This window comes from Bacteroides sp. 43_46, assembly GCF_001915455.1.
Classification (GTDB): domain Bacteria; phylum Bacteroidota; class Bacteroidia; order Bacteroidales; family Bacteroidaceae; genus Bacteroides; species Bacteroides caccae.
Genome location: NZ_MNQN01000142.1, coordinates 57,672 through 107,982, shown reverse-complemented (window position 1 = coordinate 107,982; position 50,311 = coordinate 57,672). Strand labels below are relative to the sequence as shown.

Annotated in this window: 29 protein-coding genes and 2 pseudogenes (1 of these 31 running past the window's edge); 11 read left to right on the top strand and 20 right to left on the bottom strand. The window is 42.8% G+C overall.

The annotated features are described in order from the left end of the window. From BHV72_RS18710 to BHV72_RS18685, 6 genes and pseudogenes are all read right to left on the bottom strand, one after another. Positions 1-288 (bottom strand): annotated as a pseudogene (locus BHV72_RS18710) (FecR family protein); the annotation flags it as partial. 136 nt (positions 289-424) lie between these two features. Next, on the bottom strand, positions 425-1,030 hold the full coding sequence (locus tag BHV72_RS18705; RefSeq protein WP_022041754.1) for an RNA polymerase sigma-70 factor: 606 nt from the start codon (positions 1,028-1,030) through the stop codon (positions 425-427). Between the two features lie 664 nt (positions 1,031-1,694). Next, positions 1,695-2,864, bottom strand: coding sequence for a MalY/PatB family protein (locus BHV72_RS18700; protein WP_022041753.1), 1,170 nt, complete (start codon positions 2,862-2,864; stop codon positions 1,695-1,697). 307 nt (positions 2,865-3,171) lie between these two features. Next, positions 3,172-5,538: a hypothetical protein gene (locus BHV72_RS18695; protein ID WP_286857458.1), complete on the bottom strand. Its 2,367-nt coding sequence runs from the start codon at positions 5,536-5,538 to the stop codon at positions 3,172-3,174. A 24-nt stretch (positions 5,539-5,562) separates the two neighbouring features. Further along, positions 5,563-7,596 (bottom strand): annotated as a pseudogene (locus tag BHV72_RS18690) (carboxypeptidase-like regulatory domain-containing protein). Positions 7,597-7,622: 26 nt separating this feature from the next. Next, complete coding sequence (locus BHV72_RS18685) at positions 7,623-8,168, bottom strand: DUF3575 domain-containing protein (protein WP_005679919.1); 546 nt, start codon at positions 8,166-8,168, stop codon at positions 7,623-7,625. Between the two features lie 474 nt (positions 8,169-8,642). On the opposite strand from BHV72_RS18685, the gene BHV72_RS18680 reads away from it, so the two are divergent. From BHV72_RS18680 to BHV72_RS18665, 4 genes are all read left to right on the top strand, one after another. Then, complete coding sequence (locus BHV72_RS18680; protein WP_022041749.1) at positions 8,643-9,428, top strand: Cof-type HAD-IIB family hydrolase; 786 nt, start codon at positions 8,643-8,645, stop codon at positions 9,426-9,428. Positions 9,429-9,445: 17 nt separating this feature from the next. Then, positions 9,446-11,446, top strand: a complete 2,001-nt coding sequence (locus BHV72_RS18675) for a tetratricopeptide repeat protein (RefSeq protein WP_005677248.1) — start codon at positions 9,446-9,448, stop codon at positions 11,444-11,446. Between the two features lie 282 nt (positions 11,447-11,728). Beyond that, the gene (locus BHV72_RS18670; RefSeq protein WP_286857454.1) at positions 11,729-14,251 is read left to right on the top strand and encodes an AsmA family protein; all 2,523 of its coding nucleotides are present in this window, start codon (positions 11,729-11,731) and stop codon (positions 14,249-14,251) included. A gap of 20 nt (positions 14,252-14,271) precedes the next feature. Then, the gene (locus BHV72_RS18665; RefSeq protein WP_005679916.1) at positions 14,272-14,886 is read left to right on the top strand and encodes an L-threonylcarbamoyladenylate synthase; all 615 of its coding nucleotides are present in this window, start codon (positions 14,272-14,274) and stop codon (positions 14,884-14,886) included. An 83-nt stretch (positions 14,887-14,969) separates the two neighbouring features. Here the strand turns inward: BHV72_RS18665 and nagB are convergent, their stop codons facing one another. The 6 genes from nagB to BHV72_RS18635 form a co-directional block, all read right to left on the bottom strand. After that, positions 14,970-15,782: a glucosamine-6-phosphate deaminase gene (gene nagB / locus BHV72_RS18660; protein ID WP_122264484.1), complete on the bottom strand. Its 813-nt coding sequence runs from the start codon at positions 15,780-15,782 to the stop codon at positions 14,970-14,972. 52 nt (positions 15,783-15,834) lie between these two features. Continuing rightward, entirely contained in the window at positions 15,835-17,028 is a 1,194-nt protein-coding gene (locus BHV72_RS18655) for an FprA family A-type flavoprotein (RefSeq protein ID WP_005677243.1), read from the bottom strand. 55 nt (positions 17,029-17,083) lie between these two features. Continuing rightward, a complete protein-coding gene (gene mnmL, locus BHV72_RS18650; protein ID WP_022041745.1) occupies positions 17,084-18,064 on the bottom strand; it encodes a tRNA modification radical SAM protein MnmL/YtqA in 981 nt (326 codons plus the stop codon). A gap of 387 nt (positions 18,065-18,451) precedes the next feature. Beyond that, positions 18,452-19,264, bottom strand: a complete 813-nt coding sequence (locus tag BHV72_RS18645) for a LytTR family DNA-binding domain-containing protein (protein WP_286857448.1) — start codon at positions 19,262-19,264, stop codon at positions 18,452-18,454. Positions 19,265-19,267: 3 nt separating this feature from the next. After that, positions 19,268-20,050 (bottom strand): LiaF transmembrane domain-containing protein, encoded by a 783-nt coding sequence (locus BHV72_RS18640; RefSeq protein ID WP_005679911.1) that lies wholly within the window; start codon positions 20,048-20,050, stop codon positions 19,268-19,270. A gap of 192 nt (positions 20,051-20,242) precedes the next feature. Then, positions 20,243-21,859 carry a pectate lyase gene (locus BHV72_RS18635; RefSeq protein ID WP_286857444.1) on the bottom strand — a complete coding sequence of 539 codons (1,617 nt, stop codon included), beginning with the start codon at positions 21,857-21,859 and terminating at the stop codon, positions 20,243-20,245. 286 nt (positions 21,860-22,145) lie between these two features. On the opposite strand from BHV72_RS18635, the gene BHV72_RS18630 reads away from it, so the two are divergent. From BHV72_RS18630 to BHV72_RS18615, 4 genes are all read left to right on the top strand, one after another. Then, positions 22,146-23,666: a hypothetical protein gene (locus BHV72_RS18630; RefSeq protein ID WP_022041741.1), complete on the top strand. Its 1,521-nt coding sequence runs from the start codon at positions 22,146-22,148 to the stop codon at positions 23,664-23,666. Between the two features lie 222 nt (positions 23,667-23,888). Next, positions 23,889-27,110, top strand: coding sequence for a SusC/RagA family TonB-linked outer membrane protein (locus BHV72_RS18625; protein ID WP_286857461.1), 3,222 nt, complete (start codon positions 23,889-23,891; stop codon positions 27,108-27,110). A gap of 12 nt (positions 27,111-27,122) precedes the next feature. Then, entirely contained in the window at positions 27,123-28,979 is a 1,857-nt protein-coding gene (locus BHV72_RS18620; protein ID WP_022041739.1) for a RagB/SusD family nutrient uptake outer membrane protein, read from the top strand. A 22-nt stretch (positions 28,980-29,001) separates the two neighbouring features. Beyond that, positions 29,002-30,591, top strand: a complete 1,590-nt coding sequence (locus BHV72_RS18615) for a DUF4957 domain-containing protein (RefSeq protein ID WP_286857438.1) — start codon at positions 29,002-29,004, stop codon at positions 30,589-30,591. Positions 30,592-30,698: 107 nt separating this feature from the next. Here BHV72_RS18615 and BHV72_RS18610 read toward each other — a convergent pair whose 3' ends face one another. The 4 genes from BHV72_RS18610 to BHV72_RS18595 form a co-directional block, all read right to left on the bottom strand. Further along, positions 30,699-35,249 (bottom strand): hybrid sensor histidine kinase/response regulator transcription factor, encoded by a 4,551-nt coding sequence (locus BHV72_RS18610; RefSeq protein ID WP_286857435.1) that lies wholly within the window; start codon positions 35,247-35,249, stop codon positions 30,699-30,701. 120 nt (positions 35,250-35,369) lie between these two features. Then, entirely contained in the window at positions 35,370-37,109 is a 1,740-nt protein-coding gene (locus BHV72_RS18605; protein ID WP_195414262.1) for a pectinesterase family protein, read from the bottom strand. A gap of 246 nt (positions 37,110-37,355) precedes the next feature. After that, positions 37,356-38,327: a pectinesterase family protein gene (locus BHV72_RS18600; RefSeq protein ID WP_195414263.1), complete on the bottom strand. Its 972-nt coding sequence runs from the start codon at positions 38,325-38,327 to the stop codon at positions 37,356-37,358. Between the two features lie 9 nt (positions 38,328-38,336). Next, complete coding sequence (locus BHV72_RS18595) at positions 38,337-39,473, bottom strand: glycoside hydrolase family 88/105 protein (RefSeq protein ID WP_229093499.1); 1,137 nt, start codon at positions 39,471-39,473, stop codon at positions 38,337-38,339. 362 nt (positions 39,474-39,835) lie between these two features. Here BHV72_RS18595 and BHV72_RS18590 point away from each other — a divergent pair, with 362 nt between their 5' ends. From BHV72_RS18590 to BHV72_RS18580, 3 genes are all read left to right on the top strand, one after another. After that, complete coding sequence (locus tag BHV72_RS18590) at positions 39,836-41,236, top strand: PTS galactitol transporter subunit IIC (protein ID WP_005677222.1); 1,401 nt, start codon at positions 39,836-39,838, stop codon at positions 41,234-41,236. A 34-nt stretch (positions 41,237-41,270) separates the two neighbouring features. Next, entirely contained in the window at positions 41,271-42,191 is a 921-nt protein-coding gene (gene kduI, locus BHV72_RS18585) for a 5-dehydro-4-deoxy-D-glucuronate isomerase (protein WP_005677221.1), read from the top strand. Between the two features lie 256 nt (positions 42,192-42,447). After that, positions 42,448-43,896, top strand: a complete 1,449-nt coding sequence (locus BHV72_RS18580; RefSeq protein WP_005677217.1) for an MFS transporter — start codon at positions 42,448-42,450, stop codon at positions 43,894-43,896. Positions 43,897-44,257: 361 nt separating this feature from the next. On the opposite strand, the gene BHV72_RS18575 is transcribed toward BHV72_RS18580, so the two are convergent. The 4 genes from BHV72_RS18575 to BHV72_RS18560 form a co-directional block, all read right to left on the bottom strand. After that, the gene (locus BHV72_RS18575; protein WP_286857426.1) at positions 44,258-47,611 is read right to left on the bottom strand and encodes a DEAD/DEAH box helicase; all 3,354 of its coding nucleotides are present in this window, start codon (positions 47,609-47,611) and stop codon (positions 44,258-44,260) included. Positions 47,612-47,677: 66 nt separating this feature from the next. Beyond that, positions 47,678-48,481: a twin-arginine translocase subunit TatC gene (gene tatC, locus BHV72_RS18570; RefSeq protein WP_286857424.1), complete on the bottom strand. Its 804-nt coding sequence runs from the start codon at positions 48,479-48,481 to the stop codon at positions 47,678-47,680. 14 nt (positions 48,482-48,495) lie between these two features. Continuing rightward, on the bottom strand, positions 48,496-48,714 hold the full coding sequence (locus BHV72_RS18565; RefSeq protein ID WP_005677214.1) for a Sec-independent protein translocase subunit TatA/TatB: 219 nt from the start codon (positions 48,712-48,714) through the stop codon (positions 48,496-48,498). Between the two features lie 131 nt (positions 48,715-48,845). Then, on the bottom strand, positions 48,846-50,311 hold the 3' portion of the coding sequence (locus BHV72_RS18560; protein WP_005677213.1) for a bifunctional UDP-N-acetylmuramoyl-tripeptide:D-alanyl-D-alanine ligase/alanine racemase. 1,027 nt of this gene lie beyond the right edge of the window; the window shows 1,466 of its 2,493 coding nt (coding positions 1,028-2,493); its start codon lies beyond the right edge, outside the window; its stop codon occupies positions 48,846-48,848.

The following is a 50,311-nucleotide window of genomic DNA, read 5'->3' as shown; positions in this document are numbered from 1 at the left end:
GGGGAGAGCTAATATGGCAGCAACCTTTCCTATATATCGCCAAATGCGTTTGTGTTTCCGCCGTTCCACTTGTCTCCAGAAATTCTGTAACGCCTGCTGAGGGGATGCCTCTTTCGAGTTATGAAGCAGACGTGTAGCTACAAAGATCTGTGCCACTTGCTTAGCCATACGGCTATTGGCCTCGGAACTGCGTATCCACTCCTCTACTTTTTGTTTCTCTTCTTCGCTGACCTCTTTTTCAAAATAGCGGAGTAGCAAAGATTCATCTATCATTTTCTGTTCTTGCATAATTGACATCGTAAACGTTTTATTACCCGCCTACATATACAATACACAGAAACCGGAGGATGTACTAAACAAAAAATGATTTTTTTATTGCTGTTCGATAAAAAACTTAGCAGATGAAAAAAAGAAGGGAGGGAGATTATAACATAAAACCGTAAATAACCAATATGGGAAGATAATCTTTCAATCTCTCCCGCAGAATTTTGAGAGACTGCTGAATGCGGTAATCAACAGTCTTAATGGACACTTGCAATGCTTCGGCTATCTCTTGACGGGTTTTGTTTTGAAAGCGATGCATAGCGAAAGCCTGATGGTAGGAAGGCGGTAATTCGTCAATAGCCTCTTGGATAAGTGATTGCAGTTCATTGACAACGGATAAATCTATAAACTCATAAAAAGCATCCTGCTCTTGCTCAAACCACGATGATTCTTCAAGCATTTCCTTTTCTTGTCTCCGAAGTATATTAAAGCACCTACGTTTGACAGAAGTAATCAGATATTGTCGTAAAGAAGAGGAAGTAGTATCCGGCACAAAAGTCGTCCTGTTTTCCCATAGCCACATCATCAATTCCTGTAACACTTCTTTGGCGTCTTCTGCTGACACATAATAACGGCCATACCCATATAATAAGGTATAGTACTTCATAAAAAAGTCATCGAAGGCTTTCTTATCTCCTCTACTGATAGAATGCCATAGCACTATATCCTCATCTACCGTCAGGTTTATATCAGGTTTTATCGACATTGCTTGGTCATTTTGAAACGATCCAGATTACAATTATTTATAATTTGCAAATATACACTTCTTTTTTAAGCAAACATCAAATATCGTTAATTTAATCAATAAAAATATATACTAAAAAGATGCAAATCTATTACATTCATATCTGCATCATTTACTTTTCATTATAAATCTCCCATAAAGGACATCTCATTCCATAACAAAAAAGAAAAAAGCAGACTCTTCTCATTAAAACAATCTCTTCGTTTTTAATAAACTATTGAAGAGTTTATTATAAACGGTATCCAAGTTTATTATAAACTATAAATTCCGAAATCAAGGATAGAAATATGATTTTTTGCAACAAAAAAGGCTACAAACCCTATAAAGATTCGCAGCCTTTAGTTTATACGCCCCCCCTCACAGCTTAACTACTGCAAGAAACTACTATTATATTGTTATAATATTGCACTATTTTATTTTTCATTATTTTTAAATTTTTCCTTTATCCATTGATAGTTGGATCTACAAATATACAAAATCAAAAAGGCTTTGTCAAGAGTTTCCTGCCCATAAGACGTTTTTTTTGCAATCCATTGCGACAAATTTTATTCTTGTCGCAATGAGATTCTCTCATAACGGAGAGAATACTTTGAAAATATCATAACCGGATTATAACTTTATAATCCTATCTATTATTAACCGCCTGCGTTAACTGTTTCAAGGCCTGTTCTAATGTAGCACGCGGACAAGCAATATTCAATCGCATAAAACCTTCGCCTTCTTTGCCAAAGGTAGTGCCCTCATTCAGAGCCAGATGAGCATCTTCCACAAACAGACGATTCAGTTCTTCCCGGTTCAATCCTAATTCGCGGCAATCAAGAAAGATTAGATAAGAAGCTTGCGGACGGATCATCTTGATAGTGGGAACCTGTTCTTTCAGATAGTGTTCGGTGTAATCAATGTTTCCCTGTATATAGGCAATGACCTGGTCCAGCCATTCTGTTCCGTGACTGTAAGCGGCAGCCACACTAAGATAAGCAAACAAATGCCCTTCACTGAACTCGCTTGCTTCCATATAGGTCTGAAAACGGTGACGAAGTTCGTCATTCTCAATAATTGCATAAGAACTTGCCAGCCCCGGCATATTGAATGCTTTACTCGGAGACATAAAGACAAGTGAATTCATCCGTGCTTTTTCTGAAATCAAAGCAAAGGTGGAATGCTTGTAAGGAGGTAAGGTCAAATCGGCATGAATCTCGTCAGAAATAACCAATGTGCCGCTTTCATAACAGATATCAGCGATTTGAGAAAGTTCCTCTTTCGTCCATACACGTCCGCCCGGGTTATGAGGATTGCTCAAAACCAACAGTTTACATCCTTGCACATCTTTGCGGAAACGGTTGAAGTCTATATGATACTGGCCATCTTTCAATATCAGCGGACTGAACACGACTTCGCGCTCATTCTTCTGTGTTACCAGAAAGAAAGGATGATAAACAGGAGGCATGACCATTACTTTATCTCCTTTCTCCGTGAAACAATGGATGGCAAAAGCCAATCCACGCACAATGCCGGGAGTAAATGTCAGCATATCTTCGCTAATCGTCCACCCGTGGCGTTCTTTCAGCCAGTTAATGATAGACTCCGCCCATTCCTTGCAGGCAAAAGTATATCCGAGCACTTCGTGTTCCAAACGTTTCTTCAAAGCATCTATCACAAAAGGAGCCGTACGGAAATCCATATCGGCCACCCACATCGGAATCAGGTCATTGCGTCCCCAACGACCTTCCACGGCATCCCATTTTACGGAATCCGTACCTTTACGGTTTATTATTTCATCAAAATTATAGTTCATACTGCATGATGTTTTTTTATATTATGTGAAACAGAAGTAGCATATTTATAATTAATACTGATTATTAATCACTTACATAGAATTAAATCAGAACTTAACCCATTTTGCTAACCGGGAACAAAAATAGAGATTTCCATTGAATTGTATAGTTCGAAAAAGGGAAAAATTATTATTCATTACACTTTCTATTCCACCCAAGTTAACAAACTGATAACGGAAAATATAGAAGAAATAACCAATGTAAAAATCTCCTTTATTGACTATTACGAACAATAAAGGAGATTTACCTAGAAATTAAAGTTCTTTCTTACTGAAAAGTAGGCATTTTGAATCTGTATAATAATCCACCTACCATGGAAGTTACACGGTCAGGTCTTCCCTGTTCGGAGCCATCGTATGTATCGGTACGGATACCGATTTTAGGTTCGGCGTACAGATACAAAGAAGAAGCCACCTTCAGTTTTACCTGCACACCAGCATCCAGTCCCGGCACTGCTCGGAACTTACCATAACGGCGTACCAGTCCGGCCGTAACTCCCACAAAAGGAACAACATCTATCACATGATTGGGGCTGTATCCTTTTGCCAATGTGGCCAGACTTATCATATAATCCATACCCAAACCAGCATAATGGAGATTCATCTTTGACGACGTTTTGGCCTTGTACATAATTGTTCCATTTGCCCGCCATGCAGATAACGGAGTGTACCATTTACCAATGCTTCCCTTTGCTTCTACACCTGCATTCTTCACCAAGTCTTTGTTGGCTACAAGCAAGCTACCCAATCCAAGTGCACCGGAAATGAAGTAACGCTTGTCATCCAGACCAAACACGCTACGATTGGCTGTTTTTGAATAAGGAACAAAGCGATAGTGAAAACCTGCATTGACTCCTACCATCACGTCTTTCTGCATAAAGCCCAGATTACCTTCAATAAATTTATCTCCATAAAAGCGAATCTGCGGTTCAATGTACAAACCGAGAAAATCATTCACATGCCATAATCCCTGTATGCTTGCATTAACACCCGGTTGGAATTTATGGTCTGATTTGGAAGTATAAGCAAGGTTGATACCTACCGAACCTATTAAATCAAAGATACGATCGGGATTGTATCCACTCATGGTAGACATTATGCCCCACAAGTAATCAAGACTGCCACTGACGCTGGCATGTCTAAGTTTGCCCGCTTTAACACTTCCTGGAACTACATAGTTCGTAAAAAATCCACCTGTACCCACGAGGCGCAAACCGGAATAAGGGCTCAACCACTTACCTATAGAAACAGAAGCCTGCGGACCTAAAGAACCAAGGTTTTCAAGGTTCGTCTTATTCAAGAACATTTGCACACCAATTCCCGAAGTCATAAACAGATTGTCTGCGATGTGATTGCTTGAGAATCTGTTCTTCGGACGTGCCGCACGGTCAATCGTATGATAAGTCAAGCCAAAATTCAACTCTCTGAGCTGATCTGTATTGCGACCTACTCCGCGACCTCCTGCATATCTCTTACTATACACATTGAGGCGAGGTTCTATAAATAAATCCACAGAACGGTTGATACGGAAACTTCCCTGCACACCGACTCCTATTCCCGGAGCATACTTGGCGGTTTTATCCACTCCTTTCGTACCTGCCAGATTAACTCCGGCAATACCGATCAGACTAAATATTCTGTCTTCATCATATCCCCAAAGAACATTATTGATATTCAACAGATAGTCAGCATGCAGATCGACATGTTTAAAGTAACCGCTTGCGCTGCCCGAAGGGGTGTCCGAAACCCCAACTGTCCCGGACAAACGCAGACCGGAAGAAGGACTGAACCATTTACCGATTCCGGCAGAGAACTGGGGACCTAATCCTTTAATCGTATTCTTGATTCCCGGAACTTTCAGTGTACTGATACCACCGGATAAAGAGATAAACATATGATTCAGGAAGGAGCTATTATCGAAACCATCGAAATGTATCTTAGTTCCCATTGGAGCACCAGGCATATAGGTCAGACCTACCAGAACTGAACCAGCCATTTTATAGTTTCTCCAATTTTCCGTATACGCAAAACTGTCATTATACCATCCGATCCGTGGCTCTACAAACAAATCCAATGTAGAAGAAAGACGTACATTTCCCTGTAAACCGAGATGAGCACCATAATAAAGCTGACCGCCACCTTTCAAATCCGGATACTTTTCGGAACGATCGCTATTGTCACCCACCTTAGAATAACCGGCTTCTATACCTGCAATCCCTACTAACTCAAAACAACGATTTGCATTGTATCCGTATGCCAGGGAGGACATATTCAACAAATAGTCCAGGCTGCCGCCACCCATTTTTATTTTAGAATCGTAGATACCCGACGACAGATAACCCAAATTCACCCCTATCCGAAGTCCGTGAACCGGAGTAATCCACTTTCCCATAAAGAGATGGGCGGTCATTCCCATTCCATCCTGACTATCTCCACTTGTTAACAAGCTGTATGGTCCTATTCCGGCAGAGAAAAAGAGATGTTCATTGAATCTATTACTCTCGAACTTTTCATTTGCAGGGCGTTTCTGTAACATATATTGCAATGCACCATAATCCTGTGCCCGTAAGGTAACAGCAAGCATCAGGAAGATTGCCACTGCTACATATTTATTGTTGATTCTGAAGATATTCATCGTTTACTCTTGTTGTATATATCATTATTTAATTTTCTGCTCTTCTGGCAGCAAGTCAATAATATCACCATCCACCTTCGCTACTTCCAATAAGGAAGGATCAAGTTCAAGGGCCTTCTCAATGCTCATAATCGCATCACCTATTTTCTCCAGGCGGTTGGCGGCAATCGCTTTTATATAATATTCGCGGGCGGTCTCTACCTCCATGGTGGAAATCTTATCCCATGCCTCCTGATTTTTCTTCATTGCCAATAGCATCACCACCTCATTGAAAGGACTAGTAGCCGCCACCTTCTCGAAAGCATCATTATAATAACCGGCCAATGCCTGAACGATGGCCTGCAAATCTTCAGAAACCGCTTCTTCGGGAACCAATGTCAAGACTGAATCTGCTTTTGTATATTTGCCTTCATGCAGCAAGGCAATAGCCTGATTGGATAATAACTCCACCGGTGCCGATTTACTGACAAACGGTTCGAGAATATTTGAATCCGGAGTATCTTTCTGTATCATTACTACTGCCAGTTCATTGGCTGCATACGTAAAGTTACCATAAAGTTCAAGAGCCTCCCTACAATACTTTTCCCTCTCGTCGGGAGTTTTTGCCGTCGTAATCATACGGTAATATTCGAAACGGGTAAGTTCCTTCGGATTCTTTCTGTAAAGTTCTCTAATCTCGTAGTCCGTTAAAGAGCGGAAAATTGAATAACCATAGGTATATTGCACCTTTCTCAATTTAGGCAAATAAGTAGCCGCAAGTTCCTTGTAGAAAGGTTTCGATTTCAAGACCCCATTCAATCGATGAGGAGTAGCTGCGTATTGTTTGATTAAATCCTCTACTTCTTTAGCTAGTTCCGGCTTGGAGTTTTTTTTCAGCAATTCTGCTACCTCCTTCCAGGAGGCAACCGATGCATCCGATTTCACTTCCAACAGTTTACGTGTTTCCGGGTCCAGTTGTGCCAGTATACGTCCCAGGGCTTTATCCGTACGCAATTTTGCCAGACGAAGATTCGTCTCGTAAGAACCGTCCGGCGAAGCCACCCCCGTAATATGAAAACTCTTCAAAGAGGCATCCGGGTTCGTCTCAATACTACGTAATTCCTGATTCAATCGGTTTAGTTCCACTTGATTCTGTGGATTCTTATCATCCAGGTCGGCTTTACCTACCAAAAAGGTCAAGTTTACCTCGCCTTTCGTATCCCGCAACTGCATCACAGGTTTCGGAAGATATTTCTCATCCGTCAGGCTGAAAGCGGAGAATTTATACTCCAAAAAACGAAGTGGGTTGACCGTTCCGCGTGCAATGGAGAAAGAGTCACGATAAATGATATTCCTGTAATTCTCCATTGCCAAATGCACATCTGCACGGTAGTCATGTTGCAGATATTCTATATAGATAGAATCATGGTAAGCAATAATATCCCCCTAGCGTGAAGAAGTCGTTTTCACACGGATGTAATCATGTAAAGGGTCTTTATCTATATCATAATCGTACATTCGATTTTGCGTTGTATTATAAGTATCCCCGTCGAATACAACAGGACGCATCAACAGACGCTTTTTCAGTGTCACATCATAAATGGAAGGCTGCAATACCAAGCGACGATGCGAGTTAAACATCTCCTTAGGCACCGGGACACGGGTTTTCAGATGGAAATAATTACCCTTGATTTCGATGTCCGTAGGTTCCGGAATCACTTTGTCCTTCACTTTGGAAGTAATCGTTACTTCGTTCAGCTCGATGACGGCATCTTTCAATACTACATTCAAAATTTGCTTTCCTGCCACCTTCACTGTTTTGTCTTCATAACCGACACATGTAAACTTCAACGAGCCGTTTTTCTCAACTAAGACACTGTAACGGCCATCCTCGTCGGACATTTCTATACGTTCGTCATTGACCGGATTCAGCACATTCACATTCGGAACACTTTTTCCCTGCGGGTTTGTGATATGCCCCTGCACACGGATCCGTTGGGCGGATACATTCATGCCGACGAACATCATCGCCACGAGAAGTATACCTGTTAATCTATCACGTTTCAAATTGATTTTCATTCTCTTTTCTGACTAGCTAATGTTCGTTATCGAATAATATACACAAAGGATACCCCCAGTTTAACAGGTGCAATGGTGGTCTTACTATCGTTGACCGCATCCGGTTTCGGAATACCCTTATCATACTTGAACTGACGGTAACGCAACACACCCACTCCGGCAGTTGCTTCGATATTCCAATGATCGCCCAGCACCCATACATATCCATAGGTCAAACCGGCGGCGTATGCATCACCTTTGTGATGCACATCTTTTACCATCATATTAAAATTATTCACGAAAGCGGTGATTCCAAGAAAATGGCTCACCATCGGACGATTTAGCCAGTAACGAACTTCAGGCTGAAAATGCGTGAAAGTCGTTTTAAAGTTGTCTGTACTGATTGGATTCGCAGCAATCCCTATGTTCAAGGAGACATGACTACCCAATACAAATTCTGCTTCTACATTCGGACTGGCGGTCAGCCAACCCAATGCATTTGTCTTCACAGCCACCCGTTGTGCGTGCACATGTACACCACAACATAATAACAGAAATGATAACGCAACTATTACCCTGCGACCATTTCTCATCACATATACCATCATTTATTTCCCACTAAATATTTCCCACTCAATATTTCCCCACAAAAAGGGCCTACTGTCCAATTTATACACTCCTTGGGCAGAAAGCCACAAAATTAGAAAAAATATAGTATTAAAAACGTTTAAACATGTTTTTTTTGTTTTTTATTGCAACAATTTCCATCTTAGACCATCATATACCATACTACAGATAAAATAAACTACAGTATAATAGATTGTAGTCGCTCTCTTTGTATCCGAATTAAACAGATTAAAATCCGGTCTAAAATCAAAAAAAATATTTACTCATAATTCAGCATAATGATTAATTTTCAGGGTTAATTATTATGGTTATTTTTCAGGATTAAAGGTGACACAACCCGAACAAACAACTGATTATCAGAATTATACATAAAATATCTGGTTATATTTTAACTTTTGGAATAAAAGTAGTACATTTGTACTCAATTCAAAAAGGAATTTATGACGAAAGCTCTATTTTTTGACATAGACGGAACGCTGGTCAGTTTTGAAACTCACCGTATCCCGCCTTCTACCATTGAGGCATTGGAGGCAGCCCACGCAAAAGGGCTCAAAATATTTATCGCTACCGGACGCCCGAAAGCCATTATCAACAACCTTTCCGAATTGCAAGACAGAAATCTCATTGATGGATATATAACCATGAACGGAGCCTATTGTTTTGTCGGAGAACAAGTTATTTACAAAAGCGCTATTCCACAGGAGGAAGTAAAAGCAATGGCTGCTTTCTGCGAGAAAAAAGGAGTACCGTGTATCTTTGTGGAGGAACACAACATATCCGTTTGCCAGCCTAACGACATGGTAAAAAAGATATTCTATGATTTCCTGCACGTGAATGTTATTCCGACTGTTTCGTTCGAGGAAGCAACAAGCAAGGAGGTGATCCAGATGACACCTTTCATCACGGAAGAAGAAGAAAAGGAGATCCGCCCGTCTATCCCTACTTGTGAAGTAGGGCGTTGGTTCCCGGCATTTGCCGATATTACGGCCAAAGGGGATACCAAGCAGAAAGGCATTGACGAAATCATCCGTTACTTCGATATGAAACTGGAAGAGACTATGGCATTCGGTGACGGAGGCAATGACATCAGTATGCTTCGCCATGCTGCTATCGGAATTGCCATGGGACAAGCCAAAGAGGATGTGAAAGCTGCCGCCGACTATGTGACGGCTCCGATTGACGAAGACGGAATCAGCAAAGCAATGAAACATTTCGGAATTATTTGAGACAAGCAAATACGAAGATGAGCGTAGACACTGACAATGCCGCATTTCAGGATGCACTGAATCTGATTCAGTACACCCGACAGTCGGTCTTTCTGACCGGGAAAGCGGGTACGGGAAAATCTACATTTCTGCGTTATGTCTGCGAGCATACCAAAAAGAAATATGTTGTACTTGCTCCGACCGGAATTGCTGCAATCAATGCCGGAGGAAGTACGATGCATAGTTTCTTCAAACTCCCTTTTTATCCGCTATTGCCGGACGATCCCAATTTAAGTCTGCAACGCGGTCGTATCCATGAGTTCTTCAAATATACGAAGCCGCACCGCAAGTTATTGGAACAGATAGAACTGGTCATCATTGACGAAATTTCCATGGTACGGGCGGATATCATTGATGCAATCGACCGCATCTTACGGGTATATTCTCATAATCTGCGCGAACCTTTCGGCGGAAAACAGTTACTATTGGTAGGCGACGTTTTCCAATTGGAACCTGTCGTGAAGAATGATGAACGGGAAATACTGAACCGTTTCTATCCTACTCCTTACTTTTTCTCAGCAAGAGTATTCGGTCAGATAGATTTAGTTTCTATCGAACTGCAAAAGGTTTACCGGCAGACTGATCCGGTTTTTGTCGGTGTACTTGACCACATTCGTACTAATACTGCCGGAGCAGCCGACCTCCAACTGTTGAATACCCGATATGGAAGCCAGATTGAAGAATCAGAAGCGGATATGTATATCACGCTTGCTACCCGAAGAGATACGGTAGATTCAATCAACGAAAAAAAACTGGCCGAGCTTCCGGGAGAATCGATTACTTTTGAAGGAGTTATCGAAGGAGATTTTCCCGAAAGTAGTTTACCCACCTCACAAGAGCTAGTGCTAAAACCCGGTGCACAAATTATCTTTATCAAGAATGACTTTGACCGTCGTTGGGTAAATGGCACTATTGGCGTCATTGCCGGTATTGATGAAGAAGAAGAAACGATATACGTTATCACTGATGACGGGAAAGAATGTGACGTTAAACGGGATTCATGGCGCAATATCCGTTATCGCTACAACGAAAAAACGAAAGAGATCGAGGAAGAAGTATTAGGTAGTTTCACTCAATATCCTATCCGGTTGGCTTGGGCAATTACAGTTCATAAGAGCCAGGGCCTGACTTTCAGCCGGGTGGTAATCGACTTCACTGGAGGAGTATTTGCCGGTGGACAAGCGTATGTCGCACTCAGCCGTTGTACTTCTCTGGATGGTATCCAACTCAAAAAGCCTATTAACCGGGCAGATATTTTCGTCCGTCCGGAAATCGTCAACTTCGCCGGACGATTTAATAACCGGCAAGCTATTGACAAGGCATTGAAACAGGCACAGGCCGATGTGCAATATGCCGCAGCCGCCCGCGCTTTCAATAAAGGTGATATGGAGGAATGTCTAGAACAATTCTTCCGTGCCATCCATTCCCGCTACGATATTGAAAAACCTGTTCCCCGCCGCCTGATTCGCCGAAAACTCGGCATTATCAACACCCTGAAAGAACAGAATAAAAAGCTCAAGGAACAGATGCGGGAACAACAGGAACGCCTACGCCAATACGCCCATGAGTATCTGTTAATGGGAAACGAATGTATCACCCAAGCACATGATATACGTGCTGCCCTTGCCAACTACGATAAAGCGCTCAGCCTCGATCCAAACTACATAGACGCATGGATACGTAAAGGAATTACTTTATTCAATAATAAAGATTATTTCGACGCTGAAAATTGCTTTAATACCGCAGTAAACCTTCATCCGGCAAATTTTAAAGCTGTCTATAACCGGGGAAAACTCCGGTTGAAAACAGAAAACACAGAAGGTGCAATCGCTGATCTGGATAAGGCTACAAGTCTGAAACCGGAACACGCCGGTGCACACGAACTTTTTGGAGACGCTTTGCTGAAAGCCGGAAAGGAAGTGGAAGCTGCGTTACAATGGAGAATTGCAGAGGAACTGAAGAAAAAGAAAAAACAATAAATATATACAAAAGGGAGGAAACGGGAACCGACCGTTTTTCCCTCACTGACCAATACACTGTTCCTCACCGAGAAAGAGACCGTTACTCACCGAAGAACGAATCTCCTCCACTACAACCCTTGAAGAGCCATTGCCTCAACCACTCCCTGCCATAATTCCGTGCTTTGGATTCCCCTAATTTTAAAATAAGAATCCCTAAAAAAATCTCTTTTATCCCTTATTATCAAAAAGTTTTATTAGTTTTGTTCCTTACATATTATCAGACTCTTAAAATAGAAGCAAATGAAAAAAGGTTTGAAAATCGCAGCTATCACCGTAGGAGTAATTATCATTCTAATGCTCCTTCTTCCTTTCGCCTTCCAAGGTAAGATAGCCGATATTGTAAAAACAGAAGGCAACAAGATGCTCAATGCGCAATTTGACTTTAAGAAACTTAACATTAGCCTGTTCCGCAACTTTCCACAGGCTTCTGTCACTCTCGAAGATTTCTGGCTAAAAGGCACTGGTGAATTTGCCAATGATACCCTTGTACAAGCCGGAGAAGTTACCGCCGCCATCAACTTATTCTCTCTTTTCGGAGATAGCGGTTACGATATTACCAAAATATTCATCGAAGACACAAAGCTGCATGCCATTGTGTTGCCGGACGGACGTGCCAACTGGAACATTATGGAACCGGATACGACAGCCGCTGCCGAGACTCCCGCTGCAGAAGAAGAATCTTCCCCTTTCAAAGTGAAACTCCAACGTTTCGTCATAAAAAACATGAATCTGATTTATGATGACCAACAAGGAAAGATGTATGCTGACATCCAAGACTTTAACGCAACCTGCGCCGGAGACTTAGGGAGTGAACGCACCACACTGAAACTGGAAGCGGAAACAAAATCCCTGACTTACAAGATGAACGGGATTCCTTTCTTGGCGAATGCCAACATCTCCGCTGAAATGGATGTGGACGCCGATCTGGCCAATAACAAGTACACATTAAAGGATAACACCATTCGCCTCAACGCTATTCAGGCAGGTATTGACGGCTGGGTAGCCTTGAAAGACCCGGCTATCGACATGGACTTGAAACTCAATACCAACGATATAGGTTTCAAAGAAATCCTTTCGCTAATCCCGGCTATCTATGCCACCGAATTTTCCAGCCTGAAAACCGACGGAACCGCCACACTGAACGCAACAGCCAAAGGCACCCTGCTAGGAGATACCGTACCTGCGTTCAATGTCGATATGCAAGTCAAAAATGCCATGTTCCGCTATCCGGCTTTACCGGCAGGAGTAGACCAAATTAACATCAATGCCAACGTACAGAATCCGGGAGGAAATATCGACCTGACGACGGTGGATATTAACCCGTTTAGCTTCCGCCTGGCAGGTAACCCGTTCAGTCTGACTGCCTACGTGAAAACGCCGGTCAGCGATCCTGACTTCAAAGTGGAAGCAAAAGGAATTCTTAACCTTGGTATGATCAAACAAGTATATCCGCTTGGAGATATGGAACTAAACGGAACAATCGACGCTGATATGCAAATGTCCGGGCGCCTTTCATCTATCGAAAAGGAACAATACGACCGCATACTGGCTGCTGGAACGATTGGTTTAACAGACATGAAACTTAAAATGCAGGATATGCCGGATGTAGAAATTAAGAAATCACTCTTTACGTTTACACCCAAATATCTTCAGTTGAGCGAAACAACCGTCAACATCGGTAAGAATGACATTACTGCCGACAGCCGGTTCGAAAACTATATCGGTTATGCGTTGAAAGGCACTACCTTGAAAGGAAGTCTGAATATCCGTTCCAACTATTTCAATCTGAATGATTTCATGTCGGCTACGGGTGAAGAAATGTCTTCGTCCGGTGATGTAACAACTACGGATTCCGTTAGTTCCACGGGAATTGTTGAAGTTCCCCGCAACATCGACTTCCAAATGGACGCTAATCTGAAACAAGTACTGTTTGACAAGATGTCCTTCAACAATATGAACGGTAAGCTTACTGTCAAAGACGGTAAAGTAGACATGAAAAATCTGTCTATGAGCACTATGGGAGGAAATGTTGTGATGAACGGATATTATTCCACCGCCGATGCCAAGAAACCTGAGTTAAAAGCTGGATTCAAACTGACGAATATAGGTTTTGCACAAGCTTACAAGGAACTGGATATGGTGCAGAAAATGGCTCCTATCTTTGAAAATCTGAAAGGGAACTTCTCCGGCAGTATCAACGTGTTGACGGATTTGGACGCAGCCATGAGCCCCATATTGAATACAATGCAGGGAGACGGCAACCTCTCCACACGCGACCTTAGCCTAAGTGGTGTGAAAGCTATCGATCAAATAGCTGATGCGGTTAAGCAACCTAGCCTGAAAGAGATGAAAGTAAAAGATATGACGCTGGACTTCATCATCAAAGATGGACGGGTAGAAACAAAACCGTTCGATATTCAAATGGGAGACTACAACCTGAATCTTTCCGGTAGCACGGGTCTCGACCAGACTATCGATTACACAGGAAAGATTAAACTTCCTGCATCTGCCGGTAATATCTCCAAACTAATGACTCTTGATTTGAGAATCGGAGGTTCGTTCACTTCACCTAAAGTCAGTGTCGATACCAAGAGTATGGCCAATCAGGCTGTGGAAGCAGTAGCCGATGAGGCTATCAGCAAATTAGGCCAGAAACTCGGACTTGACTCTGCTGCCAGTGCCAACAAAGATTCTATCAAACAGAAAGTAACGGAAAAGGTGGCCGAGAAGGCATTGGACTTCTTGAAGAAGAAACTTAAATAAAAAAATAAGGAAAAGAGATTATGCTTCTGAAGCTATATGATAAAAATAACAATCCGCAGGACTTACAACGGATTATCGACATTCTGAATGATGGCGGACTTATCATTTATCCTACTGATACGATGTACGCTATCGGCTGTCATGGACTGAAAGAGCGTGCTATCGAACGCATCTGCCGTATCAAGGAGATAGACCCACGTAAAAACAATCTGTCTATCATCTGCTATGACTTGAGTAGTATCAGCGAATATGCCAAGGTGGACAATAACGTCTTCAAACTTATGAAACATAATCTTCCGGGACCGTTTACTTTCATCCTGAACGGAACAAACCGACTGCCCAAAATCTTCCGTAACCGGAAAGAGGTAGGCATCCGTATGCCGGACAACAATATTATCCGGGAAATTGCCCGTCTGCTGGACGCTCCGATAATGACCACCACCTTGCCATACGATGAAGATGAGGATCTGGAATATATAACCGATCCCGAACTAATCGATGAAAAGTTTGGCGATATAGTGGATCTAGTTATTGACGGAGGTATCGGAGGAATAGAACCTTCAACGGTAGTAAAATGCACAGAGGATGAACCGGAAATTGTTCGTCAGGGAAAAGGTTGGTTAGAAGAAAGTTAGTTTCTTCGACAGAATTCATTACAAAATGGGCTGCTATCAATTCAACATTGATGCAGCCCATTATTTATAGAGTCTGTTCTATATTATTTAATCAAAGATTCCGGATCCAAATGACCAGCTTCAATGTCCTTGAAATAACGGTAAGTTCCTACTTTCAATTCTTCAGTCGCAGCATCATCACATACGATAATACCTTTTTCATGCATCTGCAATGCACTGATTGTCCACATCTGAGTGATAGAACCTTCTACGGCATGATACAGTGCACGGGCCTTGTTGTGTCCATTCACGATAATCATCACTTCTTTGGCAGAAAGAACAGTACCCACGCCTACTGTCAAAGCAGTTTTAGGCACTTTATTGATATCATTGTCAAAGAAACGAGAGTTAGCAATGATTGTATCCGTAGTCAATGTTTTCTGACGAGTACGTGAAGTCAATGAAGAACCCGGTTCATTGAAAGCGATATGTCCATCAGGACCAATACCACCCATGAACAAGTCGATACCGCCATAAGACTTAATCTTTTCTTCGTAACGTGCACATTCTGCATCCAGGTCAGGAGCATTGCCATTCAGGATATTCGTATTTTCAGCCTTGATATCAATATGACTGAAGAAGTTATTCCACATAAAAGAATAATAGCTTTCCGGATGTTCTTTCGGCAGTCCTACATATTCATCCATATTGAATGTTACTACATTCTGGAAGGAAACGATTCCTTTCTTATTCAGATCGATCAAAGCTTTGTACATGCCCAGAGGAGAAGATCCGGTAGGACAACCCAATACAAACGGTTTTTCAGGGGTTGGATTGGCAACTTTTATTTTTGCAGCAACGTAATGTGCAGCCCACTGAGATACGGACTGATAGTCCGGCTGAATAATAAGTCTCATAAGTCGATTGTTTTATAGGTTAGTTAATAAATTAATAATCTTATTCACTGTTTTAACGGTCTTTCTTCAAGCGCTCTGCCATGGCATGTGCCAGATTCTCGCATTGAGTGTAGGTAATATCCCTCATCGCCTGCTTCATCTCTACCGGATCGCCTACCAGTTCAAATTTACTCTTTTCTGCAAACTCTGCCATACGTTTCACCGCAGCACCTGCCCATGCGAAAGAACCGAAATAACCCAGATAACGTCCTTTCACCTCACGCACCAGAATCTTTGAAAGCAATGATTCTACCTCCGGGAAAATCTGATTGCTATATGTAGGAGAACCAATAATCAATCCCTTATAACGGAAAATATCTGCTATAATATAGGAAGGATGGCTCTTAGCAACATTATGCATTACGATATTCTTGATTCCTTGTGCAGAAAGTTCTTCGGCAATAGCCTCAGCCATTTGTTCTGTATTTCCATACATACTTCCGTATGCGATAACTACTCCCTCATCAGCGTCATAACGGCTCAAACGATCATATATACCGATCACTCTAGCTATATTTTCTGTCCACACCGGTCCATGAGTAGAACAAATAGCAGAAATAGGAAGTCCGCCAAGTTTCTGCAAAGCCTTTTGTACAGGACTTCCGTATTTACCTACGATATTAGAATAGTAACGAACCATTTCTCCCCAATACTTATCCAGATTAATACGGGTATCCAGAAAGCCACCGTCTACTGTACCGAAACATCCGAAGCCGTCGCCAGAGAAAAGAACTCCGTCAGTCTCATCAAATGTCATCATCGTTTCCGGCCAATGCACCATAGGGGTCATGTAAAAGCGCAGTTTATGGCGACCTAAAGCCAAAAAATCTCCGTCCTTCACCAGATATTGTTCCCCGGTCACACCGTAGAAACCTTCAATCATGCCGAATGTCTGCTTATTACCCACGATAATAATCTCCGGATAATGCTGTTTTATCAATCGGATAGATCCGGAATGGTCCGGTTCCATGTGATTTATTATTAAATAATTGATAGGACGTTCACCGATCACTTGCTTGATCTTACGCAGGTATACTTCAAAATAACAGATGTCTACTGTATCCACCAATGCCACCATTTCATCATCAATCAGATAAGAGTTATACGAAACTCCATAGGGCAACGGCCACATCGCTTCAAAACGGTGTTTATTACGGTCATTCACTCCCACGTAGTGGACATTTCCTTTAATTCTTGTTTTCTCCATTCTTCAACTTTATTAATTTCACTTTCACCACCGGCTTCCTCTAAAAAACAGGTAATTATTCAGTGGCAAATTTATCACCTGCAAAAATAATTCTTTTTTCCGAATCCCTGTACTTCTTCCCTTGATAAGCACCTCTTTCTTTCATTCTTTTTTGCAAACGTACTACAAATTCATAATTTTTCAATCCCCAGTCCGGAGCTATTAATAAATCTTTAGGAGATTGAGAGACAAAACGTTCTACAACCATATCCGGACGAAGATGTTCGACATAGTCAATCACCAGATCAATATATTCGTTTACCTCCGTGAACAGATGAAAATCCGCCGGGTTTATATCATATTCGTGCGCCATACGGGTCCCGCGAATCAACTGTAACTGATGAATTTTAAGAGTTGACAAAGGAAGGTCAGACAGGATTCCCGCTTGCGCCACCATAGCGTCAGATGTTTCTCCCGGAAGTCCTAGAATGATATGTCCGCCTACGAGAATGCCACAAGCAGCCGTCCGCCCGACAGTTTCTACGGTATCCTCATAAGTATGTCCGCGGTTTATGCGCTGCAAAGTTCTATCACAAGTACTCTCAATACCGTATTCTACCATTAGAAAAGCGTGTTTGTTCAATTCCTCCAGATAGCGCAACAACCCTTCCGGCATACAATCCGGACGAGTACCAATCACCAACCCCACTACGTCTTCTACTTCCAACGCTTCCTCATATTTACGTTTTAATCCTTCTAACTCTGCATATGTATTAGTATATGCCTGAAAATAGGCCAGATATTTCATTTCAGGATATTTACGGGCAAAGAAACATTTACCTTCCTCCAACTGAGCAGTGACCGACTTCTCTGTCCGGCAATAATCAGGATTAAAGGTCTGGTTATTACAATAGGTACAACCGCCCCACCCTTTCGTCCCGTCACGGTTAGGACAAGTGAAACCCGCGTTCAACGAAATCTTTTGTACTTTATAGGGAAAATACTTACGCAGAAAAGTTGGAAAATCATTATATAGAAGATGAGTTGACATATTCATTACTGTTCATTCATTATTTAATCTACAAACATAAGAAAAATTAGCGAGGTAAAAAAAGATGCCCCAAAATATCTTCAATATATTAAAATAATCATAAATACCATAAGATAAATTAATAAATATTGCAAAAGGAGAAACTATTTAACTAGATTTGTCTTGATTTTAGGCATTGACGGGAGGACACTTGTGAAAGTATTGTGCAATTTATTCCCCAATTATGATTTCATCTCACCATACCCCATGCAACTCACGTCAATAAAATAATCCTCTTTGTATTCTTTAACCAGAATATAAAGAGGATTTTATATGAGGATACTAAACAATAGTATATGTATGCTTATTTTTGATTAATAAATGAAAGTTTTATCTTCAGTCATAAAATCAGTTTTATAATCCCAGTCTTTCTTTCAATAATCTGTAACCGGAAAGGCTTACCCGGAGCTTAACCCCGTTTTTTAGTAATAATTGATATGTTTCTTTCCCAAACAGTTCAACCCGTGATATCTGTGTTACGTTGACAATAGTCGAACGATGAACACGAACAAATGTTTCAGGCGGCAGATGCGTTTCAAAATATTTCATAGTTTGTTCTTTCAGGTATTCTCCTGAAGGAGTGATTAACATCACATAATCACCACAAGCTTGTATGTAGATTAGTTCATCCGCTTTAATCAAATGAATACGTGAACCGTCTTTCACTGTGATTCGATCAATTAATCCAGCCGGAACTTCCACCGGTGCCTCAACTACCTGATGCGCAATCAGTTCTTTTTCAAGTTCCTGATTCAAAACTTCTTCTTTAGCGGTAATCAAACGATACCAAAGAGTTACCGCAATCAGAACCGGTAACTCGAACAATAACCGGAAAGGGATTGTCTGTGTAAAAGGGATATAGGATATACCTGCTATCCGTACCATACTATCACAAACCATAAAACAACCTGCCAGCCAAAGCAGACTTCCTACCACTATCATGATAATATCTGTCTGCAACAACGAAACGAGCCCGACAACATACCATGCCAGATAGGCTAAGGCAGCTAACCAACCCATCGTTGCTATCCCATCTACCAAGGCAGGAAGGTAATCAGCTCCGGTGTATAGGCAGACTAATGCTACCTGAGCCGCAACCAACACCAGCAAAAGCAGCAGTATCGGAATCCAACGATAAGGGTAATCTATAATTGGATGTGCTTTCATACACTAGTCTTTTATCTCCAGACCTCCAAAAGAAAGCGTACCTCGAACTACTAATATGCTCTCATAGTTAATATCCCCGTTATGCCAACGTTTATCATCACAGCCACCGAAGAAAGTATTACATTTGAATACTACTTTCCAATCGGAAGGAACATAAATCTCAACTCCTCCCCAGCTACAGTCCAGATCGATATAAGTTTCTCCCAACGCAATATGGGTATGACGCAAATCAATAACTGTACCCCCGAACGAAGTACGAACAATAGCTCCTTTGAATAGCTCATCAAGTACGACATGACGTGCCGCTCCCCAAACATTTTCCGAATGCAAAAAGCCATCGACAGACTCGCATTGTTGCTGTTCTTCTTTAAAGTTCATACCCAGACCTCTCCGTTTCATCCATTCCTTGCGATGATGTGCCATATGGCTATGAGACCAAGGCCCTCTTCTTCGGGATTTGAAAATCAACAAAACACCCGCTATTATCAAAGCAAGAGGCCAGACCATTGCCTGAGAATTCTCAGGCAACCATGAAAGCCCACCCAATAAGAAATAGACACCAATCAACAAAAGAATTATTCCTCCTACAAAATGGCGACGTATCATCGAATATATACCTAATATAATAAAAAGAGAATACCAGGATACTATCGTGCTAAACAATTCAGCAGTAATCCATCCCATATTGCGGGCAAACAGTAGTATCCCCGAAAGGATAAAAAGTGAAGCTACCAGATATTTACCGGAAAAGCCTGTAGCAGACAAAGTTTTTTGTTTCTCTTCCATTATTTCTATTATTAATTGATTAATGGTTCAAAGATACGCCATTTCTTTATGCTTTTACAGGCTTTTCTGCTGATTTACGGTCAATAATCCGATGAATACCGGATAAAAACCGATGAAACTTATCATAATACTCATTGTTTTACCTGCTTTCACAAGCAAATAGAACTAAGAAATCTAATCATTAAAAAACAATTATTTGGAATGACTTGCCGGAAAAGTATTCTCCACCAAGCCATTCAGATACACCTCTAGATTTGTATAAGCAGCACTCAAATTATACTTTGCCCCGTCAGACGCATCATTAGGATTTAAGCCTTTTGCTATTTCCCATCCGTCCGGTATACCGTCCTTGTCTGTATCGACAAGAGAAGAGGTTTCAGTTATATATTCGTCCCACTTTTCTATAGTATCCTCCTGACTGTCTATCAAACCATATCCACCACCTTTAGATGCATTAGTACTATAAGTACCATTAGCAGTTTCACTTACAATACGCCTATCAATCTTATCTCGCTCCGGAATGATATACTTATTATCCTTCCAGCCACATGTCCATGCCCCTGCATACGCCAGCACAGTTTCGTAAGCGTCTGTAGCAGATTGCATAAAACTGTAATCAGAAAGGATATCAATGCGCATGTCCAACAATAAGTCAGAAGATGTTCTTTCGTCATTCTTTACCTTGAATGCAGTAGAAGAAGTATTATTGGCGTTGGCGCTGGCAATCTCCTTCTGCTGTTCGCCTGACAAGTCCACACATGTATTGTCCATTATATTGCCATTCACATAAAAGTAACCAAATACTCCGGCATCTTGGGCATTCTTTCCATCATCTATATAAGCGGTGAAAAAACGTGCATGAGTTTTATCCTTGGCGGAAGCAGGACCTAGTTTATAATAGTTGTTCATAATATTGTAATAACCTCCCTGAGCTCCATAAGCACCTTCATTAGTCCAATTATAAATTACATTATTACATAAGTCCACCTTTTCCACATCTGCCCGATTCGAATAACGACTTCCACAAAGACGCGGAGTCCGATTACTGTGATGAGCCAACAAATTATGATGGAATGTGGCAGGTGAGCCACCCCATATTCCACCATAACCATGAGCCTCTTTTTCATGTATCGAATGCCACAAGCTTTCGCTGAGAATACACCACTGCATTGTAAAATTAGTATTCCCATAAAATGAGGCACATTCATCAGTGCTCCAACTCATGGAACAATGGTCAATAATAATATTCTGCTTTCCGGGATAATTATTCTGATAACCATTCATCGCATCATCCTCTATTCGTTTTTCATCTCCCATACGACAACGGAGGAAACGAATAATTACATTATTGGCATTCACCCGCAAAGTGTTGTCCTTCAAACAGATTCCCTTACCCGGAGCTGTTTGACCTGCAATAGTAATGTCATCGTTGGTGATAACTAGTTGTTTCTGCAATTCGATCACTCCTCCGACTGCAAAGACTATTGTACGTCTTCCCTTCTGCTGTATAGCATGACGTAAAGTACCCACCGCCCCATCATCAGCTAATGAAGTCACTATATATACAGTACCTCCCGCACCTCCTGTTGTATACTTTCCGGCACCATAAGCTCCCGGAAAAGCAACAATGGTGGTACGGTCGGGGGTAGGATATTCCGGTAGCCCCGATTCATCTGTCAACTGTTTTTCTGTTGCCTGTTCGAATGAACAGGCAACTACTCCCCCAAAAAAGAAAGCCGACAATATAATTCCCAATATATTTTCTTTATAAACCCAAATAACAAGTTGTCCTTTTATTAGTCTTTTCATGTTCCTGATAGTTTAAAGTGATTATCCTTTTTATTACGAACGAGTTCACCTCACAAAAGTATGGAAACAGAAATATACTCATGTGCAATATTTGTTTTTCACTTTGTATTTATTGTTGATTAATTATGGTTGAATTAAAAAAAAGACAAGTTTCAAATAACAATAAATACTATGCGAATAACAATTATTACACACGTAGCTACCTAAATATTCATACCTTTACGCCATTAAAACGAAAATCAGAATAAAGTTCCATATCAAAACAATAATCAACTAAAGAAAGAGCATGAATAAAAAACTACCGGCAGCACTGTGCATTTTACTCACTATACCTATAATGGTAAGTGCGACAACCTATATATCCATTGATATACAGGATAATAAAAGTGTCAATAATGAGAAGAAAGACTATCCGACCCCTGATCGAAACAAAATTATAGCTTTTCCCGGAGCAGATGGTGCCGGAAAGTATACAACAGGAGGTGCCGGAGGTACTGTATATATAGTGACTTCACTAGCCGATGACGGTTCCGAAGGAACTTTCCGTTGGGCTATCAACCAAAAAGGTACTCGCACAATCGTTTTTGCAGTAGACGGAATCATAGAGCTGCAAAAACCTCTGAGAGTCAACAATGGAGACCTAACCATTGCCGGACAAACAGCTCCAGGTGACGGTATCTGCCTAAAAAACTATACTTTCTCCATTCAAGCCGACAATGTAATTGTCCGTTTTATCCGCTCACGCATGGGAGTTGACATCAAACAAAAAGGAGACGACGCTATGAACGGCATCAAAAACCACCAAAATATTATCATTGACCACTGCTCCATGAGTTGGAGTACCGATGAATGCGCCACTTTTTATAATAATCGCAATTTCACTCTCCAATGGTGCATCATCAGCGAAAGCCTTGCCAACTCCATTCATGAAAAAGGAGCTCACGGCTATGGAGGCATTTGGGGAGGACAGACTGCAACTTTTCATCACAACTTATTGGCTCATCACACCAACCGTACTCCTCGTCTTTGCGGAAGCCGCTATACTGGTAAACCGGAAGAAGAAAAAGTTGATTTATTCAATAATGTAATCTATAATTATGGTAGTGACGGAGCTTATGCCGGCGAAGGAGGTTCCTACAATTTCATTAACAACTATTATAAACCGGGACCTTTCAGCGCTACAAAAGGTTCTTTTAAACGTTTGTTTACCGCATACGCCGACGATGGAACGAATAAGAATGAAGCCGGTGTCCACGGTATATTCTACTTTAATGGTAATTATATGGACCCTACTTGTTCCAAACTCACCGACAAACAAAAAGAAGCTCTTTACAAAGTGAACAGAGACAATACCTACGGACTGGTAATCAAGAAAGACTTTGCACCTGAAAAAAAGTTGTTGTCCTCTAAAGCTTTCAATATAGCCGAACGTACTTCCTTGCAATCTGCGAAAAAAGCATATAAAGACGTGCTCGAATATGCCGGTGCTTCGTATCGTCGTGACATAATAGACAAACGCATTGTAGAAGAAACCCGCAAAGGTAATTATACTTATGAAGGTTCCCACGGTAGCACCAACGGCATGATAGACCAGCCATCGGATGTAGGAGGATGGCCGGAATATAAATCGGAAGTAACTTTAGTCGATACCGATGGTGACGGTATGCCGGATGAATGGGAAAAGAAAAATAATTTGGATCCGAACGACCCTGCCGATGGTACTAAGTATAGTTTAAGTCCGGAATACACAAATCTGGAAGTATATATGAACAATCTGGTCAATCATTTATTCCCCACAAAGAAATAGAATTTTGACACATAACACTTCCAAACAGACACAGGAAAGCGGAAAGTATATAGCAATACTTCCGCTTTTTTGTTACTCAGAGGTGGAAAAACAATATTTCCCATGATAAAAACAATTATTGCACATAGATAGCGCTGTCGATGACTTATTTTTGCACAAACAAAGCCTTACAAGTAACCGAATGTTTATAATATTAACAATCTATATATTAAAAGAAAAATGATGTCTAAAAGAATGAAAAACATGCGAGTTTTACTGCTAATGATATTAGCAGTTTTTTCGCTAAGCGTATCAGCGCAGACTATTACCGCAACCGGTAATGTGAAAGATGCAACCGGAGATCCAATTATCGGTGCTTCCATCGTAGAAAAAGGAAATACCTCCAATGGTACGATTACCAATCTGAATGGTGATTTCTCTCTCAAAGTTCCTGCCAATGCCACTCTTATTGTTTCATACATCGGTATGAAGACACAAGAAATTGCAATCAAAGGAAAAAACAAAATCGACGTAACTTTGTCTGACGACACCAAAGCATTAGATGAAGTCGTTGTTATCGGCTATGGTACAGCCAAACGGAAAGATATCACAGGTTCCGTTGCTACGGTTAGTTCCGAAGTATTGAGCGCCGTTCCCGTAGCTTCGGCAACAGAAGCCTTGCAAGGTAAAATGGCGGGTGTACAAATCACCACTACCGAAGGTTCTCCTGACGCAGAAATGAAGATTCGCGTACGTGGTGGTGGTTCTATCACAGGTGACAATACTCCGCTGTTTATCGTAGACGGTTTCCCGGTAGAGTCTATCAGCGACATTCCTGCATCCGATATTGAGGATATGACTGTACTGAAAGATGCATCTTCTACAGCTATTTACGGTTCCCGCGGTGCAAACGGTGTAATTCTGGTAACGACTAAAAGCGGAAAGGAAGGAAAACTGAGTGTATCTTATAATACCTACTATTCCTGGAAAAAAATGGCAAAGACCTTGGAGACATTGAGCGCAACTGATTACGTAAAATGGCAAAGAGAATACGCCTTGTTGCGAGGTAATGAAAGCAAATTTACCAGTCTTTTCGGCAACTGGCAAGATGCAGACTTGTATGAAAACGCCCCAACCAATGACTGGCAAGACCAAGTATTCGGCCGTACAGGAAATACCTTCAATCATAGCTTGACAATTAGCGGTGGTTCGGACAAAACTAAATTCAACATGGGATATGCCCACATGAATGACAAAGCTATCATGCTGGGGTCTTCTTTCCGACGTGATAATTTAAGCTTAAAACTTAACCACAAGGTAAATGATAAAGTCAGCCTCGACTTCTCTATGCGTTATGCCAATACCACAGTAAACGGTGCAGGTGCCAATGAAAGCAAGAGTGAAGTATCTTCAGCCGACTCACGCATGAAGAACGTTATGATCTACCCGATGTTTAACTTTCCTGATTTGAGTGACAGTTATGACCCGGATTTTCAGTTGACAAACCCGATTACATCAGTATATGACACAGACCGCAAGCAGAACCGTCAGACTTTCAACATGAATGGAAGCTTTTCATGGGAAATCTTCAAGAACTTCAAGTTCAAAACAGAGTTCGGTCTGGACTGGTACTACAATACCGATAAGAAATATTATGGTCCAAGTACTTACAATGCACGTACCAACAGTTCCGATACAGAAGGTGTTCATCCGATGGCTTATTTTGCCGACACGCAGCGTAAGACTTTCCGCAATACCAATACAGTAAATTACAACTTCAAAGATATCATCAAGAATAAAGACCACAACCTGAATGTATTGGTTGGTGAAGAGACTATCAATAAAAAAAGTTCATTGAATGATGACCGTCTGAGCTTCTTTCCTGTCAGCTTTACTGCTTCTCAGGCTTGGGCCTTGTCTTCACAAGGTACTCCTTATAGTGTAGACAAATATACTAACGCAGACGACAACTTGCTTTCCTACTTCGGACGTGTCAATTACGATTTCCAAAGCAAATATTTGATTAGCGGTACATTCCGTGCCGATGGTTCTTCCAAATTCTCTAAAGGCAATCGTTGGGGATATTTCCCTTCAGCTGCCGTAGCATGGCGTATTTCCTCAGAAAAGTTCATGGAGAAGACCCAGAATTGGCTTGATGATTTGAAAATACGTTTTTCTTATGGTACCGCAGGTAATAACAATATTCCCGCCGACCAGACTTCTCCCGTATGGTCTTCCGGTTCTACTACTTGGCTCAATCAATTCCCTTCTTATTGGACAAGCGGCATTGCCTCAGGTCAAAGTGGTTCCTACGCATCCAATCCGGACTTGAAATGGGAAACGACCGTTACCCGTAACGTTGGTTTGGATTATACCTTATTCGGTGGCAAGCTGACCGGTAGCATCGAATATTATAAGAATACGACTAAAGATTTACTAATCGCATTCCCTGTTTCCGGTTCCGGTTATGACTACCAGTACCGCAACCTCGGTAAGACTGAGAACAAAGGTTTTGAAATATCTCTTACCTGGAACATCATCAGCAAGAAAAACTATGAGCTGAGCTTCAATGGTAACGTAGGTTTCAATAAAAACAAAGTAAAGAACCTGGGTACATTATCACAATATCCGGCATCATCCGGTTGGGCCTCAACACAGATTCAGGATGACTTCATCGTGAAACCAGGCCATTCAGTAGGTGAGATCTACGGATATGTAACTGCCGGACGTTATGAAGTAAGTGACTTTGAAGACTATTATGCCAGCGGTGAAAAATGGGTATTGAAACAAGATGTAGCAAACAATGCAGGTGTTATCGGTGCCAGTTATCTCCGTCCGGGTGCCTTAAAACTGAAGAATATAGACGACAGTGACAATGTCATTGATGAAAAAGACCGTACCGTTATCGGTAATACCAATCCTAAAGCCAGTGGTGGTTTCGCCCTTTCAGGTCGCGTATATGGTTTTGATTTGAGTGCAAACTTCACTTACAGTATCGGTAATGACGTTTATAATGCCAATAAGATTGAATATACTTCGTCCTATCAATACTATTACCGTAACATGATCGACATTATGGCCGAAGGCAAACGTTGGACAAACCTTGACGCCAACGGAAACTTGGTAAACGATCCCGCACAGTTGGCTGCATTAAACGCCAATACTATCATGTGGTCACCCTATACCAGTTATGTATTGACCGACTGGGCTGTTGAAGATGGCTCCTTCCTACGTCTGTCTACATTAACAGTAGGTTATACTCTACCGCAGTCCCTGACTAGAAAAGTGGGTATTAACAATTTGCGTTTCTACGCCACATGTTATAATGTATTTTGTCTGACCGGTTATTCAGGCTTCGACCCTGAAGTTTCCACCCGAAACAAAACAGCTCTTACTCCGGGAGTAGACTACTCTGCATACCCGAAGAGCCGCCAGTTTGTAATAGGTCTTAACTTAAACTTCTAAAACGAAAAAGAAATGAAAAATATAACGATTAAATCATTGACAGCTGTCGCCCTTCTTGCTAGTCTGTCTTCTTGCAGTGATTTCTTAGATCAAAGTTCTCCTTCATCTTTAGACGGTAAGAACATTTTCAGTACTTATGAATATGCACAAGGCACCATTGCCAATATCTATCAGGAATTTGGAGAGCAAAACTATCGTGCACGTGCTATTTGGTATGGATACAATACAGATATAGAATACTATAACAGTTCGGACAAGGCCGACGGAAAGGCAGACTTGGCAACATACAATGCCGGAGTCGGAAACGATCAAATGAACACTAGTACCGGGACCGACCTTTGGGCTAAGATATATGCCGCTATCGAACGTGCCAATCTGGCTATTGAAGGTCTTCGTGAATATGCAGACCTGACAAATGCCAATATGAAACAATTGTTGGGGGAAGCGCTCACGCTACGTGCCTTACATTATATTGACCTGATTAATATGTGGGGAGATGTTCCCGCACGCCTGACTTCATTGAACGCCGACAATATGTATTCAGGACGCGAAGACCGTGATGTCATCTACAAGCAGCTCATCATTGATTTGCAAGAGGCACAAGACCTTTGCGCGTGGCCTAATGAGATAGACGCCACAAAAACAGTGGAACGCGTGAACAAAGTCTTCGTAAAAGGTCTCCTGGCCCGCGTATGCCTGCAAGCATCCGGCTACGCTCAGCGCCTTGACGGAGAAAACCGTTTAAGTACGGATCCGGAACTATCCAAAGCACGTCTCTACCCTATCGCACTGCAAGCTTGTAAAGATGTAATGGAACAGGAAGGCACTTACGTGGCTTTAAAATCAAATTTTGAAGATATCTTCAACAACAACGGAATCTCAGGAGATGTTATCAATGCAGGCAGTGAATCATTGTTCGAGATAGGTTATAGCAATAACCCCGCACGCGGACGTATCATGTACACTTTCGGTATCAAGCATACCACTGCCGACAATATGACAACCATGCTTCAGGGAAGCCAGGTTGGTCCTACACCAACTTTCTTCTTTGACTATTCAGTAAAGGACTTGCGCCGTGATATAACTTGCTGCCCATTCCAATGGACAAAAGGCGTACAAACTCTTCAGTCTTTCAAAAGCTGGAGTTTCGGAAAGTTGCGTTATGAATGGACGAACCGTATGATTCCTACCGGAAACGATGACGGTATCAACAGACAATATATGCGTTATGCCGACATCGTACTGATGCGCGCCGAACTGGAAAACGAGTTGAATGGTGCATCTGCTGCCGTTCCTTACCTGACTAAGATTCGCAACCGCGCTTTTGCGACCTCCGACCGTGCAACAGAAGTTACAGCTTATGTTGCAGAAGCAGCTCTCAGTAAAGAAAAGATGTTCCAGGCAATTGTTGACGAGAGAGCTTATGAGTTTGCCGGAGAACTGATCCGTAAAGCTGACCTTATCCGTTGGGGAATGTTGAAAAGTAAAATGGACGAGACAAAAAACAAGATGAAAGCTATTGTGAGTTTGACCGATTATGATTCTAAACATCCTTACAGCCAGCTATCAGGCCATGCATATTATAAAATGAGCGCATATACCTGGACTCGTAATGGTATAGAGACTACCGAAAAGGATGCAAAACTGAACCTTTACGGTCTGAACTATGGTGAAATGGATATTAATCCGGAAGGCTATACCGAATTTTCAGACAGTAAGGGCGAAGCATCCACTTGGATCAAAGATAATGCCCTGGAAGATGTTATTGACTATCTCTATGTTCGCGACCCAGACAAATATCAATACTGGCCTATCTTTAACGTCAACTTGAATGATAATCCTAATCTTTCTAATTACGAGTGGTATTAACTAACTAAATGATTAAACAACAATGAAAAAATATATACTATCAATTTGTACATTAGCTGCCGTTTGCCTGGGTAGTGTTGCAGTGACATCATGTAGTGAACCAGATGATATCAATGATTTAGTTCTTAATCGTGTCTTGTCGCCAACCGGCATCACTGCACGTATTTCACAGGAAGTAAACATCATTGTCAGTTGGAATGAAATGTCAGGAGCTACCTCTTACGAACTTGAAGTTTATGCGGACAGTCCCGACTATGACCAACGTACACCGGATGCCTCATATACCACAACTTTAACCGAAAAGACTTTAACCAATCTTATCGGAGAGACTGATTATTACATCCGCGTAAGAGCCATTGATGAAAACAATTCTTCCCGCACATCCAAATGGGTTGACATCAAGCGTACAACCAACCCCGAACAGAACATGAAAAAGGTAAAAGCCGGCGACATTCAGAGCACTTCTGTAAAAGTAACATGGACACCGGGTATTGAGGTCGATGCTGTCATCTGTGCTCCTACTACCGCAAACTCCAGTGCCAATACTGTGACGTATACGCTGAATTCAACCGACATATCTTCCGGCTCCGCCACTATCACAGGTCTTACACCGGAAACCAATTACAGAGCTACATTGAAGTTAGGTGAAAAGACTCGTGGTTATTCTACTTTCACCACTAATCTGGATTTGAGTGATGCTATCGAACTTACTCCTGCTGACGATTGGGTTTCTGCTATTCAAGATGCAATACCAGGCAGTAAATTTGCTCTTACACCCGGTGAATATGTGCTGACAGCAGCCAAATTACAAATTAATAATAATGTAGTCATTGCTGCTAAGAATTCTGCCGAGCCACCGGTAATCAACACTTGTATCCATATCTATAACGGCGCTTCACTCTATCTCTATCAGGTTGTGTTAGATGGAACGAATACTGATGGCAGTCAGGCTATTGAATACAAAAAGGAAGGAGGATTCGGTGACCTTACCATTAACGGGTGTGAAATAAGAAACTATATTAAAGGACTTATTTACATCAATGTTGCAGCAGTACCAAATACTATCAAGATAGAAAACTCCCTCATTCATGATATCGTGTGTGACGGTGGTGACTTTATTGATAGCCGTAAAGGTGGTTGGAACAATCTCACCATTTCAAGTTCCACAATCTATAACTCCGCCTCCAAGCGGGACGTACTACGTGCCGATGACGCATCAAACAGCGTAACTGCAAACATGGTAACTTCGATTGATAAATGTACATTCTATAATGTAGGTAACGGTGAAGCCAACTATCGCTTCTTCTATCTGCGATTCAAGGGTAACACCAACACGTTTACCAACAACGTAATTGCCAACTTCAACAACAAACGCGGCTTTGCCAACTCAAGTGCCGTAGGAAAGCCAACCTACTCGAACAATTATTACTACAACTGTAAGAACTTGATCTCATTGGCTGAAGGCAATACGGACACAACAGTAACGTGCTTCGACACAGAAGGAAATGTTCTTGAGAACAATCCGTTCGCCAACCCGGACAAGGCTGATTTCACTATCACTGATGAACTTTATCAGAGTTATGGTTTTGGTGACCCGCGCTGGCTGCCATAAACCACGAACAACATAGATACTAAAAAGAGAGGTCACTTCATTCCGATGAAGTGACCTCTCTTTTTAGTATCTTCACATGAAGGAAGAACTCTGTGCCTAAACTCGTATTATCTCCCCACTTTCTCTTTATACTCCGTCGGCGTCATCCCCACCTGCGCCTTGAAACATTTGCTGAAATAACGCGGGTCATTGATCCCGACCATATATGAAATCTGCGTCATATTAAACTCTCCGGTTTCAATCAATTGTGTAGCACGTTTAATACGGATTTCTTTGATAAACTCGATAGGCGCTAATCCGGTAAGCATTTTCAGTTTCTTGAAGAATACCGAACGACTGACAGCCAGTTCGCGTACCAAATCATCCACCACCAACTCGCCATTATCCATGTTCTGCTCCATTAGTTCCACCAATTTATCCATAAACTTACGATCGTTGGGAGACATATCGGGAACAGCAGGTTGTGCTTCCTGCTCCGGTTCAGTCCTGTTTTCTTCTCTTGATTCCCCCTCTGCCGATACAGGCAGATCTTCAGGAACAGCAGCCATGTTGATATGCATCAGGCTATCGCGATAGAAACTTTGCAGTTTCTTGCGCTGTATCAACAAGTTTTCTACACGGGCTTGCAGATAGGTGGCACTGAAAGGTTTCGTGATATAGTCATCTGCACCGTACTCCAGTCCTTCTAATTTGCTTTCGATAGTAGTCTTGGCAGTAAGCAGAATAATAGGTATATGGCTGGTCATCATATCCGCACGCAGTTCACGTGTCATTTCGATACCATCCTTTTCGGGCATCATCACATCACTGATAATAATATCCGGCAAATACTTCAACGCTTTACTCCAGCCTTCCATTCCGTCGGCCGCCTCCACCACCCTGTATACCGGAGTAAAGATGCTGCGCAGAAACTCACGCAACTCCTGATTATCTTCGACTAACAACATTAACTCTTTAGAAGTATCTTCCGCTAACGGTTCTTCCTCCGAAGACGATTTCTCAAACTCCGGACCAGCTGCCGTTACAAGAGTTTCAGATTGAAGCGATGCATTGGCAATGTCCACCACCTGCCCCATTCTTACCGGAGCTTCCGCATCGTCAAGGATAAATTCGACTTCTTCGTCATAATGTTCTTTCCCTTTCAGGAAGTCAACCTTGAAACAACTCCCTTCTCCCAAACGGCTGTCAACGGAAATTGTAGCCTTATGCATCTCCACAAGTTCCTTTACCAACGAAAGCCCGATGCCCGTACTAGCCTGATTGAAAAGATTCTTATCCACCAGATTCTCGAAGCGGACAAACAACGACTTCTTCTTGTTTTCCGCAATACCGATTCCCTGGTCCTGTACACCGATCGAAACGGTATTCTCATCTTCACGAATAAAAATCGTAATCATCTTGCCGTTCGGCGTATATTTGAAAGCATTGGAAAGCAGGTTAAACACAATCTTTTCCAACTTATCCACATCCACCCAAAGAAACAAATGCTGTTTCTCCGTCTCAAACAGGAAATCAATCCGATGTTCCTCGGCTACGGCTTCGAAATTATCCATGACCTTACGGACAAAGGGCACGACATCCACACGTTGCACCTGCATCTTCATCTTCTTGTTCTGAATCTTGCGGAAGTCCAGAATCTGATTGACAAGACGAAGCATACGGTTAGTATTCCTCTCTACCACCACCAACTGTTCACGGACGTCCTCCGGTAACTTATCATTCTTCAAGACTTGTTCAACGGGACCCGCAATCAGCGTCAGCGGCGTACGAAGTTCATGGGAAATATTAGTAAAGAAACGCAGCTTTATATCCGAAATCTGCTGTTCTATGGATACCTCATGCTTCAACCGATAAATAGTAAACAGGATATAAACTGCCACAAGAATGATAACTAGAATCAACAGCACATAGAGTACGTATGCCACCGGGGTTTCCCAAAACGAGGGAAGAATGACAATATCCAGCACACGTTCATTCTCTACCCACACACCATCACTGTTTGTAGAACGGACACGAAGCACATACTCCCCTTTCGGAAGATTCGTATAAGTCACACTACGTTGCTTGTCGGCAAAGGTCCATTGTTTTTCAAATCCGTCCAGAATGTAGGCATACTGCACATTCTGCGGATTGGTATAATCGAGCGCTGCAAACTGTACAGAGAAGATATTCTCATCGTGCGAAAGCACCAGCTGCTCCGTATCATCAATATCTGCCTGCAACAACGATTGTTCCCCGGGCACAACATCCTCATTGGCTACTGTTAATTTAGAAAACACGATCGGAGGCACATAACTACTCTTACGGATAGAATCCGGGTTGAAGATAAAAACCCCTCCACTGGCACCGAACAGCATATTGCCTTTCGCGGTCAATGTGGAAGCCGCCTCACTAAAACGTACCGGGAAAGTTATACTACGCTCATCATAACTTTCAAACCGTTCTTCGGAGGGGATGAATTTACAGATTCCATTCTCCGTACTAATCCATAAGTTCTGTTTATCGTCCTCGCGAATGGAAAGCAGTACATCCGAAGGAAGCCCGTCCTGCACCGAGTAAGACTTAAACGCCCCATGTCCGTCTTCACTGATAGAGATCAGTTTGTTGAGTCCGCCACCAAAGGTAGCCAGATAAAGTTCCTTATCCGTAGTGGGGATAATCCAGTGCACATCATTGTTACTCAAACTTTGTGTATCGTTCGGCATACGGGAGAAGTGATAGAACTGTACATCTTCCGGTTTCTCGAAATTCTCGTCAAAGGCTACGGCACCCGTCGTCGTTCCCACCCACAAACGGCCGTTATTGTCGGAAGTGATAAAACGAGCCTTGTAGCAGGGATCAATAGGATAACCTTTCAAATGGTTACGGTGATTGATAAACAAAACCTTTCCGTCCTCATTCTCCGTGAGATAATTGATACCACCGGCAAAGGTAGCCGCCCAGATTCTCCCGTTATGATCTTCGTACACACAATACACATTGTTATCGCTCAAGCTATACATATCATCCTCTTGGTGAAGATAACGGGTCAGCTTGTACGACATTCCCGAAGGAGAGGTTGCCTCGGCACGGATCAGCCCGTCACCTTTTGTCGCAATCCAGATCACTCCTTTCGAATCCTGAATGATAAAATAGGCTGTTCCCTTCACGGGAGTGCCGACAGTGGAAATTATGCCGTTTTCCGTCAGATATCCCTTATAAGTTCGATCGGCGTCATATATACGAAGTATACCGTCCTTCACACCGACCCAGAGATTCCCCTGTTTGTCTTCACAGAGGGCACGTATCTCATTATGCAGTGATTCATATTCCTGCGGTACGGGAGTCATCATCGAAAAAGGAACATTACGGTAAGTCACCTTTTCCAATCCCTTGGAATGGGTACACATCCACAAATTCCCTTGTTTGTCGGAGAAAGCCGAGTGAATCTTATTGGAGAAACGCCAGTCACGGCTGCCCAGTCCGTTATAAAAAGGAACCAGCCGCTTCTTCTGAGGATCAAAATATGAGAAACCACCTCCATACGGGTGTACCCACAGATAGCCGTTCACATCCTCATGGATATGAAAAGCAGGACGTGAACGTTCAGGATTACTATATTCAATAAGAATCTGCTCACGCGTCACTACTCCGGTAAACGGATTGAAATGAGCTACCACACCCGGTTCTTCCTGTTCGAACCAGACTTCCGAAGAACGGTCTACATAAGCCGATAGAATGGGTTTGGCAGGTAACTCCTTGCAAGTCAGAAATGAATAGTGTACCGATGCTTTCGTTTTCAGATTACAGGTAAAGAAACCGTCCGAATCCGTAGTGATGACCGACATATCCGGTGCAACCGTATGAATGGAGGTGATCCGCCCTTTGGTCGGAAGTTCGAGCAATACAAATTCTCCGCTTCTTTTCTGATATACCCAGACACGTCCGTGGTCCGAAGCAAAGCAAATATCCTCATCACGTTCCTGCACGGCATAGAAAGCCTGGTTCATTTCGCTAAGCTTTCCTTTGGTTTCCGTAAAATAAGAAACAGGTTCTTTGTCTCCTGGACGAATCATGCCCAACCCGTTGTCTGTCAGCAGCCAGTCATTACCGGCTTTGTCCTGATGTACTTTAAACACATGTAAAGAGGGAAACAATTCCGTCTTATTGGAATAAATATCCCATGTCAGCCGATGATTCTCGTCGGGATGAGTCAGAATGCGAATCGCACCGTCGTTTTCAGTCAGCAGCCAGACAGTTCCGTTCGGCATTACTTCAATGGTATGTACATTGAATGCACTCCCCTCCTCACCGGCTGCGGGCACTTGCTCGAAAGTTTCCGTTTTCGGATCAAAGCGATGAACGCGGTTGTCATAGGTCAACAGCCAGAGAAAACCGTAACGGTCTTCATACATACGGTCCGCCCGATTATTGGTCAGACTGATGTAATTTCCCTGTCGTGCCTTGTAAGTTTTGAAAGTGTACCCATTAAAACGGTTAATACCATCCCAGGTGGCAAACCAAAGATTGTCTTTATGGTCCTGAAGAATGCTCATGACTGTATTTTGCGACAGTCCGTCCTCAGTAGAGTAATGGGTGAAAAAGCAATGCTGCTGTGTATGTGCCGTGAACACAATAGCTAGCAGGAGAATCACTGAAAGTAAAGTTTTCTTCATCATATCACTCGGTTCTGTGGCGTAAAGATAGAAAAATAACAGGATTTTAATACTATCTTTACCAGCTATTTAGCAGAAACAGGTTATTCAATAAAACAAGTTTTCAGTTTCAGGCATAAGAGTTCAACGTTTTACATCTAACAGATGATTTCCGTTTTTTACCGGATTCCACCCGTCATCACCGGCCAGCACTGTTTCTATCTCATATCCTTTAAGAGTTTTCAACTGATGGGAGAAAGCGGCACGTGCCTTCGGATTGGCACCTTCGCCACGACTGTCATACTCTGCATAAAAAGCAGTTTTCTCGTTTTCCTTCTTCCCCCAGTTGTTCCAGCCTTCGGGAAGGACGTGCTGTCCCAGTTCGCAACGGACAAATACGGCTTGTGCATACGGACGCCAGGGACGGGAGAGATATACTTTCTTCGCTTCAGGTGATGCGGTGAGCTTACAATCATAGAAGACGTAGCCATACTTTTTCCCTTGGTCGGTAGAAGGTGCGGTCACATAGCCGTCCCGTTTGCTGTGAATGTGGCAACGGTTAAAGACAGCCGTAGACCAACCGAAAATGAAATCAACTGTTCCTTCGATGTAACAGTCCTCATAATATTGACGACTTTGCTTGCCGTAAGTATAGAGGGTATCCTGAAAACCTAAAAAGCGGCAGTTCTTGAAGAAGGCACGGTCGGCGGAGACAAAGCAGGCAACTGCCTGCCCGACGGGACCGGCGGAGTTCTCAAAAGTGATATTCTCTGCATAAAAGTCCGGTGCATAAATATAGCAGCTCGATGAACCGGAAGTTCCCATGTTCTCGCCAAATACATTTTTCTTGTTGGCGAAGTCGTCATTGGTCAACGTCGCGCCTTCTTCTCCGATCAAGGAGACATTAATCTTGCTTTCGGGGATGATAATCTTTTCTTTATAAGTACCTTTACGTATCAGAATCGTGGTGCGGATGTTCTTACGGAAATCGGGAACCGCATTAATCGCTTCCTGAACGGTGAAGAAATCACCGCTTCCGTCTTGTGCCACCACGTAATCATAGTGGCGGATATATGGTGCCAGTTCCGGAACTGCTTTGCCGATTGCCTCTACTGCCAACCCGGCAATCACACGTGCACCATACACATTCAGATGAGTATTGTCTTCGCGGCCTTTCGGGAAGGCGGGAACCTGATCCGGTTCGACGAACATGAACAGTTTCTTTGACTCTACCGGGCCGAGTCCTTCCACCAAGTCGTGTGTTATCTTATTCATATCAATAAATGCAACTCTGAGTTCTTTCGCCACATTACGCGGAGAATCCAGATAAGCTCCGTGAGTATCGAATAAAACGGTTCCTTCTTTGGGCGGTTCACTTTCCCCCGGTGTCCGGCGGACATCTTTTGAAATGGAAGTGTCCTTAGGCTGAACAAAGTTACGGCGGACAATGGAATTGAACAATACGGGGATTCCCCCTTTGGCTCGAGTCTCGTTCACGTAGCGACGGAGATGATCATCGAAGGTGGTTCCGGGATCGGTATGGCGGGTGGGATCAGCTTTTTCATCATTGTGCCCGAACTGGATAAAGACATAATCTCCCTTTTTCACCTTAGAAATGACTTTTTCCCAGCGGCCTTCACTGATAAAACTTCTGGAACTTCGACCATTGGCAGCATGATTATCTATCCTGATATTCTCGGAGAAGAATCCGGGAAGTACCATTCCCCAGCCACGTTCGGGATTTCCTCCGTCCAGTTTCTTATTGGCCATAGTAGAATCTCCTATCATAAAGACAGTTACGACCGGTTTATCCGCACGAAATGCGGAACAGAGGATAAAGGCTGCTACCAGTAATCCTATCATTTTAGCCCCTAGTGTTTTCATATTCTTCACGCTCTTTTAGTTCTTCTTCGTTTTATCTGCCACCTGCAACATTTTGTCTTGCACCTGAACAAGTTCAGTTTCAAGGCTCTGAAACTTTAGTTTCAAGCGTTAGAAACTCTAGTTTCCACACGCAGAAACTCCAGTTCCCACATAGAGAAACTACAGTTTCCCGCCTCGGAACCAGGATTTCGAGCTTAGGAAACAAAAGCTTCAAGCTCCCCAACCGATCGGACATCTTATCTGTTCCTATTTATAAGGATACCAATTGCTATCTTCTTTAAAGATATTCTCCGGTGTATACTTCAATACATCTTTCTTTGTAAGCTGTTCGGCCCATGCCACACGTCCTTCAGTCTTTGCGCCTTCGCCCGTATTGCCAAATTCGGCATAACGGGCTGTTTTTTCATTCTCTGGATTCTTCCAGTTGTGCCAACCTTCGGGACGGATATGGTTTCCAAACTCACAGTTAATAAAAGCTGTCGCTGCATACGGACGCCACGGACGGCCCAGATAGACCTTTTTCACTCCCGGAGCAGCAGTCAACTTGCAATTCTTGAAGACATAGCCAAATTCTATATTTTGAGGAGTAGAAGCGGCAGTGATATACGAATCACGTTTGCTATGCAGCTCACAGTATTCGAAAAGTGCAGTGGAAGGTCCGAAGATAAAGTCGGTAGTACCTTCGATGTAACAGTTGGTAAATAAGAGCCGTGCCCCTTCCGAACCGGTATAGATAGTGTCCTGATTTCCCAGAAAACGGCAGTTTATGAACATCAGCCGGTCACCCTCGGTATGAAGTGCCACGGCCTGTCCCAAAGGAGCCGCATTATTTTCAATCGTTAAGTCCTTGAAAGTAATATCGTTGCCCGATACCTTGACGGTGTACGTACGGAATGTTCCCATTTTGTTAATATTGGCATGGTCGTCGTAGGTGATAATCGTATTTTCGGCGCTTTCGCCTACCAACTGAACGTTCTTGACCCAAGAGGGAATTACCAGCTTCTCTTTATACGTGCCGTTCTTGATATAAATTGTCACCGTGTAATCCATAAAAGCGCGGACCGCTTCCACTGCTTCCTGAATATTGCGGTAATCTCCTGTCCCGTCGCGTGTGACGACCAACGTATCTTTGCGCTGCTGTTGTTGCGAATAAACTGCCGTCTCTCCTACACCAAGAAAGAGAATTAGCAATATCCCTTTAAAAATAGTCCCTTTCATCGGCATAAATTACTTTTGTAAACGTTCATATTCCAAGCTAGCCATGATAAATGGCCCCACAACTTTGGGGTCGTTATTACGGATTGTTTCATTAATATAATAGTCGTAATCACCGGAACGATATACTTTTCCTCCCAACCCGGCTACTGCACAAGCCTTGGTTATGGTTACCAGGCCGTTCCTATCCACTTCGATAAAATTATCAAGGAAACCTTTATAGCCCTTCAACGCTACATCCAGATAAGATTTATCAATATATCCCTTGCGGACAGCCTTAAACAAGGAGTAGATAAACATGGCGGAACAGGACGATTCGACATAATTTCCTTGATCTCCGCTTCTATCCATGACCTGATACCAGCCTCCGGTTTTCGGGTCTTGCAGTTTCTTTACCTGCACAGCAATATTATTCAGAATAGCAAGCAGCGAATCCCTCCCTGTTTCGTGCTTCGGAATAAAATCCAGCGCATCTACCAACGCCATGGCATACCACCCCATAGCACGTCCCCAGCAGTGCTTCGACTGCCCGGTGACCGGATCCGCCCAACGTTCGGTGCGACTGACATCACACGCATGACGGTAAAGTCCGTTTTTCGGGTCGTAAGTATGGCGGGCGCAAGTGACAAACTGGTTAATTATATCCGCATAGTCTTTCGGAAGGTTGTTGCGGAATGCATATTCTGCATAAAAAGGAGCTCCCATGTAAAGTCCGTCCAGCCACATCTGATGCGGATAAATTTTCTTGTGCCAGAAACCGCCATCATCATTACGGGGCTGTCCTTCAAACTGGCTGTAAAGCAGATCGAGCGCTTTCTTGTATTTCGGATCTTTGGTTTGCTCATAAATACGGAAAAGAATTTTCCCGGAATTGATGCGATCCAGACTGTAATCGGTTAATTTATAGGCAGTAATCGTTCCGTCGGCGTGCACCATTGTATCTGCGTATGCAATGGCGTAGTCGCGGATTTTCTTGTCACCATACGTATCATAGACATCAAGCATGGCTCCCAATTCAAGACCGTGACAATAATCCCACTTTAGCTTGGGCTGAAAGTCGAGTTGCCAGGATTCCGGCCAACGGATCATTTCTGATTGAGTCATTCGTACAGACCAGGGGAGTTTCTTATCTACCTGCTGCGCCGACATCGGGAGAATGATTGCAGCCAGTGTAAGCAATATAAAAAGAACAGATGCAAGGGTTCGTCTCATGGTTTGTTATTTTAAGGATTCAACATACTCGTTTTTCACGCTACGAAAGTAGTGTATTTCTTCCAAACCGGATAGGAATTTTTAATCAACTAGGTGCATTTTTTGTTTTTCGTGTACGGAAACGACTATTTTTGTGCACGCAAACGTCAAAAATGTCCATTTTTGATGCAATATCTGATAAATTAAGAGTTTCGTTTTGGAAGAAAGCAAAAAAGGTCTTACTTTTGGCACGGTTTAAAACTAATGCCCTCTGGGGAAACACAGTAAATTATCATTAAAACAGAGAAAAATAGAACAGAATGGAAGAAGTATTTAAGTACATTATCGGTCTTGGAGCGGCAGTAATGATGCCGATCATTTTCACGATTTTAGGAGTATGTATCGGTATTAAACTTCCCAAAGCGCTCAAGAGCGGTTTGTTGGTTGGTGTCGGTTTCGTTGGTTTATCAGTAGTGACGGCATTGCTAACCAGCAGTCTGGGTCCGGCATTAAGTAAAATGGTTGAAATCTACGGATTGGAATTAGGAATTTTCGACATGGGGTGGCCTTCTGCTGCGGCGGTAGCTTACAATACCTCAGTCGGTGCTTTCATCATCCCTGTTTGTCTGGGAATTAACTTATTAATGTTGCTGACTAAAACAACCCGTACCGTCAATATCGACCTTTGGAACTACTGGCACTTTGCATTTATCGGCGCTATCGTATACTTTGCTTCCGACAATATCTATTGGGGATTCTTTGCAGCTATCATCTGCTACATCATCACGCTGGTAATGGCAGACCTTACCGCTCCTGCTTTTCAGAAGTTCTATGATAAAATGGACGGAATCTCTATCCCGCAACCTTTCTGCCAAAGTTTCGTTCCGTTTGCTATCGTAATCAACAAACTATTGGATAAAATTCCGGGATTCGACAAGCTGAATATCGACTCTGAAGGATTGAAAAAGAAATTCGGCTTAATGGGTGAACCCTTGTTTCTGGGTATCGTAATTGGTTGCGGTATCGGTGCGCTGGGTTGCGGAAGCTGGAAAGAAGTGGTAGACAGCATTCCGAGCATATTGGGTCTGGGTATCAAAATGGGCGCGGTAATGGAGTTGATTCCACGTATCACCAGCCTCTTTATCGAAGGTCTGAAACCGATCTCCGACGCTACTCGCGAACTGATCGCAAAAAAATATAAGAACAGTGCCGGACTGAGTATCGGTATGAGCCCCGCTTTGGTTATCGGACACCCGACGACACTGGTGGTATCCCTGCTTTTGATTCCCGTAACTATATTCCTTGCAGTCATTCTGCCGGGCAACCGGTTCCTTCCGCTGGCATCTCTGGCGGGTATGTTCTACCTGTTCCCGATGATTCTGCCTATCACGAAAGGTAATGTAGTGAAATCGTTTATTATCGGACTGGTAGCATTAATCGTAGGTTTGTATTTCGTAACGGAACTGGCAGGTTTCTTCACCCTGGCCGCAAAAGACGTATATGCTGCTACGGGCGACCCGACAGTGAATATCCCCGCAGGCTTTGAAGGCGGCGCACTCGACTTTGCTTCCAGTCTTTTCTGCTGGGGTATCTTCCACCTGACTTACAGCCTGAAGATTATCGGCCCGGCAATCCTCGTGGTACTCGCACTCGGAATGGCTATCTACAACCGTATCCGCATGACGAGAAATGATGCAAAAGAAGCATTGAACAACAAGTAGTACATAATATATAATTCAAATAAAGATTCGAAAGATGAAAAAATTAGCAATTGCAATGATGTTGGGTATCGCAGCGATGTCTGCTTCTGCCCAGGTAAATTACAAGATGCAAGTGGCTTGCAATCCGCAAGACGTGAAAACGTATGATACAAACCGCCTGCGTAGTAGCTTCCTTATGGAAAAAGTAATGGTTCCGAACGAAATCAACGTTACTTATTCTATGTACGACCGTTTTATCTTCGGTGGTGCCGTGCCTACAACAAAAGAACTGGTACTGGAAACAATCGATCCGCTGAAAGCTAAGTTTTTCCTTGAACGCCGCGAACTGGGGGTTATCAACGTAGGTGGCGAAGGAATCGTGACCGTAGACGGCAAAGAATATACATTGAAGTTCAAAGATGCACTGTACGTTGGTAGAGGCAAGCAGAAAGTGACTTTCAAGAGCAAAGACTCAAGCAATCCTGCCAAGTTCTACATCAACTCTGCTACTGCTCACAAAGAATACAAAACGCAGTTAATTACGATTGACGGACGTAAAGGCTCTCTGAAAGCCAACTCTTTCCCTGCCGGAAAATTGGAAGAAAGCAACGACCGCGTTATCAACCAGTTGATTGTAAACAATGTACTTGAAGAAGGTCCTTGCCAACTGCAAATGGGATTGACGGAACTGAAACCGGGTAGCGTATGGAACACGATGCCTGCACATACTCACAGCCGCCGCATCGAGGCATACTTCTACTTCAATGTACCGACCGGCAACTCTATCTGCCACTTCATGGGCGAGCCTCAGGAAGAACGCATCGTATGGATGCAGAACGAACAGGCTATCATGTCACCGGAATGGTCTATCCACGCTGCTGCCGGAACAAGCAACTATATGTTCATCTGGGGCATGGCTGGTGAAAACCTCGACTACGGAGATATGGATAAGATTAAATATACAGAAATGCGCTAATCATTGCGCATCTCTGCAACCATATAAACAATCCGAGAAACTTCATTCATTCCTCTGTATAAGGAAAGAATGAAGTTTTCCGGATTTATCATATTCTTCTCCCAAAGAATACAAATGTAACACCTGACATATACTATGCAACAAAATCATCCTATAATGCAACGAATTATACATGATTTTGACCAATTATTACAAATAACTTTCATTCGAAATACCGACCTTTGTCAGCAAATCAAAATCTATTAAATCCATTATCATGAATGCATTTCAAAAAACAGGCGAAAAAATGACAAACTACAGATGGACTATCTGTGCTATGCTATTTTTTGCAACAACAGTTAATTATCTCGACCGCCAGGTGCTATCGCTGACCTGGGACGAATTTATCAAACCGGAATTCCATTGGAATGAAGTACACTACGGTACTATCACTTCCGTATTCTCTATTGTATATGCAATATGTATGCTGTTTGCCGGTCGCTTCATCGACTGGATGGGCACCAAAAAAGGGTATCTCTGGGCAATCGGTGTATGGTCGGCAGGTGCTTGTATGCACGCACTCTGCGGAATTGTGACCGAACAATATGTAGGTTTGCACAGCGCAGCCGAACTAATGGCTGCTACCGGTGACGTGGTTGTTGTACTGGCTACCGTCAGTATGTACTGCTTCCTTGCCGCTCGCTGTATCCTTGCACTCGGTGAAGCGGGCAACTTCCCGGCTGCTATCAAAGTAACGGCTGAATACTTCCCTAAAAAGGACCGCGCTTACGCTACTTCTATCTTTAACGCCGGTGCCTCTATTGGTGCCTTGATCGCTCCCGTTTCCATTCCGTTGATCGCAAAAGCATGGGGCTGGGAAATGGCATTTATCGTAATCGGTGCGCTTGGTTTTGTCTGGATGGGTATGTGGGTATTCATGTATGATGCTCCTTCAAAGAGTAAACACGTCAACAAAGCCGAACTTGATTATATCGAACAGGATAAATATGAAGAAGGCGCCGCCCCTGTGATTGAAGAGGTGAAAGAAGAAAAGAAGATGTCTTTCCTTCAATGTTTCACTTACAAGCAGACATGGGCTTTCGCTGCCGGCAAGTTTATGACCGACGGTGTGTGGTGGTTCTTCTTGTTCTGGACTCCGTCTTACCTGAATACTCAATTTGACATCAAGACTTCCGATGGACTGGGAATGGCTTTGATTTTCACCCTTTATGCCGTAACAATGTTGTCTATCTATGGCGGTAAGCTCCCGACTATCTTTATTAATAAGACAGGTATGAATCCTTATGCTGCCCGTATGAAGGCAATGTTGATTTTTGCTTTCTTCCCGTTGGTGGTATTGCTGGCACAGCCATTGGGTACATTCTCTCCGTGGTTCCCGGTTATCCTTATCGGTATCGGCGGTGCTGCCCACCAATCTTGGTCGGCTAACATCTTCTCTACTGTAGGTGATATGTTTCCGAAAACCGCTATTGCAAGTATTACAGGTATCGGTGGCATGGCCGGTGGTGTGGGTTCCATGTTGATGCAGTTCGGTGCAGGTCTGCTGTTTGTTCATGCCGACGAAACGCACATGACATTTATGGGATTCGAAGGCAAGCCTGCCGGATATTTCATTATGTTCTGTATCTGTGCGGTAGCTTACCTGGTAGGCTGGGTGATTATGAAGGCATTAGTACCGAAGTACAAACCTATCGTATTGGATTAATCTATCATCTGATATAAAATGAAACAGGAAGGTATCCAATTAATAATACCTTCCTGTTTTTCGTAAAACAAAATATTCTAGTAAAACAAAAAAGCCTCTTCTCACGAAGAAGGCTTTTTAGGATTACTTATTCTACATTACTTCCTGCTTTTAAAATGAAAAAGAAGCATTCTAATAATGGAGGATAGTAATCGTTAAGATGAAAAAAAGGGAAGTCTCACGACTTCCACAATTCTTCTAACCTTAAATCTAAATCTCTATGAAAAAAACGTGTTGCAAATATAGGCGTTTGTTCATTATTGAGGTGTTAATGAATTGCATAAAGAGAGAATAAAAACTAACATCTGCAAAAATTAGCGAATTACCCCTGAGTCTCTATTAAATTTAATAAACTTTCATAAAGCGGGTTGGATTTCAGGTATTTCGGGACTCCTGTCACAAACATCTGTTTCCTTGCACGAGTAAGGGCTACGTTCAATTTCCGGTCTATCAGCACTCCATTCTCTTCTGTTAAATTCGACACAAATTTTAACTGATAATAACTATTAATACAACAGGAATAAATAATCACATCCCGCTCGCTACCTTGAAAACGTTCGACAGTATCAACCAATATCCGATTGAGCGCCGGGATACCTAACGCTTCTATTTCTTTTTTTATAAGTGCTATCTGACTGCGATAAGGTGTGATAACTCCCAAAGTACGGGAATCGTCAAAGTCTGTCCGGTGAGATTCATAGATTTGAGCTGCCAGACCTGCGACAATACGGGCTTCGGAATAATTTATCTTGGCCGACCCTCCTGCCTTCTCCGGCTGTGAAGGATAAAAAGCAAGACGGGAAATGTGTTCGGATGACTCTGTCTGATGCGACAGGCCTACCGGTATCAGATGTCCGCCATAGAAAGCCCGGTTGGCAAACAAGGCGACTTTGGGATGCATACGTCCCTGACGACAGAGCATATCGTGTGAACGGTGAACGGCAGGGCAATTCCGATAAAGACGTTCAAACAAAGAGTCTTTCAGGTTAGTCAGCCCGATAGCCAACAATGTTTCGTCATAGATAGCAGATTGCTCCGCTTTTTGCAGGACAACGGCAGGAAGTTGTTTATGATCACCGATCAGGATAAACTTATCTATCGCATTCCTGTCGCCTTCGCCGTGTGCACAAAGAATACCTAACAATTGCGGTTCCAATATCTGAGTAGCCTCATCGACGATAGCTACATCAAAGTGCTTCAACCGAAAGAGTTCGGGCTTTCCCGAAATGGCGGCCACAGTTCCTACCATGATACGGCAATTACGTATACGTTCATAAACATCGGCACGGCGTGTACAGGATGCCAACTCGTTTTCGATCAGATGTCCGCGATATGCTTCATCACAGGATAATTCGCTCCCTACACGGATAAAGTCGACAGCAGGACGAATCGAAGCAAGCGACTTGCATATTTCATCAACAGCACGATTGGTATACGAAAGTAGAAGAATTTGTGAGTCTTTATCGGCATGGAAAGTCTCCACCATTTTCTTCAGGGCACAGGAGGTCTTACCCGTTCCCGGAGGACCGACTAACAGGAAGTAATCTTTTGCAGCTTTCGCTTTCAATGCAACACGGGTGAAGTCGTCTTCCGCTTGAGCTATGAGTATATCCAATGATTCGTCAAACTCCGGCGGGCGCTGAGAAAGCAATAAATCGCGCCGTTCCTGCGTAGCAGACAGATAAGCATATAATCCTTGATACATCGAACGGAAAGTGGTATCCATCGTATCGTGCTCTATCGCATAAAGACTCCGGGCAGGAAGTACGGAAGGATTTTGCTGTGTAGCACGTAAACGGATTCCGACTTCATGATCCGTCAGATATTCAATATTTCCTTTGAATACCATTTTATTGGTAACATTATCTGTATCAGAGTTCCGTTCGTAAAGAATTATGGCATCGCCTTGACGGAAATTAGGGAGAAAAGTTCTTTCTCCTCCCACCTTCTCTTCCGGAGGGAAGGCCAACGTAAGACCGGCTTTATGTTCATCGGCTGCATGATTCTCCTTAATTCTCAAATCATAAAGAATCTCTCCTGCTTCGCATTTCTCCGCCAAAGTGGAAAGCCACAAGGAAGCGGCTCCGGTGCGTCCCTCATAATCCACATCTCCGGATTTGGAGGTATAAAGTTCTTTTGTTATAAAGTTATATATTGCATAGAAATATTTTTTCTCCAAAGGAGAGAGTGCTTTCAATTTCGACTGGAAATTGTCAATGGAAGGACGCAGGTAGGTTTCCCAAAAATGCCCTTTCAAACCTCGCTCGTTCAAGGTGAAGGAATTGATGCCTTCTAGTTTCTGCGCGGTATACTCCAGACTATTCCGTAACTGAATTCCATATTCATCAGCAACAATGCGGTTGCGCAAGTCGATCACCCGACGCACCAGTGCCCAGGAAGGACGGGAAGGATAAAGCAACGGATAGCGGGTGTATAGCAGATAAGCTTTCACTTTCCGGTGGTCCATTCCCATAGAATATTGCAGGACTGCCTGATAAAGCAACATTTGCACTTTATTATTCTCTTTCGGCTCCACTTTGCCACGGATAGCATATTCGTCAGCCTTACCCGATTTCATTTCGATAAAGGAGGACATATCCCGTTGCATATAGTCGAGACGCCCTTGCAGTCCGAGTGCTTCGCAAATATAAGACGGTTCGAGCACAACATCCGTCTTATCCAGTTCGTATCCGGCAGCATGGAAAGTATCGTTTACCGTTTCACGGATATGCTCAAAGTGAAGTTTACAGTCATCGAAGAACCGGCGTTCCTTTTCCTTGTCACGCAAATCGGGACAGGCTGCCAATTCGATAGGATAGCGCCGGAAAGCTTTCTGCATACACGCACGGTAATCAATTTCTTCTTCCTGTGCATGAATCCATTCATCCAGAAAAAGGTTGGCAATGTTTCCCAGCAACAAAGGGCGTGCATTCTCAATCGGCTGAAGGCGGGAAAGAACATAGTTTGCCGGATGATGCCCGTAGTCGCGGAAACATTCGGCAAGGGAACTGATGTCAAGCAGGTAATCCGGTTCGAGAACGATAAATGAAGGGGTCAATACGCCCGCTTCATCTACCGCAACGTCTAATAGATTTATTTGGGCATATTGCCATAGCAGCCGGCAGGTTTCAGCAAATTCTTCGTTTATCTGAGGAATGTTATAGCGAACCAAATAAGGTTTCTCCGATACTTCATCCAACGGAGTTACATATAAATATTGTTCATCGGCATACTGAAAGCAGACGCGCATCCGTTGCACACGTTCAAGGGCAGGAGGTGCAACCAGATAAGTTGCATCGGTACGGGGTAGCAAACGGTATAATTCAACAGGAACATCTTCACCGGACAATTTACGGATAAGAAAAGCCAATGTCTTGACGTCTCGCAAAAGATTCTCCCGGGTAGGAACAAGCTGGTGATTCAAAACCCGATTAGAAGTCAGACGGAATGTATGCAAACGATTCTGCTCTGCATAAGTAAGTTCGGTTTTGGCACCTACAAAACTGATTCTGGCGGAAAGGTCGGTCATTTGCAGACTCTCATTCTGCATCTCCGAACGACAAATACGTTCCAACAAATCACGCATTTGTTTATAGCCAACAACCAATTCCACACCTTTCTCCCGGCAAACAGCCAGCAGTAGTTCATAAGATTCTATTCCTTCATTTGCTTCCATAAAACAAAGGTACGTGATAAATCTTAATTCTTATGCAAATGAGTGCCTTCAAATACCCGACGATGTTTAAACTTCTTCTGTTATATCTTCTTCCTTCTTGTCTTTTATCATCAAAATACTCATTTCATACAACAGATAAAGAGGAATAGCTACCACACTCAACGTAAAGGGATCGCCCGTAGGAGTGATTATAGCGGCGGCTATCACGATGACAACAACAGCGTGACGACGATATTTCCGCAAGAAAGACTTGTTGACTATTCCCAACAAAGAGAGTAACCAAGTCACCAGCGGAAGTTCAAAAGCAAGTCCCATACAGAGAATCAACATCATAAAATTGTCAATGTATGAATTGAGCGAGAGAATGTTTTCTACTTCTGAACTTAATTGGTAAGTAGAAAGGAAGCGAAGTGTCAACGGGTAGACCATAAAATACCCCAACAAAACACCGATAAAGAACATGAATGTACCTATTGTCAGGGCTTTCCGTACTCCTTTACGTTCATTGGGATAAAGGGCAGGACTAATGAAACGCCATATTTCAAAAAAGAGATAGGGTATGGCAGTCACTACCGACAACATAAAAGCCGTTGACAGATGGATAAAAAAAGGAGCAGCCAAGTTAATATTGACTAACTTCACATGAAAATCTTGCGTGAAAAAATCATCAGTCAGATCGAATTTCTGTCCGATGTATCGTAATAAATCGTAGAATATGAAATCATTGTGGCAAGGTGCCAGTATCACATGATCGAAAACATAGGGCATAGCTATAAAATAGCCTATCGCCAACACGAACCAAATCCCAATCACCCGAAAGAGTACCTTACGCAGTTCATCCAAATGATCCCAAAAGGTCATTTCTGCCATTCGAACTTTCTTCTTTACTTAGCTGAATCTGCCGGTTTGTCAATTTCGTCTTTCGCCTTATTTATTTCATCTTTCGCTTCATTTACTCCGTCCTTGAAGCTCTTGACCCCTTTACCCAAGCCACGCATCAGTTCAGGAATTTTCTTTCCACCGAAAAGAAGAAGAATAACCAAAGCAATAATAATCCATTCGGAACCGCTGGGCAAAAAGCCTAACAATAATAAGTTTGTCATAAGTTTATTTGATAAGAGGTTTCTACTAGTTGGTGCAAATATAACATTTTCGCCACAGAGTAGCACAGAGTTCCACGGAGTTTTTTATTATTTTGCCCACCCTGTGAAACTCAGTGTTGCTCTGTTATGAACTAATCCTGATAATAAACCCGCTTTACCCGAGTGGATATACTAGTCAACACTTCGTAAGGAATCGTATCCAGTTTATCAGAAAGGACAGTAATCGGAAGATCATCACCGAAGATAATCGCCTGGTCACCCTCACGGCAGTCGATGTCCGTTACATCAATCATACAAACATCCATACAGATATTGCCGACATAAGGCGCTTTTTTTCCATTCACCAGACAGTAAGCGTTTCCACGTCCCAAATGGCGGTTTAATCCGTCCGCATAGCCAATAGGAATAGCAGCAATGCGTGAAGGACGTTCCAAATGTCCCTTTCGGCTATATCCTACCGTATCTTCTGCAGGCACGTCCCGAATCTGAAGAATCGTTGTCTTGAGAGTACTTACATTGTGTATAATCGAATTATCTATCGGACTCACTCCATAAAGTCCGATTCCCAAACGTACCATATCAAACTGTGCACCGGGGAAACGTTCGATTCCTGCCGTATTACAGATATGACGCAGAATCTTATGTGAGAAAGCGGCTTGCAACTCCTGCGAACCTTTCTCAAATAATTCTATCTGCTGACGTGTAAAAGAATCGAATTGAGGCGAATCACTACCTACAAAATGAGAGAACACCGAACGGGCAATCACAGCGTTCTGAGCTTTCAAGCGACGAATCAGCAAGGGAATCTCATCAATGCCAAAACCCAGCCGATGCATACCCGTATCCAATTTTACATGAATCGGAAAGTTGGTGATTCCTTCTTTCTCGGCTGCTTTAATCAAAGCATCGAGCAGGTGGAAATTATAAACTTCCGGCTCCAGTTTATAGTCGAACATAGTCTTGAATGCTGTGAGCTCAGGGTCCATTATGATGATAGAAGAAGTAATACCTGCTTTACGAAGTTCAGAACCTTCATCGGCTACGGCTACAGCCAGATAATCGACATGATGTTCCTGTAATGTCTTGGCTATTTCATACGAACCGGCTCCATAAGCGGAAGCCTTTACCATGCAGATCACTTTCGTTTCGGGATGACGAAGCATCGCACGATAATGATTCAGGTTCTCCACCATTGCACCGAGATTTACTTCCAGAATCGTTTCATGCACTTTCAGTTCCAGTTCTTCGGACAGCAGATCAAAGTTGAACACACGGGAACCTTTAATCAGAATTACTTCCGAATGAAGTGATTTCAGCAGATTCGAAGCCAGAAGAGCTTCTGTATTCGGGAAGAAATAACGTTCCAACGCATCGTCAAAACGAGCGGTACAGGAAGAAATCTCTGCTCCTACGCCAATCAGTTTGTCTATTCCACGACTCCGTACCAACTGTGCCACACGACGATAAAGTGTAGCGGTACTTTGTCCTGTTTCTAAAATATCCGACAAGATTAATGTACGTTTCAATCCTTTCTTCTCCGAACGACGTACCAAAAAATCAAGAGCGATATCCAATGAAGCCAAGTCCGAGTTATAAC

Coding starts and splice junctions, on each gene's coding strand:
- BHV72_RS18705 (WP_022041754.1), bottom strand. CDS start 1,030: ATGTCGATAAAACCTGATATAAACCTGACGGTAGATGAGGATATAGTG.
- BHV72_RS18700 (WP_022041753.1), bottom strand. CDS start 2,864: ATGAACTATAATTTTGATGAAATAATAAACCGTAAAGGTACGGATTCC.
- BHV72_RS18695 (WP_286857458.1), bottom strand. CDS start 5,538: ATGAATATCTTCAGAATCAACAATAAATATGTAGCAGTGGCAATCTTC.
- BHV72_RS18685 (WP_005679919.1), bottom strand. CDS start 8,168: ATGAGAAATGGTCGCAGGGTAATAGTTGCGTTATCATTTCTGTTATTA.
- BHV72_RS18680 (WP_022041749.1), top strand. CDS start 8,643: ATGACGAAAGCTCTATTTTTTGACATAGACGGAACGCTGGTCAGTTTT.
- BHV72_RS18675 (WP_005677248.1), top strand. CDS start 9,446: ATGAGCGTAGACACTGACAATGCCGCATTTCAGGATGCACTGAATCTG.
- BHV72_RS18670 (WP_286857454.1), top strand. CDS start 11,729: ATGAAAAAAGGTTTGAAAATCGCAGCTATCACCGTAGGAGTAATTATC.
- BHV72_RS18665 (WP_005679916.1), top strand. CDS start 14,272: ATGCTTCTGAAGCTATATGATAAAAATAACAATCCGCAGGACTTACAA.
- nagB (WP_122264484.1), bottom strand. CDS start 15,782: ATGAGACTTATTATTCAGCCGGACTATCAGTCCGTATCTCAGTGGGCT.
- BHV72_RS18655 (WP_005677243.1), bottom strand. CDS start 17,028: ATGGAGAAAACAAGAATTAAAGGAAATGTCCACTACGTGGGAGTGAAT.
- mnmL (WP_022041745.1), bottom strand. CDS start 18,064: ATGAATATGTCAACTCATCTTCTATATAATGATTTTCCAACTTTTCTG.
- BHV72_RS18645 (WP_286857448.1), bottom strand. CDS start 19,264: ATGAAAGCACATCCAATTATAGATTACCCTTATCGTTGGATTCCGATA.
- BHV72_RS18640 (WP_005679911.1), bottom strand. CDS start 20,050: ATGGAAGAGAAACAAAAAACTTTGTCTGCTACAGGCTTTTCCGGTAAA.
- BHV72_RS18635 (WP_286857444.1), bottom strand. CDS start 21,859: ATGAAAAGACTAATAAAAGGACAACTTGTTATTTGGGTTTATAAAGAA.
- BHV72_RS18630 (WP_022041741.1), top strand. CDS start 22,146: ATGAATAAAAAACTACCGGCAGCACTGTGCATTTTACTCACTATACCT.
- BHV72_RS18625 (WP_286857461.1), top strand. CDS start 23,889: ATGTCTAAAAGAATGAAAAACATGCGAGTTTTACTGCTAATGATATTA.
- BHV72_RS18620 (WP_022041739.1), top strand. CDS start 27,123: ATGAAAAATATAACGATTAAATCATTGACAGCTGTCGCCCTTCTTGCT.
- BHV72_RS18615 (WP_286857438.1), top strand. CDS start 29,002: ATGAAAAAATATATACTATCAATTTGTACATTAGCTGCCGTTTGCCTG.
- BHV72_RS18610 (WP_286857435.1), bottom strand. CDS start 35,249: ATGATGAAGAAAACTTTACTTTCAGTGATTCTCCTGCTAGCTATTGTG.
- BHV72_RS18605 (WP_195414262.1), bottom strand. CDS start 37,109: ATGAAAACACTAGGGGCTAAAATGATAGGATTACTGGTAGCAGCCTTT.
- BHV72_RS18600 (WP_195414263.1), bottom strand. CDS start 38,327: ATGAAAGGGACTATTTTTAAAGGGATATTGCTAATTCTCTTTCTTGGT.
- BHV72_RS18595 (WP_229093499.1), bottom strand. CDS start 39,473: ATGTCGGCGCAGCAGGTAGATAAGAAACTCCCCTGGTCTGTACGAATG.
- BHV72_RS18590 (WP_005677222.1), top strand. CDS start 39,836: ATGGAAGAAGTATTTAAGTACATTATCGGTCTTGGAGCGGCAGTAATG.
- kduI (WP_005677221.1), top strand. CDS start 41,271: ATGAAAAAATTAGCAATTGCAATGATGTTGGGTATCGCAGCGATGTCT.
- BHV72_RS18580 (WP_005677217.1), top strand. CDS start 42,448: ATGAATGCATTTCAAAAAACAGGCGAAAAAATGACAAACTACAGATGG.
- BHV72_RS18575 (WP_286857426.1), bottom strand. CDS start 47,611: ATGGAAGCAAATGAAGGAATAGAATCTTATGAACTACTGCTGGCTGTT.
- tatC (WP_286857424.1), bottom strand. CDS start 48,481: ATGGCAGAAATGACCTTTTGGGATCATTTGGATGAACTGCGTAAGGTA.
- BHV72_RS18565 (WP_005677214.1), bottom strand. CDS start 48,714: ATGACAAACTTATTATTGTTAGGCTTTTTGCCCAGCGGTTCCGAATGG.